Origin of the sequence: Caulobacter sp. S45 (genome assembly GCF_903642205.1) — a bacterium.
In the GTDB taxonomy this organism is placed as follows: Bacteria; Pseudomonadota; Alphaproteobacteria; order Caulobacterales; family Caulobacteraceae; genus CAHJWH01.
The window spans coordinates 1-42,803 of sequence record NZ_CAHJWH010000009.1 but is presented as its reverse complement, the minus strand read 5'-3'; the positions used below and the strand labels follow the sequence as shown (position 1 = coordinate 42,803).

Genomic DNA, 42,803 nt, shown 5'->3' with positions numbered 1-42,803 from the left:
GACACAGCCATCGGCCTATACGGCTCCATCTTCGGAAAGCAATTGGAGTTCGTGCTGCAACCCCTCACGAATTGAGGGCCGCTTAGGGTCGTTAGCCCGCGCCGCTAACGTCTGCTTCCGGGCGGATCACGGAGCACATGCAGTCCCCTTAAGCCGGCGTCTCCACCGTGCACACCGCCTGGGCGGCCAAACCCTCTCGGCGGCCGGTGAAGCCCATCTCCTCCATGGTGGTGGCCTTCACGCTCACCCGGTCCAGCGGCAGGTCGAGCAGCTCGGCCAGCCGGGCGCGCATGGCGGCGCGGTGCGGCTTCACCTTGGGGCGCTCGCAGATCAGGGTGACGTCGGCGTTCAGCACCCGGCCGCCCTTGGCGCGCATCAGCTCCACCGCGTGGAGCAGGAACCTGTCCGACGCGGCGCCCTTCCACTGCGGGTCGGTGGGGGGGAAGTGGTCGCCGATGTCGCCCTCGGCCATGGCGCCGAGGATCGCGTCGGTCAGGGCGTGCAGCCCTGCGTCGGCGTCGGAGTGGCCGACCAGGCCCTGATCGTGCGGCACCAGCACGCCGCACAGCCAGCAGCCGTCGCCGGGGCCGAAGCGGTGGGCGTCCACGCCCTGGCCGACGCGGGTGATGCGCGCGGCCCCTGCAAGCGTCTCCGCCATGGGAAAGTCCTCCGGATAGGTCAGCTTCATCAGCAGGGGATCGCCGGGCGTGAGCTGGACGCGGCCGCCGGCCCGCTCCAGCACCGCCGCGTCATCGGTCGGGACCTCGCCGGCCGGCCACGCCGCGTAGGCGGCTTCAATGGCGGGGCGGCGGAAGGCCTGAGGCGTCTGAGCGCGCCAGAGGCCCGCACGGTCGGCGGTGCCGCTCACCACGAGATCATCGCCGGCCCGCTTCAGCGTGTCGCTGACGGCGAGCGCAGGCAGGGCGCCCTCCGCCGCCTCCAGCCCCGCCAGCAAGGCTCGCACATGGGTGGAGGTGACGAAGGGGCGGGCCGCGTCGTGGATCAGCACCGCGTCGATGCCCTCGGCCACGGCGGCGAGGCCGGCGCGCACCGAGTCGATCCGCTCCGAGCCGCCCAGCACGACGTGCGTCCCGGGCAGGCCGCCGAAGACGGCGGCGGCATGGTCCCGGTCCTCCGCCGAGATCACCACGACCACCTGCTCGGCGCCGGCGGCTCGCAGCGCCTCCACCGACCACAGCACGACGGGCCGGCCGCGCAGGCTCCGCCACTGCTTGGGCGTGTCCCCTCCGGCACGGCGGCCGGCGCCGGCGGCCACGATGACGGCTGCAAATCGCATTGAGCGGGCTTTTGCGGCGCCCTCGCCGGGTTGTCCATGCAGGCCTCACGCCTGCGTGTGGCGCGGCCCTGCAACAACCTGTTGAAACTGCGTCACAGGCGGTTAGCCTGTGGTCATGTCCGTCACGGCCTCGCCGGAGTCGTTGGAGCCGTCGTTCGAGCGGTTCGACGACCGCACCGACCAGAGCGACTTCATCGAGGCGCCCGCCCGGCCCCGCGCCCGCTACGCCTTCGGCTTGGCCTTCGCGGTGGCGGTTCTGCTGACCGTGGTCTGCGTGCTGCTGACGCTGGGCGCGCCGGTGAGCCGGCCGCTCGCGGCCCCCAGCCGCTACGTGCTGGCCCTGCTGACGCTGAACTTCGCCCTGATCCTGACGCTGGCCGCGGTCGCCGCCTTCCGGGTCGTGGCCCTGTTCGGTCCCCGCGCCAAGGACGCCGGGGTGCGGCTGCACCGGCGCTTCGTCATCACCTTCGCCCTGTCGGCGGTGGCTCCGGCGGTGATCATGGCGCTGTTCTTCGGGGTGGTGATCACGCAGGGGGTCGAGACCTGGTTTTCCAACCGGGTGCGCACGGTGGTGGACAACGCCTCCATCGTCAGCCGCGCCTATGTGGACGAGCAGAAGGAGTTCATGCGCAACCGCATGGGCCCCATGGCCGACGACTTGAACCGCAGCGAGGCTGGATTCGAGCGCGCCCGCTTGCAGTTCAGCACGCTCCTGGCCTACGAGCTGCCGGAGCGCGACATGGCCGCCGTCTACGTCATCGACGGCGAGGGGCGGGTGCTGGCCCGGGCCGAGCAGCCCTCGGCGCCGCCTTTCCTCGCGCCGCCTCCGGCCGACTTCGCCGCCGCGGCGCGGCGCGACCAGGTCGCCCTGCCGTTCTCGTCGGACTACATCCGCGCCCTCATGCGGTTGCGGGCCTACCCCGACGCCTACCTCTATGTGGCGCGTCCGATGGGGGAGGGAATCATGGCCCAGCTTCGCCGGTCGCAGGACTCCGTCGCCGCCTACCGCTTGGCGGACCGTTACAGCGCCCGCATCCAGGCCATCTTCACGCTCAGCTATGTTGAGACCGGCCTGCTGGTGCTGGTGGGCGCCATCTGGGTGGGGGTCAACGTGGCGACCGGGATCGCGGCGCCCGTCTCGCGCCTGGTGCAGGCGGCCGACCGGGTCGCGGGGGGCGACCTCAGCGCCCGGGTGGACACCTCGCGTGACCCGGAGGAGATCGCGGTGCTGTCCCGCGCCTTCAACCGCATGACCGGAGATCTTCAGGATCAGCAGACCGCCCTGACCGCCGCCAACCGCGACGCGCGCGACCGTACGCGCTTCATCGAGGCGGTGCTGTCGGGGGTCAGCGCCGGGATCATCGGCCTGGACCCGCTCGGCCGCATCTCGGTGATGAACGCGCGCGCCGCGACCCTGCTGGGCCTTGAGGAGCGGCTGTCGCTCGGCCGCCCGTTGGCCATCGTGGCTCCGGAGCTTGCGGAAGTGCTGGGCCGCGCCCGCGCAGCCCTGGCCGACGCCGACACCGAGCTGGACGTTGTGCGAGGCGGGGAGACCCGGCGGCTGCGGGTGCGCGCCTCGGGCCGTGGCGAGACCGGGCTGGTCCTGACCTTTGACGACATCACGCGCCTCCTCACCGCCCAGAGGAACGCGGCGTGGCGCGATGTGGCGCGCCGCATCGCCCACGAGATCAAGAACCCGCTGACGCCGATCCAGCTGTCGGCCGAGCGGATCAAGCGCCGTTACCGCAAGGAGATCACCTCCGATCTCGACACCTTCGACCGCTGCACCGACACCATCATCCGCCAGGTCGGCGACATCGGGCGGATGGTGGACGAGTTCTCCTCGTTCGCCCGCATGCCCGCCCCCAAGCTCGCAGACGAGAACGCCGCCGAACTGCTGCGCCAGGCGGTCTTCTCCCAGAAGGTCGCCCACCCCGAGATCGAGGTGGACTGCGACATTCCCGAGGTCGTCGTGCCCCTCACCTGCGACCGCGGCCTCGTCTCGCAGGCGCTTCTGAACGTACTGAAGAATGCTGGGGAGGCGGTGGGCGCCCGGGTGGCGACCACCCCCGATCTCCAGGGCCGCATCCTCGCCCGATTGCGGGTGGAGGAGGGCGAGGTGGTGTTCGAGATCGAGGACAACGGAGTGGGCCTGCCCGCCAAGGACCGCGAGCGGCTCACCGAGCCCTACGTCACCACCCGCGAGAAGGGGACGGGCCTGGGGCTCGCCATCGTCAAGCGCATCCTGGAGGAGCATGGCGGCGAGTTCGTGCTCAGCGATGCGCGAACCCTGTCGGGCGCCAGAGCCCGGCTGCTATTTCCCGCGGTGCTGCGGACGGGAGCGGAAACGGCCGTGCGCACGCTGGCCGTGCAAGGAGCTTAGATGGCGGGTACGGTGACAGGGGCTGCGTGCTTGGAGACAGGCTCCTGCGGAGCCTTCCTCAGCATGACGAAGGTCTCAGACGATCATGGAACCCCTCTCGTTCGTCGTCCTGAGGAGTGGGCCTCGGCCCGCGTCTCGATGGACGCGGGCGGCCTCAACCATGAGCCTTTTCTCTCGATCTATCGCACCCGCCCGATCCCCCACAGGAACCTGTTCTAGATGGCGACCGACATCCTGGTGGTGGACGACGAGGCGGACATCCGCGAGCTGGTGGGCGGCATCCTGGAGGACGAGGGCTACAGCGTCCGCACCGCCCCCGACGCCAACGCGGCGCTCGCGGTCATCCGTGCACGGCGACCTGCGCTGCTGATCCTGGACATCTGGATGCAGGGTGGCGGCATGGACGGGCTGGAGCTTCTGGACGTGGTCAAGGGCTTCGACAGCGAGATGCCGGTGCTGATGATCTCCGGCCACGGCAACATCGAGACGGCCGTCAGCGCCATCAAGCGCGGCGCCTACGACTTCCTGGAGAAGCCTTTCAAGGCCGACCGCCTGCTCATCATGGTGGAGCGGGCGCTGGAAACCACCTCGCTTAGGCGCGAGAACCGGCGGCTGCGCACCCAGGCCATCGCGCCAGAGGCCCTGGTCGGCCGCTCCACCTCGATGCAGCAGCTCCGCACCATGATCGGCAAAATCGCGCCGGCCAACAGCCGGGTGCTGGTCTCGGGCCCCCCGGGCTCCGGCAAGGAGCTGGTGGCCCGCTTCATCCACGACGCCAGCCCCCGCGGCCGGGGCGAGTTCGTGGCGCTCTCCGCCGCCGGCATCTCGCCGGAACGCATGGACCTGGAGCTGTTCGGGGAGGAGGGCGAGGGCGGGCGGCCCAAGAAGATCGGCGCCTTCGAGCGCGCCCACGGCGGCACGCTGTTCCTGGACGAGGTGGCCGACATGCCTCGTGAGACGCAAGGGCGCATCCTGCGCGTGCTGGTGGAGCAGCGCTTCCGCCGCGTCGGCGGCGAGCAGAACGTGCAGGTGGACGTGCGGGTGATCTCCTCGACGTCCAAGAACCTGCGCGACGAGATCGAGGGGGACCGCTTCCGGGAGGACCTTTTTCACCGGCTCAACGTGGTGCCAGTCCGGGTGCCGGGGCTCGGAGAACGGCGGGAGGACATCTCGGAGCTGGTGGACTACTTCATCGACCGGATCAGCGAGGCGACGGGCCTGCCCAAGCGCATCCTGGGCGAGGACGCGGTGGCGACGTTGCAGGTGCACGACTGGCCGGGGAACGTCCGCCAGCTGAGGAACAACGTGGAACGGCTGATGATCCTGGCGTCCGGCGACCCCGGCGAGGTGATCACCGCCGAGATGCTGCCGGCCGAGGTCGCCGCCGCCGGAATCGCCGGCTCGGTTGGGCCCGAGCGGATCATCGCCCTGCCGTTGCGCGACGCCCGTGAGGTGTTTGAGCGCGAGTACCTCACCGCCCAGATCCTGCGCTTCGGCGGCAACATCTCCCGCACCGCCGCCTTCATCGGCATGGAACGGTCGGCGCTGCACCGGAAGCTGAAGTCGCTGGGCGTTGCGCCGCTCCGGGGCGGCGGCGAGGACGACGAGGATTGAGGATGCGAGCTGATTACGCGGGCATCTTCTCTCCCCCTGCGAAGCGGGGGGAGGGGACCATGCGCAGCATGGTGAGGGGGGCGTCGCCGCCGCTGCCGTTTCAAGCATGATGACCCGCAGCGGCGACGACGCCCCCTCCGTCACGACGCTCGCGCGTCGCGCCACCTCCCCCGCTTCGCAGGGGAGGAGAATGGCTCGCCGCCCCGAAACGGGGGAGGGCTCATGAAGGTCGCCTATGTCAACGGCCGCTACGTCCCCCACACTGGCGCCGTGGTGCACATCGAAGACCGCGGCTTCCAGTTCGCCGATGCCGTCTACGAGGTCTGGGCGGTGCTCGACGGCCGCCTATCCGACGCGGAGGGCCACTTCACCCGGCTGGCGCGCAGCCTGGGCGAACTCTCCATCACCCCCCCCCGGTCGCGCTCGGCGCTCCTCGCCATCCTGCGCGAGGTGGTACGGCGTAACGCCGTCAAGAACGGCATCGTCTACCTCCAGATCACTCGCGGGACCGCGCCCCGGGACCACGCCTTCCCCCATGCCGACACCCCGCCGACCGTGGTGGTCACCGCCAAGTCGCTGGACCTCGCCTACCTGGAAGCCTCCGCCGCCAAGGGTGTCGCCGTGGTCACGCGCCCAGACACCCGCTGGGGCCGCTGCGACATTAAGACGGTGGGCCTGCTGCCCAACGTGCTGGCCAAGCAGTCCGCCAAGGAAGCCGGCGCCTACGAGGCCTGGCTGGTGGACAAAGAGGGCCGGGTGACCGAAGGCGCCTCCACCAACGCCTGGATCGTGGATGCGGGCGGGCGGCTTCGCACTCGCGACACCGCCGCCAACATCCTGCGCGGGATCACACGAGGCGAGCTAATCACCCTGGCGAACGAGCTGCAGATGCCTGTGGACGAGCGTCCCTTCACCGTTGACGAGGCCAAGGGCGCCCGCGAGGCCTTCCTCACCGCCGCCAGCGCCTTCCTGACGCCGGTGGTGAAGATCGACGAGGCGAGCATCGGCGATGGGCGGCCCGGTCCTGTCACCCTGCGGCTTCGCGCCCTATATCTGGACCACGCGCGGCGCAACGCCATCTGACGCCGCGCCGGATCTGGACCTTGGAGGTTGCAGGCGGCCCCACCGCCGACGTAGCCTCTTCTCGTGTGTGGCGGACGTATTGGTCCGCTGAATAAATAAGAAGACGAGGACAACCGTGACAGCGGAAAAGAAGCAGAACCTGCAGGACACCTTCCTGAACAGCGTCCGGCGCTCCAAGACGCCGCTGACCATCTTCCTGGTGAACGGCGTCAAGCTGCAGGGCGTGGTCACCTGGTTCGACAATTTCTGCGTGCTGCTGCGCCGCGATGGCCAGTCGCAGCTGGTCTACAAGCACGCCATCTCCACCATCATGCCGGCCCAGCCCGTCCAACTCTACGAGCCGCCGGTCGAAAGCGAAGACGTTTGACCCGAGACGAGACCGACACCCTCTCCAACCCCGTTCCCGAACACAGGGGCAAAGGGCGCGCCGTCGATCGACGGCCGCCCATCGAGGCGGCGCTGGTCCTGCACCCGCGCCACGGCCAGGACGCAGCACTTCGCGGCCCTGAGGCTCGGCTGGAAGAGGCCTGCGGCCTCGCCCGTGCGCTCGACCTGGAGATCAGGGGCGCCGAGATCGTCCCCATCCGCACGCCCAGGCCCGCCACCCTGTTCGGCTCCGGCCGGGTGGAAGAGCTGGCCGCCCAGGTGCGGGCGCTGGACGCCTCCGTCGTCGTGGTGGACGACGCGCTCACGCCCGTGCAGCAGCGCAACCTGGAGAAGGCGTGGAACGCCAAGGTGGTGGACCGCTCCGGCCTGATCCTGGAGATCTTCGCCCGGCGCGCCCGCACCAAGGAGGGCAAGCTGCAGGTCGAACTCGCCCGGCTGTCTTACGAGAAGTCGCGCCTGGTGCGCACCTGGACCCACTTGGAGCGCCAGCGCGGCGGCTTCGGCTTCCTAGGCGGCCCTGGCGAGACCCAGATCGAGGCCGACCGGCGGCTGCTCACCGACCGCATGGTCAAGCTGAAGAAGGAGCTGGAGGAGGTGCGGCGCACCCGCACCCTGCACCGCTCCGCCCGACAGAAAGTGCCGTACCCCACGGTCGCCTTGGTCGGCTACACCAACGCCGGCAAGTCCACCCTGTTCAACCGCCTGACCGAGGGCGCGGTGCTGGCCCAGGACATGCTGTTCGCCACCCTGGACCCCACGCTGCGTACCCTGAAGCTGCCCGACGGCCGGCCCGCCATCCTGTCGGACACGGTGGGCTTCATCTCCGACCTGCCGCACGAGCTGGTCGCCGCCTTCCGCGCCACGCTCGAAGAGGTGCAGGAGGCCGACGTCATCCTCCACGTCCGCGATATCTCCAGTCCCGAGACCGCGGCCGAGGCCAAGGACGTGGAGACCGTGCTGGAGGAGCTCGGCATCGACGCCCATCCCGAGCGGATGATCGAGGTCTGGAACAAGCTGGACCAGGTGCCGCAGGACGAGCGCGCCGGGCTGGAGGGCCGCGCACGACGCGCCCACGAGCTCGGCTCGGCCGACGCCCTGCCGGTGTCGGCGCTCACGGGCGAGGGCTGCGAGGCCCTGCTGCAGGCGATCGCCGTACGTGTGGACGACGACGAGCCGCTGGACCTGGAGCTGGCCGCCAGCGAGGGCGAGGCCCTGGCCTGGCTCTACCGCAACGGGCGCGTCACCGGCCGGCACGAGACGGCCGAGGGCGGGCTGCAGCTCTCCGTCCGCCTGGACGCCCAGGCCCGCGGCCGGTTCGAGCGGCTGTTCCCCGACGCCCATACGCACCCGGCGGACGAGCTGGCCGGCCTGGTCACCGCCGCGACAGGAACCTGACCAGGTCGATCAGCCCGTCCAGCGAGATGGGCAGCACGAGCAGGCCGATCGCCGCTGCGAAGATCACCACGCAGAGCAGAGTGTCCCGCGGAACCGGCGGAGTCGCCCGCTTGGGCTGAGGTTCGAAGTCGGTCCCGTCGAAGGGCATGGGAGTCTCCTGACGGTGAGCCGCCGAGTTGGCGAGCCGGTGCGTCTCAGGTGGGCCCTGGCTGGCGATTAGCCACGGTCGGGCTGTCGATTCATTTCGGCTGAATCCTTGATCCGAGGCGGTTCAGCCCGCCTTTTCCACCCGTTTGGCCTCATCCCAGAGCGCGTCCATCTCTTCGAGATGGGACTGCTCGGGCCGGCGGCCCTGCACCGCCAGCGCCCGCTCGATGAAGCCGAACCGGCGGATGAACTTAGTGTTGGCGGCGCGCAGCGTGTCCTCCGGATCGACCTCCAGCTTTCGGGCCAGGTTGGCGCAGACGAACAGCAGGTCGCCCAGCTCCTCCCGCGCCTTGGCCTTGTCGCCGGCTGTGATCTCGACCTCCAGCTCCGCGGTCTCCTCACGGAGTTTCTCCAGCACCGCCAATGTGTCAGGCCAGTCGAAGCCGACCCGCGCCGCCCGCCTGGTCAGCTTCACCGCCCGCACCAGCCCCGGCAGTCCGGCCGGCACGTCGTCCAGCACGCCGGCCCGGTGCGCCCCCTTGGACGCCCGCTCGGCCGCCTTGATCGTTTCCCAAGCTGCGCCCCGCTCGGCCACGCTCTCGAAGGCGGCCTCCCCGAACACATTCGGGTGCCGCCGCACCATCTTGTCGCAGATGGCGGCGGCCACGTCCTCGAAAGCGAAGGCGCCCTGCTCCTCGGCCATCCGGGAATGGAACACCACCTGCAGAAGCAGGTCGCCAAGTTCTTCTCGCAAATCATTCAGATCATTGCGTTCTATGGCGTCGACGACCTCGTAAGCCTCCTCCAGCGTGTAGGGCGAGATGGAGGCGAAGGTCTGCTCCAGGTCCCACGGACATCCGCCCGCAGGGTCGCGCAGCCGCGCCATGATGGCCAGCAGGCGGTCGATCTGGGCGACCTGGCTCACGCGGTCTGCAGCGGGGTTGGCTGGACTTGGACCTGCGCGAGTTCCTCAGCGAGCACCGGCATGGCGTCGGTGCCCATCCAGCGGTCCCAGGCGCGCGAATAGAGGCCGTAGTTGCAGCGGAACCGAGTGTGATGAAGGCTGTGGTGGGTGGCGGTGATCAGCCAGCGCCCCACCGGCCCTCTCACCCAGCTCTGAGGCCAAAGCTCAAATCCGCAGTGATTCATCAGCGCCGCCAATGTCATGAGGGTCAGCAGGGCCAGCGCGACGCCCCATTGGATGGGCACGAAGAAGGTCAGGGCCGGCAGCACCCAGGCGGTCCCCGCAGCCTCCACCGCGTCGAACGCGAAGGAGGCGAAAGGCGTCGGCTCGCGCGACAGGTGATGGCCGCGATGGGTCCAGGCGAAGGCCCAGCGATGGTGCATCGCCCGGTGCGCCCAGTAGTAGTAGGTGTCCTGGACGACCAGGTAGATCAGAGCACTCGCCGGCAGCCACCACAGGCCGTAGCGGCTTGGATCGGCATAGATCAGCCCGCGCCCATGCTCGAAGGCATCGAGCGCTATGGCGGCGGGAAAGGCGTAGATGGGCGAGGAGATCAGCGACGCGCGCAGCTCGTGCAGTATGGCGGCCCGAGCGGGCGGGCGCGTATTCAGCCGCGTGCTTCGCAGGCGCGGCTCTCCCCGCCGCCATAGCAGCCGGTACAGTCCCGCCGCTACAAGCAGGTAGCGCAGTGCGATGATGGCGCTCAGCGCAGCGGTGGTTGCAAGCAACTCCATCTTGGCTGCATACCGCCTGCAAGCTTCCGCGGCGACGGCTTTCCGCCTGACGGCGGCCTGAAACGCCTATGAGCGGGCCGGTGCGGCCAACGCCCGCTGCATCAGCACGACGTCCAGCCATCGCCCGTTCTTGAAGCCGAGTTGCTTCAGGACGCCGACGTGCTGGAAGCCGAGCGCCCGGTGCAGGCGGATGGAAGCGTGGTTGCCGCTGTCGCCGATCACCGCCACCATCTGGGTGCGGCCGAGGACCGTGCAGGCTTCGATCACCGTCGACAGCAGCTGGCGGCCCAGACCTCGGCTGCAGGCCTCGGCCGCGACGAAGACGCTGTCCTCGACGCAGAAGCGGTAGCCGGAGCGCGGATTATAGGGCCTCACGCAGGCGTAGCCGAGCACATGGTCCCCCGCCTCCGCCACGAACCAGGGGAGCCCGGCCTCAGCCACGGCCGCCATGCGCGCCGCCATCTCGGCCGAATCGGGTGGCGTCTCCTCGAAGGTGCCCACGCCGTGCAGGACGTGGTGGCCGTAGATGGCGGCGACGGCGGCGGCGTCCGCGAGCGTCGCCGGCCTGACCTCAACCCGTCTCGCCGTCGCCTCGTCCATGGATCCAGCCGTGCTCCACCGCCCAGATCGCAAAGGCGTAGTCGAAGGCGATCTCCTTGAGGAAGTCGAAACGGCCCGACGCGCCGCCGTGGCCCGCCTCCATGTTGATCTTGAGCAGGATCGGCCGGTCGCTGGTGCTGTGCGCCCGAAGCCTGGCCACCCACTTGGCAGGCTCCCAGTAGGTCACCCGCGGGTCCGACAGGCCGCCGGTGGCGAGGACGGCGGGGGAGGGCGCATCGGCGACGTTGTCGTAGGGGCTGTAGCCGGCGATGCGTGCGTAGGCGGCCGGATCGATCAGCGGGTTGCCCCACTCCGGCCATTCGGGCGGGGTCAGCGGCAGGTCGGCGTCGCTCATGGTGTTCAGCACGTCCACGAAGGGGACGGCGGCGACGATCCCTGCCCACAGGTCCGGGCGCAGGTTGGTGACCGCGCCCATCAGCATGCCGCCGGCCGAGCCGCCATAGGCCACCGTCCGCACAGGCGCGCTGTAGCCCGCAGCATGCAGGTGCTCGGCGCAGGCGATGAAGTCGCTGAAGGTGTTGGGCTTCTTCTCGCCACGGCCGTCCAGGAACCAGCCCCATCCCTTCTCCGTGCCGCCGCGGATGTGGGCGGTGGCCCAGATCCAGCCGCGGTCCACCAGGCTGAGCGAGCGGATGGAGAAGCCCGGCTCCATGGGAATGCCGTAGGCCCCATAGCCGTAGAGCAGTAGGGGCGCCGAGCCGTCGAGCGGCGTGTCGGCGCGCATCAGCACCGTGATCGGGACCGAGGCGCCGTCCTTGGCCGCAGCGTGCAGCCGGCGGGCCACGTAGCCCGCAGGGTCGTGTCCGGAGGGCACCTCCTGCACCTTGCGCAGGGTCCGCTCGCGGGTGGCCATGTCGTAGTCGTAGGTGGAGCGCGGCGTGGTCGGCGACTGATAGGTGAAGCGCAGGGTCGCGGTGTCGTACTCGTAGCCGCCGTCGACGCCTAGCGCATAGGCCTCCTCGTCGAAGCCCACCGTGTGCTCGGCCAGGCCGTCGCGGGCGGTGACCACGATCCGGTTGTTGGCGTCCACCCGCTCCAGGCGCACCAACCAGTCCTTGTGCGCCACCATGCCGGCGACGAAGCGGCCCGGCCGGTGGGCGATCCAGTCGCGCCAGCCGGCCTTGGATGGATCGGCCTCCTCGGCCAAGCAGAGCTTGTAGTCCAGCGCGCCGTCGGCGTTGGTCAGCACCACGAAGCGGCCGTCCCAGTGCTCCAGCTCGTAGCGCAGGCCCACCTGGCGGGGCTCCACCAGCCGCGGGTCTGCGGTCGGGTCGGTGGCCGCGATCAGGCGCACCTCGCTGGTCTCATGGTTGCCGGCGCCGATGACGATGAAGGCGCGGCTCTGGGTGACGTCCACCGACAGGAACATGCCGCCGTCAGGTTCGGCGTAGACCAGCACGTCCTCGCCGCCGCGCAGCGGACGCCGGAAGACCTTGGCGGGGCGGCCGTTCTCGTCGCGCCAGACCCAGAAGAGCCACGCGCTGTCCGGCGAGAGGGCGAAGGCGCCGGTCGAGCTGTCCACCGGGCCTGGCAGCAGCTCGCCCGTGGCCAAGTCCTTCACCTCGATGCGGAAGTATTCCGAGCCCTGCTCATCCACGGCGTAGGCGAACAGGGCGTGGTCGTCGCTGTGCTCGGCCGCCCCGATGTCGAAGAACGCCTTGCCGTGCGCGGCCGCGTCGGCGTCCAGCAGCACCTCTTCCGGGCCGCCGGACCTCGGCGTGCGGGCGTAGACGGGATGCTGGGCGCCGGTCTCGTAGCGGGCGTAGTAGTCGAAAGGACCGTCCGGGGCGGGGACCGAGCTGTCGTCCTCCTTGATGCGGCCGCGCATCTCGGCGAACAGCTCGGCCTGCAGGGCTTCGGTGGGGGCGAGCAGGGCGGCGGTGTAGGCGTTCTCGGCCTCGAGGTGGGCGCGGATGTCGGAGCGCAGCACGCCCGGGTCGCGCATCACCTTCTGCCAGGCCTCGTCCTTCAGCCAGGCATAGTCGTCGGTGCGGACTTGCCCGAGCTGCTCGATCCGTAGGGGGCGCTTCTCGGCCGCCGGCGGGAGGAGCGGGGCGGGGCGGACGGAGGCGTCATCCATGGGCGATCAGGCTCGGCTGCTGGTGCATGAAGCCGCGGACCTCGGCCGCCGCCAAATGGGCGGCCGGGTCCAGCGACGGTGAGCGGCCGGCGTGCTCCCGGTCGGCAGCCACCAGATAGCCGCTGCGCGCGGGCGTGTCGCCTGCATCGCTGCGGCAAGCGTTTGCGATCTCCCGCCACCAACGGCCCTTGCATCAGCTATCGCCTCACGCGCCCTGCCTCTACAGACCCATGATGACGTCCCGTTCGCCGGTGACCGAAGCTCCGGCGCGATGGAGCGAACTGCTCCGCGGCCCTAGGGCCCTGACCTTCGGCGTGCTGTGCCTGGGCGTGTGGCTGAACGCGGTGGACGCCCTGGTCACCGCGACGATCATGCCGAGCGTGGCCAGGGACATCGGCGGCTACGCCTACTTCGCCTGGGCCACGGCAGGCTTCATGCTCGGCTCGATCCTCGCCGGGGCGGGCGCCGGACTGCTGGCCCAACGCATGGGCCTGCGTCACGCCCTGGCGGCCTGTGGCCTGCTCTACGCCACCGGCTGCGTCGTCAGCGCCCTGGCGGGGTCGATCTGGCCCTTTCTCCTGGGCCGGCTGCTGCAGGGCGGCGGGGCGGGCTTTGTGATGGGGCTTTGCTATGTCGCCGTACGGGGAAGCTTCCCGGAGCGCATGTGGTCGAGCATCTTCGCGATCCTGTCCGGCGTCTGGGGCGTAGCGACCCTGCTGGGTCCGTTGGTCGGTGGGCTGTTCGCCAGCGCCCACCTGTGGCGCGGCGTCTTCTGGGTGTTCGCGGCCCAGGCGGCGGCCTTCGCGCTGGCGACCCTCGGACTGCTGAGGATCGGGCCGGAGCCCGTGTCGGAACCTCGACGACTGCCCGGCCTGCAGCTCCTGATGCTCACGGCCGCCGTGGCGCTGATAGCGGTCGCGGGCGTGGTGCACAGGCCGGCCGCCGCCGGACTGATGGTCGCCGCAGGGCTGGCCCTGCTCTTAGCGACCCTCAGGGTGGACGCCGGGGCGGATCTCCGCCTGCTGCCTGCCCAGGCGAGTGATTTCGGCAGCTGGCCGGGGCAAGGCTATGCCGCGGTGCTCCTGCTGTCGGCGTCGGCCATCGGCTTCTCGGTCTATGGCGCGGCGCTGCTCCAGGCCCGGCTAGGGCTCACGCCGCTCCAGGCCGGCTATGCGGTGGCCAGCGAGTCGATCGGCTGGACCGTCACCGCCCTGCTCGTCGCCAGGGCTCCGGCCCGCCTGAGAGGCATGTTCATACGCCTTGGAGCCGCCACGGCGGCGACGGGGCTCGCCGCATGCGCCCTGACCCTGTCCAGCGCAGGCGTGGCGCTGATCTGCGCCTCCGCCATGGGGATGGGAGGCGGCTTCGGCCTCTGCTGGTCCTTCATCGCCCAGAGGGTGCTGAACGCCTTGCCCGACGACGAAGCGGCCATCGGGTCGTCGGCCATACCCATGACCCAGATCCTGGGCAACGCCATAGGGTCGGCGGCGGCGAGCGTCCTGGCCAACCTGCTTGGGCTGGCGCAGGGCTTCTCGCTGCACGCCGCCGCTGCGGCCTCGCCGATCCTGCTCGGCGCCTTCCTTCCCGTGGCCCTGCTCGCCGTCCTCGCCGCTTGGCGGCTGGGGTCGGAGCGGTAGGCTAGACCTTCTTGGCTATGGTGAAACCAAGGATGAGAAAAAGCGCGCAGATCACCACGAACAGGAAGAACAGGATTTTTGCGATACCGGCCGCGGCGCCCGCGATCCCGCCGAAGCCCAGCGCGCCTGCGATCACCGCGACGATGGCGAAGATGATGGCCCACTTGAGCATCGCCCAACCCCTCTGTCTGAATACCCGTCACGGCAACGCTTGCTGGGCCGGACTGTTCCTCAGCCGCAGGCGCCCGTCTCGTGGCTTACCGCGTGGCTGATCTTCAGCAGCAGGCCGAACAGGCGCTCGAGCGGCTCGAAGACCTGCTCCGTCTCGCGGCGATAGCCCTGCGCGCCGGCGGCGGCGTAGCTGGAGGACTCCCCGAAATCGGCGTCCGACGGCGGCTCGCCGTGTAGCGGGAAGAACTGCCGCAGCAGCTCCACGCTGGCCGGCACGTCAAGCCGCAGAAGCCGCTGCTGGATGACGGCGAGGGTGATCTCACCTCGCGGATTGAAGTCCGGCACTTGGACCGCGAGCCGGTCGCTGGCCTGGATCAGCGCGATGCGGATGGCGTGCAGCAGCTCCAGCCGACCGCCCTGGGTGGTGCGGACGCCAGCGGCGCGGATGCGCACGTCCTCCGCCTTCAGCCGGCGGTCGACCCGCTGAAGGTGCTCGCTCAGCCCCGTCCCCTCCACCACGCCGGCCAGCTCAAGATCACAGCCAGGCGCTTCGGCCGCGGCGGCCCGGGCAAGCCAGAGCGCCGGCTGCAGCGAGGCCGCGTAGGCCTCAAGCACCGTCAGGTCGCTGGCCGCCGCTGCGCTCTCCGCAAGGGCTAGGGCGCGGCGGAAGCGGGGCGAGCGCTCGCGCATGAGTTCGAAGGTGGCGCGGTTCTTCCCCGCCGCTCGCCCGAGCCCAAACAGGCTGTTGGCCAGGTAGCCGAGCTGCTGCAGGATGCCATTGTTGGGGATGGCCCGCAGCTCGGAGACGCTGGCGAGCGTCTGTGGCCGTCCTCCGTCGCCGGACTGCCGCTGAACCGGCCGCGAGCCGGTCTTAGGGAGCAGGTGGGTGGCGAACAGGCCGACCAGGGCCGCATAGTCCGGATCGGCCACCAGGCTCGCAAAATCCTGCTCGCAGGTGGCGAAGAACTCGGTAGCGAAATCCGGGTCGTCGTAGATCGGATCGGCTTCGGCCTCCGGGTCGTCCAGCAGCACGGTTTCCAGCGCCGTCGTCACCGTGGCCAGGGCCGCGGCCGGGATCATCAGGGGCAGATAGCCTTCTCCGCCCTGGAAGGCGTCCTCCTCCTTCACGCGGATGCCCAGCCGGGCGAACTCGGCGCGGGAGCGGGGCGGGGCGGCGTAGCGGAACCGGTCGCCGAGGCCTCCTGGATGGCCGCCGCGACCCACCGACTCGCCGTGGGTGTTGAAGAAGACGATCTCCAGCCCGCTGAGACCCTCCTCGCGCATCATCTCCGCCAAGCGTAAGCGCAGCCGCTCGATGCGGAAGGTGGCGGCGAGCTGCCCGATGAAGCGGCCCGAATCGGAAAAGCCGAACTCGATCGCCAGCCGGCCCTGGCGCACCAGGTAGTCGCGGAAATGGCGCGAGCGCAGCGCCTCCTCCACCACCTTCTCGCCCCGCTCGAACGCCTCCTCTGTCTCGAACAGCGGCGATATCTCGACATGGTCCTCCACTCCGAACAGGCGCGCAAAGTAGAGCGCAGTGAGCAGGGTGAAGCCCGTCTCCGTCTCGGCGATCAGGAAGCGGACGGGGGTGGAGGCGTCCACATACTTGCGCATCTGCGCTACCGTCATCATCAGCCGCCGGGCCGAGGCGGGCTCGTGCGCCAGGTCGCCGAAGTTGATCTCCACCGGCGTCGCCTCGCCGATCAGCGCGTCGATGGCGCTGAAATAGGTGCGCCGGTTGGCGGGGTCGGTAGGCGAACCCTGCAGGTTCACGTCGCGGCGGATCGCATTGTGCAGCTGGCCCGAGTTGAGGCGCACATGGATGCCGGCCAGGCTTACGCCTTCCGTGGCGATCCCTGCGCGAAGGATCAGCAGCGTGCGGCCGCTTTGATCGTCGGGCGCGGCCTTGAGGGCATCCTCTATCCGACGCAGCAGGGGCGCCGGTTCCACAAGGGCCTGAGGGCGGCCCGCCACCATGGTGCGGGCGAAAGCAGGCAGGGTGGCCGGATCGTCCCCGGCGCCGTCCAAGGCTGCGAGCTGTCCGGACGTAGTCTCAAGGGCTCGCTTCAGCAGGTCGTCCACCAAGGTCAGGGCGGAGCGCCAGTCCCCCTCGGCGCCCTCCAAGAGGCTGCGCAAGGTCGTGCGCCGGCGCTCCAGGGCGGCGAGCTTCAGCTGCAGCCGCTTGCCGATGCTGACCTGCCAGGTGACGTCGGTGCGCCCGTCCTGGTCGAAGCCGACCCAGGTGGCCAGGGTTATGAGCCGCGGAGACAGCTGGGTCCACAGCGTGGGCCATCTGCGCTGCGCCACATTCAGGGCGCTGCCGTATACGATCTCGAGCGCGGTGTGGGCGCTGTGCAGCGCTTCCAACGACCAGGCGTGCTCCACATCCAAGCTCAGCTCGGCCGGCGGCCCGTGCGGGTGCTGCTCGGCGAGGGTGAGGCGTCCTGCGCGGTCCTCCTCCGTAAGCGGCTCGCCGCCCATGGTTCGCCCCGTCGCAAGCTCGACCAGGGCGATCGACAGGTCATGGTTCAAGGCGAAGGTGGGGTGGGCGGTGAGCACCACACCGAAGGGTGCCGCCTCTACCGCCTTGGCATAGGCTTCGAAATCGCCTCGCGCCGCGATCGCCTGAAAGAAGGCGTCCAACCGGGCGCGCAGGTGCTCCGGAGAGCAATCGCCGAGATAGCGGCCCAGCCGCTCGGCCCTGGCGGTGAAGGCCTGCGCCGTCAGCTGGCTGACCACAGCCTCTAGAGCGTTGAGCGGCGTCTCGCCCCCTTCGATCTCCCGGCTGAGATCAAGGGCGAATAGCAACGCTGCGCTGGTGAACGGGTCCGAAGCGGCCCGCGCCTTGGCTTGGGTCAGGCGTTGCGCCAGATCAGCCCCGAGCATCGAGGTCTGGACGGAGTCGGCTGTGGGGAGGTGGTCGTCGGCCATGGGGCTGCATAGCAGCGCGCCGTGAGGCCATCGAGCGCGGTGAAGGCCGCGTCAGCCCGGGGGCTCGCCGGCGGCCCAGAAGGCGATCAGCTGGCGCGCGATCGCCATGGACGGCGGCAGAGTGATGTCACCGCCGTCGGCCAGCAGCCTGACGACTTCCTCCCGCGCCAGCCAGCGCACCGCCTCCAGTTCCGTCTGGTCGGCCCGCGCCTCGCCGGGCGCGACCTCGGCGATCAGGCCGATCATCAGATTGCTCGGAAACGGCCAGGGCTGGCTGGAGTGGTAGCGGACGGCTACGGTCTTCAGGCCCGATTCCTCGCCGATCTCGCGGGCGCAGGCCTCCTCGATGGCTTCTCCGGGCTCCATGAAACCCGCCAGGGCCGAGAACCGTCCCGGCGGCCAGGAAGGCTGGCGGCCGAGCAGGCACTGGCCGTCGCGCACCGGCAGCATGATCACCACCGGGTCGGTGCGCGGGAAGTGCTCCACCTTGCAGGCGGGGCAGAGTCGTTTCCAGCCGCCTTCGGCCACACGGGTGGGCTGGCCGCAGGCGGAGCAGAAACGGTGCCGCCGCCGCCACTCGAACACCGCCTTGGCGCTCGCCGCCATGCCGCAGTCGCCGGCCGGCAGAAGGGGGGCGAGATCGCGCAGGTTGGCGAATCGCCCGCGCCCCTGCAGCAGCCCGTGCGCCGGGTCGGCGCCACCCTCAAGGTCCAGCGCGAAGACCGCTCCGCCCTTCGCGTCCAGACCCATGAACAGCAGCCGCTCGTCACCTCCGGCGAGTTCGACCGCCAGCCCCGGTTCGATCCGCGCCAGGTGCGCTTCGCTCTCGCCGCCCTGGACCAGGGCCGAGCCGTTCCAGAAGGCCAGCACGGTCGTGCCCGTCGCCTCCAGCTGGTCGGCCAGCCACTCGGGTTCGCGCCGGCGGTCGGAGACGCGGTCCAGCGGATTGCCGGCGAAGGTGTTCAGGTGCGCGGACAGCGGCATGGGCGTCTCGACGGGGTCAGGTGGACGTGGCCTACCATCCCGCCGGCCTGCGGGGGAGGGGACACGCGAGCCCGCACTGCAGCCCTTGTGTTCCCGGCCGAAATCCGTATTTTCCCGCGCTCCCAGGAAGGCGGTCTGCGTGCAGCGTTCCGGGGCGGGCCTGCGTCCGCTCCCCATGCGCGCCGATCCATCGTGGTGCGCCGGGTCTTCCGCCTGCGCCCGCGCCGCCGTCCGCACCCGGAAGAGGATGAACATGTCGCTTTACGAACACGTCGTCATCGCACGGCAGGACATCTCCCCCCAGCAGGCCGAAGCCCTCAACGACACCATGAAGGGCCTCATCGAGGAGCATGGCGGCAGCGTCGCCAAGATCGAGTACTGGGGCCTGCGCAACCTCACCTACCGCATCAAGAAGAACCGCAAGGGCCACTACTCCCTGCTGGCCATAGACGCGCCGGCGCCCGCGGTGAAGGAGATGGAGCGCCAGCTGTCCATCAACGAGGACGTGCTGCGCTACATCACCATCAAGGTCGAAGAGCTCGACCTGGAGCTGTCGCCGATCCTGGCCCGGCGCGACCGGGAGCGCGAGCGTGACCGCGAGCGCGGCGGCGATCGCGACCGCGACCGGCCGCGCGGCGGCTACGAAGACATCTCGGCTTAAGAGATCAGATCATGACCGAAACAGCCCCCACCACCCCCGGCGCGCCCGCCGGCGGCGCCGGCGCCCGCCGGCCCTTCTACCGTCGCCGCAAGGTCTGCCCGTTCTCCGGCGCCAACGCCCCGAAGATCGACTACAAGGACGTGAAGCTGCTGCAGCGCTACATCTCCGAGCGCGGCAAGATCGTGCCCTCGCGCATCACCGCGGTGTCGGCGCCGAAGCAGCGCGAGCTGGCGAAGGCCATCAAGCGCGCCCGCTTTCTGGCGCTGCTGCCCTACGTCGTGAAGTGAGGAGGACAGGCTCATGAAGGTTGTTCTTCTCGAACGCGTCGAGCGGCTGGGCGCCATCGGCGACGTGGTCCAGGTCAAGGACGGGTTCGCCCGCAACTTCCTTCTGCCCCGGCAGAAGGCGCTGCGCGCCACCACCTCCAACCTGAAGGTGTTCGAGGCCGAACGCGGCCAGATCGAGGTGCGCAACGCCGAGGCCCGCGCCGCCGCCGAACGCAATGGCGCCAAGCTCGAAGGCGAGACTTATGTCCTCATCCGCCAGGCGGGCGAGGGCGGTCAGCTGTATGGCTCGGTCTCCGGCCGCGACGTGGCCGAGGTGATCCTGGAGACCGGCGCCCGGGTCGAGCGCAGCCAGGTGGTGCTCGACCGGCCGATCAAGACGGTCGGCGTGCACGAGCTCAAGCTGCGGCTGCATCCCGAGGTGACGGTGACGGTGCGGATCAACATCGCCCGCTCGCCGGACGAGGCGGACCGCCAGGCCCGCGGCGAAAACGTCATCACCTCGGCCTTCGACCAGGACCGCCTGGACGCCGAGGCCCAGGCCAAGGACCTGTTCGAGGGCGGCGCCGGTCAGGAGATGGCCAACGCTTCGTTCGAGCGCTGAGATCGACGTAACTGATCGGAGAAGGGAGCTCTCACGGGCTTCCTTCTTCGTTCTCAGCCCCTCCGCTGCACTTACCCGTTCCGGGTGGCGCAGGCCGCCTGCGTGCGTCGAGACGGTCTCTCTGCGAGAGCCCTCCTCAGCATGACGGATATGCGAGCCCCACCCTCGTCATCCTGAGGAACCCGAAGGGGCGTCTCGAGCGACGCAGGCCGGGTCCGCCATCCACCGAACGACAATCCACAGAACAAAGATGAACGGGGATAAAGCCGCCGCTGCGGCAGCCCGTCCGGCCCGTTCTGACGTGGGCGGGGTTAACACCCTGCACGATGAACGTCGCCGCCTTCAGCCTCGCCGGCCCGCCCCCCAGCGAGCCCATCGCCACCGCCCCCCACAACCTGGAAGCCGAGCAGGCGCTTCTCGGCGCCGTGCTGTTCGACAACGCCGCCTATGAGCGGCTGAGCGACCGGCTGCAGGGCCGACACTTCTACGAGCCCTTCCACCAGCGCCTGTTCGCCGCGATGGAGGAGTACATCCGCAAGGGCCAGCTGGCCGAGCCCATCGTGCTGATGGAGCGCTTCAGGCGCGATCCGGCGTTCGAGGACCTTGGCGGGCTGCGCTACCTCGCCGACCTGGTGGACCGCGCGCCGCCTGCGGCCAACGCCGCCGACTACGCCCGCATCGTCTACGATCTGGCGCTCCGGCGCGAGGTGCTGCGCATCAGCGGCGAGATGGCCAAGTCGGCGGTCGAAGACGCCGAGACCGAGGCCCGCGACCAGATCGAGCAGGCCGAGCAGCAGCTCTACACCCTGGCCGAGACCGGCGGTTCCTCCACCGGCTTCCAGAGCTTCGCCGACGCGCTCCAGGGCGCCGTGGAGATGACGGCCGAGGCCTTCTCCCGCGACGGCGGCTTGGCGGGCGTGTCCACGGGGCTGATCGACCTGGACCAGAAGCTAGGCGGCCTGCACAAGTCCGACCTGCTGATCCTGGCTGGCCGTCCCTCCATGGGCAAGACGGCGCTGGCCACCAACATCGCCTTCCACGTGGCGCGCAACTACGCCTGGGAGCCCCAGCCGGACGGCTCGCGCAAGACGGTGAACGGCGGCGTGGTCGCCTTCTTCTCCCTCGAAATGTCGGCCGAGCAGCTGGCCATGCGCCTGCTGGCGGACGTCTCCGGCGTCTCGTCGGATCGCCTCCGCAAGGGCGAGATCGACCAGGCCGAGTTCGCCCGGGTCCGCGACGCGGCGCTCGAGATCCAGGACAGCCCCTTCTACATCGACGCCACCGGCGGCCTGTCCATCTCCAAGCTCACCGCCCGCGCCCGGCGGCTGAAGCGGTCGGTCGGCCTGGACCTGCTGGTGGTGGACTACCTGCAACTCGTCACCACCGGCGGCGACGGGTCGCGCGCCAACGAGAACCGGGTGCAGGAGGTCAGCCAGATCACCATGGGTCTGAAGTCCCTCGCCAAGGAGCTGTCGGTGCCGGTGCTGGCCTTGTCCCAGCTCTCCCGACAGGTGGAGAGCCGCGAGGACAAGCGACCCCAGCTGTCGGACCTGCGCGAATCCGGCTCCATCGAGCAGGACGCGGACGCGGTCATGTTCGTGTTCCGCGAGGCCTACTACAAAGGCCGCGCAGAACCCCGCGAGGGGTCCTCAGAGCACCTCGCCTGGCAGGAGGAGATGGACCAGATCCGCCACGTGGCCGAGGTGATCATCGGCAAGCAGCGCCACGGCCCGATCGGCAACGTGAAGCTCAGCTTCAACGACGACACCGTGCGCTTCGGTAATCTCGCGCGTGAGGGCCGCTACGACCCGCACTGAGCCGTTTGCGCGTCTTCAAGCCTGAGGCATACTGCTATCATGGGTAGGCTTTACAGCACGGACTTCTACGGCTGGACACAGGATCAGGCGGACGCTCTGCGACGTCGCAGCGTGAACGAGATCGACTGGGACAACCTGCTTGCGGAGATCGAAGATTTGGGTGGCTCGACCCGGCGTGAACTCCGCAGCCGCTTGGCCCTGATCATTCAACACCTGCTGAAGTGGCGTCACCAGACATCGCGGAGGTCGACGTCTTGGGCTGTCACCATCATCGAGCAGCGGGCGCAGGTCAGCGATCTATTGGAGGAGAACCCGAGCCTGCTGTCCAAGCTCGACGAGATCATGGTTAAGGCGGCCCGGGCCGGTATAAGTGGGGCGGTGGCCGACACAGGAATGGCGCCGTCCGTCTTCCATGCCGGGGATCCGCTGACCTTCGACAAGGTCATGACCACGTCCCTGGATGTGGAGACGGACGAGGCCTGACCGCTCAGCGCTCCAGCACGCGGAAGACGAAGGCGAAGTCGTCTCCGTCTTGCGCGTCGTACGTCTCGCGTCTGCTCTCACGCCATTCCCCCTCACCGAACGCCGGGAACTCGGCGTCGCCGACTACGTCGGCTTCGACCTCGGACAGGTACAGCCGCTTCGCCTTGGGCATGGCTAGGGCGAAGAGCGACGTGCCGCCGATGACGCAGACCTCCTCGGCGCCGTCCTCCTCCGCCTGCTCCCGCGCCATGGACACCGCCTCCTGGAAGCGGTCGCACACGACGGCGCCCTTCGGCTCGAAGGTCCCGTCGCGGGAGAGCACCAGGTTGGCGCGGCCGGGCAGGGGCTTCTTCGGCAGGCTGTCCCAGGTCTTGCGGCCCATGATCACCGGCTTGCCCAGCGTGGTCGCCTTGAACAGCGCCATGTCGCTCTTCAGCCGCCAGGGCAGGCCGCCGCCTCGCCCGATCACGCCGTTGCGGGCGCGCGCGGCGACGATGGCGATGGGGAGACCGCTCAAACGGCGACCTGGGCCTTGATGTGCGGGTGGGCGGCGTAGCCCTCCAGCCGGATGTCCTCGTCGTCGAAGGCGAACAGGTCGGTCTTCGGCGACAGGTGCAGCCTGGGCGGGGGCAGGGGCTCGCGGGTGAGCTGGAGGCCGGCCTGCTCCAGGTGGTTGAGATAGAGGTGCGCGTCGCCCAGCGTGTGCACGAACTCGCCCACCTCCAGCCCCACGACCTGCGCCACCATGTGGGTCAGCAGCGCGTAGCTGGCAATGTTGAAGGGAACGCCAAGGAAGACGTCCGCGGAGCGCTGGTACAGCTGGCAAGACAGCTTGCCGTCCGCCACGAAGAACTGGAACAGGCAGTGGCAGGGCGGGAGCGCCATGTCGTCAACGTCCGCCGGGTTCCAGGCGGAGACGATGTGGCGACGGCTGTTGGGGCTGGTCCGGAGACCCTCCAGCAGCCGCGCGATCTGGTCGATCGAGCGTCCGTCCGGGGCGGCCCAGGAGCGCCACTGCCTGCCGTAGACCGGGCCGAGCTCGCCGTCCGGGTCCGCCCACTCGTCCCAGATGCGGACGCCACGCTCCTGCAGCCAGCGCACGTTGGTGTCGCCGCGCAGGAACCACAGCAGCTCCAGCACCACCGACTTGAAGTGCAGCTTCTTGGTGGTCAGCAGCGGAAACCCCGCCGAGAGATCGAAGCGCAGCTGCCGCCCGAACACGCCGCGCGTGCCCGTTCCGGTCCGGTCGCTCCGCTCCACCCCGCTGGCGAGGATGTCGGCCAGCAGGTCAAGATAGGGCTGTTCGAGGCCCGGAGCAGCGGAGACCGATGAGGCGGTGAGGCGCACGGGAGCGTTCATGGCGACACCGAACGTAGGCGACTCGAAGCATCGGGGGGAGAGGCCGACCCTACAGGCCTGTGGAGAAAGCCGAGCCCGGCAGCGCCCGTTCCGCCACACAGCTTGCCCGGCCGGAAGGTGGGCTCTACACCCGCCCTCTCTCAAACCATCAAGCGGTGCTACAGGTGAGCCTCGCCTTCCAGTTTCCCGGACAGGGCAGTCAAGTCGTAGGCATGGGCTCCAGCCTGGCCGAGACGTTCAGCTGCGCGCGCGAGGTGTTCGAGGCGGTGGACCACGCGCTGGGCCAGCACCTGTCGAGGCTGATGTGGGAGGGACCCGAGTCGACGCTCACCCTCACCGAGAACGCCCAGCCCGCCCTGATGGCGGTCAGTCTGGCCGTGGCCCGCGTCCTCGAGGAGGAGTTCAACATCGGCGTCGATGGCGTGGCGTTCGTCGCCGGCCATTCTCTGGGAGAATATTCGGCCCTCGCCTCGGCGCGGGCCCTCAGCCTGGCGGACGCCGCACGCCTGCTGAAGCTGCGTGGCCAGGCCATGCAACGAGCGGTCCCGGTCGGGGAAGGCGCCATGGCGTCGCTCATCGGGCCGAAGGTGGACGTCACCCTGGCCGAGCAGGCTGCGGCTGAGGGCGCGCGCGTCGGTGTGTGCGTCGTCGCCAACGACAACAACCAAGGCAATGTGGTGATCTCCGGCGACAAGGCGGGGGTGGACGCCGCCATCGTCGCCGCCAAGGCGTTGGGGGCCCGCGCGATCCCGCTCAACGTCTCCGCGCCCTTCCATTGCCCGCTGATGCACCCGGCGGCGGAAGCCATGGCCGACGCGCTCGCGCAGGCGCAGATCGCCGCGCCCAACACGCCGCTGGTCGCCAATGTCACCGCCCGCCCGGTGAGCGATCCGGCCGAGATACGACGCCTGCTCGTGGAGCAGGTCACCGGACGGGTCCGCTGGCGTGAGAGCATAGCGTGGATGGCCGCAGAGGGCGGAGTGACCCGCTTTGTCGAGCTTGGGGCCGGCAAGGTGCTGACCGGAATGGCCAAGCGCATCGCACCGGAGGTCGAGGCGACGGCGCTGAACACACCGGTCGATCTTGAGACCTTCGCCCAGAGCCTCTGAGCCCGCTAAGCCGCCGGCCACCCGAAGACGCAGGTCGGACCTGCGATCGGCCTCACGGAGACTGCCATGTTCGATCTCAGCGGCAAGACCGCACTTGTCACCGGCGCCTCCGGCGGCATCGGCGGAGCCATAGCGCGCGCGCTCCACGGCCAGGGCGCCGCGGTGGTGCTGTCCGGCACGCGTGAGGCCACCCTGCAGACCTTGGCGGAAGAGCTCGGCCCACGCACCTACGCGGTCGCCGCCAGCCTGTCGGACGCCGCTGCGGTGGACGGCCTGGTGGGCTCAGCCGAAGCCGCCGCCGGAGCGCCGCTGGACATCGTCGTGTCCAACGCCGGCCTCACCCGTGACAACATCCTGGTCCGGATGAAGGACGAGGAGTGGTCGATCGTCCAGCAGGTGAACCTGGAGGCCTATTTCCGCCTCTGCCGGGCCGTCACCAAGGGCATGATGCGCCGCCGTCATGGTCGGATCATCGGCATCACCTCCGTCGTGGGCGTCACGGGCAATCCGGGCCAGACCAACTATGCGGCGTCGAAAGCCGGCATGATCGGCTTCTCCAAGGCCCTCGCCCAGGAGGTCGGCGGCCGGGGAATGACGGTAAACTGCATCGCGCCCGGCTTCATCGCCAGCCCCATGACCGACGCCCTGAACGAGGCGCAGCGCAGCACGATCCTGGGCCGCATCCCTGCCGGCCGGCTCGGTGAAGGTGGCGAGATCGCGGCGGCCTGCGTCTATCTGGCAAGTGCGGAGGCGGCCTACGTCACCGGCCAGACACTTCACGTCAACGGCGGAATGGCCATGATCTGACCGCGCCGCACACCCTTTCCGAGGCGCTAGTCTCGCAAAAAGGAGTGTGCTACGCCTCGCCCGATGGCCGGACTCGGGCTCACCGGGGTACCGGCCTTCGACATTTGTATCGACGACTCATTTCGCGTGGTGCCTTATCCGGCCCCGCCAATCGCCTTCAGAGAGGGGCTCGCCCGTATGTCCACCGACGTCCTCGAACGTGTCCGCAAGATCGTCATCGAGCACCTGGACGCCGATCCGGAGAAGGTGACCGAGAAGGCCAGCTTCATCGACGATCTGGGCGCCGACAGCCTCGACAACGTCGAGCTGGTTATGGCCTTCGAGGAGGAGTTCGACATCGAAATCCCCGACGACGCCGCCGAACACATCCAGACGGTCGGCGACGCGGTGAAGTTCATCCAGGAGCGCCTGGGGCAGTAAGCTCCTCGCGCAGACGCTCGCACGCTCTTCGCCGTTCGCGCCCTTAGCGCCCGCGGCGAGACGCTGCGGACGGCGCGAATGGCCGAGGGTCAGCGGATCGCATGCGTCGCGTCGTCATTACCGGGATCGGGCTCGTCACTCCGCTGGGCTGGGGCACGGAAGTCAGCTGGAAGGCGATCCTGGCCGGAAAGTCCGGGGCCAACCGGATCACGGCTTTCGACCCGCAGGGCTATGCCTGCCAGATCGCGTGCGAGGTCCCCCGCGTCAACGGGCGCGGCGGTGGCGGCCCCGGTGTCGAGGGTTCCTTTGACCCGGACAAGGTCTTGCCGCCGAAGGACCAACGCAAGATCGACGACTTCATCCTCTATGCCATCGCCGCCGCCGACGAGGCGGTGAAGGATGCAGGTTGGACCGAGCCGTCCGACGAGGAGAAGTTGCGCACGGGCGTGATCCTGGGTTCCGGCATCGGCGGCCTGAACAAGATCGCCGAGACGACCCTGGAGCTTGAGGCCAAGGGGCCGCGCCGGGTCAGCCCTTTCTTCATCCCCTCGGCCTTGATCAACCTGGCGTCCGGGCATGTCTCCATCCGCTACGGCTACCAGGGACCTAATCACGCAGTGGTCACCGCCTGCGCCACGGGCGCCCACGCGATCGGCGACGCCGCGCGCCTGATCAAATACGGCGACGCCGACGTGATGGTGGCGGGCGGAGCGGAGGCGGCGGTCTGCAAGCTCGGTATCGCCGGCTTCATCGCCTGCCGGGCGCTCTCCACCAACTTCAACGACTCGCCGGAGAAGGGCTCGCGTCCCTACGACAGGGACCGCGACGGCTTTGTGATGGGCGAAGGCGCGGGTGTCCTGGTGCTCGAGGACTTCGAGCACGCCAAGGCGCGAGGCGCCAAGATCTACGCTGAGGTGATCGGCTACGGCCTGTCCGGCGACGCCCATCACATCACTGCGCCCGCCGCTGACGGCAACGGCGGGTTCCGGGCCATGCAGGCTTCGATGAAGGACGCCGGCGTCACACCCGACCAGATCGACTACATCAACGCCCACGGCACCTCGACGCCCCTTGGCGACGAGATCGAGCTGGGCGCCATCGAGCGGCTGCTGGGCGACCGCGCAGGAGGCAAGACCATGTCCTCTACCAAGTCCGCCACCGGTCACTTGCTGGGTGCGGCCGGATCGGTGGAGGCGGCCTTCACTGCGCTGGCCATCCGCGACCAGATCGCGCCGCCGACCATCAACCTGGACAATCCGTCGGTGGAGACGAAGCTCGACCTCGTGCCGCACCACGCCAAGCCGATGAAGATCGATGTGGCCCTGTCCAACAGTTTCGGGTTCGGCGGCACCAACGCCTCGCTCGTGCTCGCCAAGGTCCCGTGAGCCGCGGCCCGCGCCGCACGGGATCGTCTCCAGCCGCGCGCGGCCGGCCTCTTTTCGCGGGCGTGGCGGGTGCGCTCGCCACCCTTGCGTTGGTCATGGTGCTGCTGGCAGGCCTCAGCCTCTGGATCTACAACGGCGCAGGTCCGAGAGCCCGTAGCGGGGTGTCTACCACGGTCATCCTCCGTAAAGGCGCCGGTGTGGCCGAGATCGGGGCCAGCCTGAGGCAGGCCGGCGTGATCCGCTCCGCGCCCCTCTTCCTCGCAGCCGCCCAGGTCACCGGAGCGGCGCGCCATATGCGGGCGGGCGAATACGCCTTCCCGTCCCGGGCCTCGCTGCGGGACGTGATCGCCCGCCTGCGCCGAGGTCTCGTGGTGCACCATCGCATCACCATCCCCGAAGGCCTGTCCTCGCGGCAGGCTGTGGACGTGTTGGACCGGAGCGATGTGCTGACGGGGCCTGCGCCGCTCCCGCCCGAAGGCTCGCTGCTGCCGGAAACCTACGAGGTGGTCCGCGGCCAATCGCGCGCCAGCCTGCTGAAGCGGATGATCGACGACCGCGAGCGGCTGCTGGCCACGCTCTGGGCCAGCCGCCAGCCCGGCCTGCCCTTCGCCGACGCGGACCAAGCCGTCATCCTGGCCTCGATCGTGGAGAAGGAGACCGCCCTGGCGGCCGAGCGGCCCCACGTGGCCTCGGTCTACATCAACCGCCTGCGCCAGGGGGTGAAGCTGGAGGCGGATCCCACGGTGATCTACGGGCTGACCAGCGGGGCGGGGCCGCTGGGTCATGGCCTCCGGGTGTCGGAACTCGCCGCCCCCGGTCCCTACAACACCTACCTCAACGCGGGCCTGCCGCCGACGCCCATCGACAATCCCGGCCGCGCCTCCCTGGCGGCCGTGCTCGATCCGTCGTCCAGCGCCGACCTCTACTTCGTCGCCGATGGCGGCGGCGGCCATGTCTTCGCCCGATCACTGGCGGAGCACGAGAAGAACGTCGCCCGCTGGCGGGTCTTCGAGCACGCTCAGGCCGAGCACCAGGCGCTGGCCGGCGCGCCCATCCCGCCGGGCGGCGGTTCGGCCGCCCGCTCCTTCACCCCCCTCGAGCACCGCTGAGCCCTTGAACGCGCCTCGCCCCCACGGCGCGCCGCGGCGCGGGCTGATGCTGGTGCTCTCCAGCCCCTCCGGCGCCGGCAAGACCTCGCTCTCCCGCCGCCTGGTGGCCGACCATGCGGAGCTTAAGCTGTCGGTCTCGTGCACCACCCGCAGCCCCCGCCCGGGCGAGCAGGAGGGGCGGGAATACGCCTTCGTCGGCCGCCCGGCCTTCGACGCCATGGTGGCCGAGGCCGCCTTCCTGGAATGGGCGGAGGTGCACGACCATCGCTACGGCACGCCCCGCGCGCCGGTGCTGGCGGCGCTGGAGGCCGGGCGCGACGTCCTCTTCGACATCGACTGGCAGGGCGCCGAGCAGGTGGCGGCCGGGGCCCCAGCCGACGTGGTGCGGGTCTTCGTCCTGCCGCCCACCATGGCTGACCTGCGCCGGCGTCTCTTCGCCCGGGCTCAGGACGGCGCGGAGGTGATCGAGCGCCGCCTGGCCCGCGCACCCGGCGAGATCGCCCGCTGGTCCGCCTACGACTACGTCCTGGTCAACGACGACTTCGACCAAGCCTATGCCGACCTCGCCCACATCTACCACGCCGAGCGGCTGAAGCGGGCCCGGAACCCCTGGCTGAGCGGCTTCGTGACGGGGCTGCTGGAGTCCGCCGAACCGTGACCCTGGAGCGCGAAGCGTCAGCCGAAAGCCGGCAGCCCGCCTGTCCGGCGACCCTCACGGGCGTCCACGTCCAGCTCAAGCCCCTGTCTCTGGATCAGCATGACGGACTGGTCGCGGCGGTTGAGGACGGCGACCTGTGGACCCTCTGGTACACCAGCGTGCCGACGCCCGGGGGCATGCGGGCCGAGATCAGCCGCCGCCTCGCGCTGCAGGCGGCGGGCTCCATGGCTCCGTTCTGCGTCGTGGATCGCCAGACGGGCCGGATCGTGGGTATGACAAACTTCCTGAACATCGATGCGGGCGGACCGCGCCTGGAGATCGGGTCCACCTGGTACGCCCGCGCCGTCCAGCGCACGCCGCTGAACACCGAAGCCAAGCTGCTGCTTCTGACCCGCGCCTTCGAAGAGCTTGACTGCCTGGCCGTGGAGCTCCGCACCCACGTCCTGAACCAGCAGAGCCGGCGCGCCATCGAACGGCTGGGCGCCAAGCTGGATGGCGTGCTGCGCTGCCACCGGCGCGCCGAGGACGGCACGCTTCGCGACACCTGCGTCTACAGCATCACCGCTTCGGAGTGGCCGGCCGTGCGCTCGCACCTGACTTGGCAGCTTACGCGCCCGCGATAGTCGCTAGACTCCGCCACGGACCGCCAATTGCTGCGCCAAGGCCTGGAACTGCTGGACCGTCACCGTCTCGGCCCGTGCGTTCGGGTCCACGCCCGCCGCCGTCAGCAGGGCCTCCCCTCCGAGGGCCTTGAGGCTGGACCGAAGCATCTTGCGGCGCTGGCCGAATGCGTGGCGGGTGATCAGCTCCAGCTGCGCCGTCTGGGATGGGTCTGGCCCGTCCGGGTGGCGATCCAGGCGCACGACCGCGGAGTCGACCTTGGGGGGCGGTGTGAAGGCGCGGGCCGGCAGGCGCATCACCACTTCGGCCTGCGTCAGTGACTGGGCGAGCACGGACAGGCGGCCGTAGGCCTGCGCTCCGCAGGTCGCCGCGATCCTGTCGGCGACCTCCCTCTGGAACATCAGCGTCATGGACGCCGGCCGGAAACCGCCGGTCAGCCAGCCGATGAGCAGGGGGGTGGCGATATTGTAGGGGAGGTTCGCCACCACGCAGGTCGCCAGCCCGGCGGCGTGTTCGCGCATCAACACGGCCTGATCCACGGCCAGCGCGTCGGCCTCGACGATAACCAGCCGACCGGCCGCGGCGGCGGCGACATCTCCCAGGAGGTCGATGAAGCGTCTGTCGCGCTCCACCGCCACGACCTTGGCGGCGCCCTCCTCCAGCAGCGCGCGGGTCAGGCCGCCCGGGCCGGGGCCGATCTCCAGCACGGCCGCGCCCTCGAGCGGACCGGCGAGGCGGGCGATCTTGCGGGTGACGTTCAGGTCCAGCAGGAAATGCTGACCGAACCTCTTGTCCGCGATGAGCCCGCGCTCGGCGAGACCGGCCCTCAGTGTCGGCAGGTCAGCAAGGGTCACGGGGCCTTCGACCTGGAGGTCAGGGGGCGACCCCCGCCCGGGTGCGCTGGGCGGCGATATGGGAGGCCGCACGGATGGCGGCGATCAGGCTGTCGGGCCGCGCCAAGCCCCGGCCGGCGATGTCGTAGCCGACCCCGTGATCGGGCGAGGTCCGCACGATCGGTAGGCCGAGGGTGATGTTCACCCCACCCCAGAAGTCGAGCGTCTTGACCGGGATCAGCGCCTGGTCGTGGTAGAGGCAGATCACTGCGTCGTAGCGGGCGCGCGCCTCGGTATGGAACAGGGTGTCGGCCGGCGAGGCGTCGCTGCAGGCGATCCCAAGGGCGCGAAGGCGCGCGGCCGCCGGATTGATGATCTCGGCCTCCTCCCGCCCGAGCGCACCTGTCTCGCCGGCGTGCGGGTTGAGCGCGGCCAGCGCCAGGCGCGGATAGGGAATGCCGAAGTCCTGGATGAGGGCGGAAGCGGCGACCCGGCCCGTGTCCACGATCCTCTCGATGGTGAGCGCGCGGATGGAGTCCGCCAGCGACAGGTGGATGGTGACGAGCACGGTGCGAAGGCTCGGGGTCGCGAGCATCATCACCGGGCCTCGCACGCCGGAGAAGCTGGCTCCCGCCGTCAGCTCGGCCAGGAACTCCGTATGGCCGGGAAAATTGAAGCCGGCGTCATAGAGCGGCTTCTTGGCGATGGGCGCTGTGACCAGGCCGCAGACCGCGCCTGAAAGGCTGAGGCCCGCGCCCGTCTCGATCCAGCGCAGGATGCCCGCGGCGTAGCGCGGCGAAGGCTTGCCGGACACCACCGGGTTGAGGAGCGGCAGGTCCAGGACAGGAAGCGCTTCGGGAAAGATGTCCGGGGCTTCGTCCGGGGCCCCGACCCGCCGCACACCCGCCGCGCCCGCCCCTGGCGACGCGGCGACCAGGGCGTCGTAGTCGCCCACCACGACGAAGCTCGGGCCCGTGCGCCGGAGCGCCGTCCAGGCCTTGACGATGATCTCAGGTCCTATTCCCGCCGGATCGCCAAGGCTGAGCGCCAGGGGACGCGGCTTGGCGGGGGACAGGTTCATCGCGTCTCGATTTCGGCCGAGTTCCGAAGGTCGCGAAGGTAACGGCGGGCGAACATGGACAGCTGCTCACCGCGGATCTTGTCGGTGATGTCGGTGCGGGTCACGCCAGAGACGCCGGTGGCGTGGCGGGCGCAGACGGTGATCAGGTGGAGCCCCACATCCGTGCGGATCGGCTGGCTGACCTCATTCACCTTCAGCTTTGCAACCGAGTCGCGGAAGGCGGGTCGCAGGTCCTTCAGCTCCGTCTCGCCAAGATCGGCGGTCAGGACGCCGGCGGTCTTGGCGGTCTGGTCCTCGAGCGCATCACAGCCGGTGATGTGACGGCGCAGACGGGTGAGCTTGGTCTGGGCCAGGGCCACCTCCGTCGCCGGTGCATCGGGACGAAGGCTGACCGCCACCTGCTTCAGCGCCACCACCTCGTCGCCGGAGCCGGCCTTCTTCTGGCGCAGCAGGACGATGTATACGCCGTTCGACGTGACGATGGGCTGGGACAGGTCTCCCGGCTTCATCTGCTCCACCGCCGTGCGAATCTCCGGCTTTAGGTCGGTGTCCACGACCCATCCGGCGTCGCCGCCGTTGGCGGCGGTCGGGAGGGCGGAGAACTGCCGGGCCACCGAGCCGAAGGGCGCCCCAGCCTGCATCTGGAGCACGAGCTGGTGGGCCCCATCCTCGGCGGCCTGCTGACCACCGACGTGGGAGGCGTCGAGAAAGATCTCGCTCAGGTCGTACTGGGGCTTTAGCGAGGCGGCGTTGGCCTGATCCATCGCGCTGCGCACCTGATTGTCGGCGATTACCACGGCGTCTCGGAAGCGTGCGCTGATGTAGTGGTTCCAGCTCATCTGGGCGGTGATCTGCTGGCGCAGCGTGCGCGCGTCGACGCCGTCGCTCTTCAGCGTCTTCAAGAGCTGATCGCGGGAAATCCCTGATTGTTTGGCCATCTCCGCGATGGTTTCGTCCACCTCATCATCAGCGGGTTCGAGCTTCAGGTCCTTCTGCTTGACCTCGATGGACTTGACTTCCTGCATTTCCAGCCGCTCGTCCACCAGCCCCCGCAAGGCCTCGCGCTCGATCTGGGGCAGGTTGTCCTCGCTGGGCTGAACACCGCTGGTCGCCACCAGCAGGCGCATCCGCTGGCGCAGGTCATAGGAGGAGATCGGATCGTCGTTGACCAGCGCCGCCACGCTTTCGCTGAGGTGCGGCTTTTCGGCGGGCTTGGCGGTCACGGGGTCGACCACTGCCGGCGCCATGCCGAGATTTATCCCCTGGCCGGACGCGGCGCCCGACGCGCAGAGGGCGATGGACGCCGCCAGGAGGCTACAGGGGAGACTACGCAAGATACTCATCAGGCCATTCCCTCGGAACTTGCTCTTATCACCTCGATCCGCGGCTGTTTGTGGGCGCCAGCGGGGCGGTGCCGCCAAGGGTCGACAGGCTGATCCTAAAGGTGATGCTATTCGAATTGCCGATTACGTTCCCGTATGTCTCATCGCGGGTGTAGAGTACATCGACGCGAACGCATTCGTTGTCATATATCAAACCCACCTGGGCGATGGGGAACAGGTTCTGCTGCAGGTCCCGTGACACATTGGCGCTCACGCCCCAGTGCCGGGTGAAGAAGAGGAAGCCGCCGACCTGGATGTCTTCGGTGCGGCCGATGATGGTTTCGCCGACGGTCTGGCCGGTTAGCAGCGTGTCGTTGGGAGATATCTGCTGAAGCCCCGACTCGTTCAGGTCATAGCGGACGGAGGCGGAGAAGGCCGAGCTGCCGTAGCTCACCCCGGCTTCCTCGCGGTGGAGGGCGAAGCTGTCCTTGTCGAGCCGGGAGCGGGTGAACAGCGAAAGGCCGGGGATGGGCTGGGAGGTCGCTGCGACCACCCAGTCGGAGTCGGCGCCCTGAAGGCCCGACAGGGTCGTGAACTGCGGGTCGTCCTGGGCGCGGAAGGTGCGTCCGACCAGCAGGCTGGCGTTCTGGCCCGAGCCCCAGTCGATGGTGCCGCGGCCGCCGACATTGATCCGCTGACCGCCTTCGAGCAGGTCGAAACCGGAGAACCGGTCTATGGAGAAGAGGTTGGTCTCGTCGTACTCGAACGAGGCGCTGTCCTCGTTGGGAATGTTGGGGTTGACCTTGTAGACGGGCGAGACATCGAGCTGTGCGAGCGGCTCCAGCACTATGCTGGCGGAACCGATTGGCTTTATGAACGGCCAGCTCAGGTTCGCTCCCGCCGTGCCGGATATCCGCTCCACGGTGCTCTTGCCAGGATCAAGATTTCCAGTGTTCGGATTGTACACCTGGGCGTCAGTGATGGAGTAGAAGTCCCCACGTCCGAACACGAAGGGTTGGATGCGGATGCCGTTATCCAGGGTGAAAGTGCTTTGCCAATCTCCTCCCAGGCTGGCCCGCCGGCTGTCGGTGTAGCTCAGGGCGGATATCTGCTTGCTGCCCGTGGCGAACAGTTTGGCGGCCGTATCATATTGGCCGTTGTTGTTCTCCAGTTGGGGGCCCTGCACGATAACGCCATTGGGGTCGAAGACCGACAGGACCGGGTCGTTGCGGGTCAGCGCCACCGCGCTGGCCTGAAGCCGGAGCTGGCCACCCAGGAACTCGTCCGTCGGGTTGAAGCGGGCCTCGATCAGCGGACCCACGATTGGGAAGGACTTGCTGGTCTCGAAGATGCCTTGCGGCAATGTGATCGTCGTGTTGTTGGGTCCAGGCGCAGTCTCGTTCCCGTAGGCGCGCAGGCTCTGGAAGTCCAAGGCGGCGAGGGAAAAGTAGGACGTGTCGTCCGCGCGGACCGTGTAGACTTGGCTGATCAGCCGGTCGGTGTCGGCGGGGAAGGGGCCCCGGTCGGTGTAGACGTTGGTGATGCCATAGCGCTGGAACAGCGTCGGGTCGGTGGTGCGCTCCGCCCCGAAACCCCAGACCCAGTTCTTGTCCGGCGTGACGTCGAACAGGCCACGCGCCAGGATGTAGCTGCGTGAAGTGTCGTTGTCGAAGGTCTGCTGGTTGTTGAACTCCTTCGAGTAGGTGTAGCCCGCACGAATGTCGATCATTCCGGAGTAGAAGCGCTCCGTATAGCGGACATTCAGGAACGGATTAACCCGGCTGTTGATCTGCGGCGAGACAACGAAGTCTGTGGATGGGTTGACCGCGAACAGATACGGCTGCTGGTAGGAGAAGCCGCGGCGGCGGGAGTACTCGATCTTGGGCGCCAGCAGGCCTGAGCGGCGCGGCGTCGTAGGGTCCGGGTGCCAGAACACTGGCGCATAGAAGATCGGGATGCCGAGTACGCGGATCACCGCGTTGCGGTAGTATATCACCCCATTCTGGCGGTCCTCGATGATGCGGCTGGCGCTGATCGACCAGGTGGGTGCGGTAGGCCGGCCGTCCAGGGCGCAGATATTGCAGGCGGTGTAGACCGCGTTGTTCAGCTGGTTGACCGTCTCGTTGCGACGGACCGCAACTCCGGCGGTCAAGGTGGTGTTGCCCACCTGGCGCGTCGCGAAGCCCAGAGCGACGGCGGCGCGGAACTGGTCATCCAGCGTGACGTCGTCGCCATAGATGGTGGACCCGTCGGGATTGACCACCACCGCGTGACCGAACGCGTGCGCCGCGCCCGTCGCCGTGTTGTAGACCAGGCTGTCGGCCCTCAGCGTCTTGCCCTGGTAGCGGGCCTGGACATGACCGGTGGCGGTGACGAGGTTCTTCGGCTGGTCCTGCGCCACGCTGTCGGCCTCCAGCAGCAGGTCGCGAGGCCCCAGTCCGTCGTCAGCCAGAGGCGGCGGGGCGGCGCGACTGCGGACGGTCCCCTGGAGTTGCGCGTTCGCCGTGCTGTGGCAGGCGAGGGCGGCGGCGCCTGCCAGCAGGAGAGCCTTGCAGGAGGTCTGCGCCCAACCCCCGGTGGGCGCTGGGCCCCCGGATCCAGGGTCGCGCAGGGCGCCTTGGCGCATGACGTGTAACACCCCCAGCGGCTGGCCCCCAGACCAACGATCCTCAGGCCGACGATCCTCGGGCCGACGGTCCTCGGGCCGACGGCGCAGCTTCCTCCGATGGGCCGCCGCCTGCGTCAACCGTCTTCAGTGTAACAAAGCAGGGTGAAGCCCCCGAGCAACGCTATCAGTGGCGGCGCCCAGGCGGCCAGTGCCGGTGGGATCACTTCCGCCTTGCCAAGAGCGCTGCAGAACTGGTTGAAAAAAAACAGGATGAACCCGAGCGCAACACCCGATCCGGCGAAGCCGGCCAAGCCGCCCAGCCTCAACAGCCGGAGTGAAAAGGCCGCGGCCAGGACCGACATGCCGGCGAACATGATCGGTGTGGCCAGCAAGGTGTCAAACTGCATGCGGTAGAGCGTGGCCGAAAAGCCTTCCCGCTCGGTCCGCACGATGATGAACGGCAGGCTCCAGAAAGGTGCGTCCTGGGCCGAGGCGAAGTGCTGCAGCGCCGTTCGCTCGTCCAGCGTCGAAGCGATTGTGATGGCAGGAATGTCGAGGGCCTGGCCTCCCGGTCCGGCCTCCTTGACGCCCGTCAGTATCCACTGCCGATCGTGCAGCTGGGCCGTGGAGGCTTCGATCCGGCGGGCGAAGTGCGACGCGCCGTCGGCGTCCAGACGGTACACGAAGAGGGTGACGTCCCGGAGGTTGACCCCTTCTCCGGTCTGGGACCCCGCCCGGATGATGATCTGGGTGTGGCGGTCGCCCTGGCGAAGCCAGAGCGCCCTGTCGGTGACCTGGCCTGGGACGCTCGTCAGCGTCGCGTCGAGCTTGGCGAACGCGGCGTCGGTGAGCGAGGCGACGGGGTTGAGGACCAGGATGGTGAACACCCCGATCACCACTGCAGCGCCGGCCGCCGGAAAGATGAACCGCCATGCCGACACGCCCGCGGCTCTCAGCGCGACCAGTTCGCTGCGTCGATTCAGGTTTACATAGGCGGCCAGCACTCCGAAGAGGAAGGCGAAGGGCAGCAACTGGATCAGCTTGGACGGCGCGCCCAGCAGGGTCAGGTTAAAGATGTCTGCAAGTGAGACTTCATGGAAGCGGTTTGTGCCAACCGTCCGTGAAAGCTCGACAAAATCGATCAGCATGACGATCGAGGCGAGCACGCCGAGCGCACCGAACACCCCGATCAGGGTGCGCGTAAGCACGTAGATCTCGATCCGGGTCAGCCGCAGCCCGCGCCGCCTCATGCCCGGGCCGCGATCGTGGGCGCGATCCGGGCGCAGGAAACCCGGGAAACGCGCGCGGAAGGCTTGGGAGAAGCGCGCGGAGCGGAGGGGTGGGTTCAGCGACATCGAGATCGGGGACAGGCGCGGCCGGTGCGCCGTCAGCCTCTACACGCGCAGCCGCCTTCCTCCAAATCCCTGCTCGCGACCCTCGCAGGTGCGTGGCTTTTGTCCTAATGCGAGCGGCGGATCGTGCGCGCCTGAGGAAAAGCCATGGACATCGACTTCACGCCGGACCTCGGCGCTCTGGACGCCCAAACCGCCGTCGCCCTCATCGTGTTCGAGGACGAGCTTCAGGCGGGCCTCGGCGCCGCGGATGCGATGAGCGGCGGGGCGGCGGCTCGCGCCCAGGCGGCGGGGCGGTTCAAGGGAGGGAAAAAGCAGACCCTAGACCTGCAGGGCGTCGGCCCAGCCGCACGGGTGCTGCTGGTCGGAGCGGGTCTGAGACACGACGCCACCCCGGCTGACATCGAGCAGGCCGCCGCTGCCGCCTACGGCTTGGTGAAGGCGAGCGGGGCGACGACCCTGGCGTTCGATCTCACCGCCCTCAGCCCCGAGCAGGCCGCCGCCGCGGCGTTCGGCGTCCGGCTGGGGTCATACCGCTTCGACCGCTACCGCACGACGGAAAGGGCAGAGCAGAAGCCCTCGCTTACCTCCCTCCGCATAGCCACTCCACAGGCGGCCCAGGCTCGCGCCGCCTTTGCACCGATGGCCGCTCTGGCTGACGGCGTCCAGTTCACCCGGGATCTCGTTTCCGAGCCCGCCAACATCCTCTACCCGGAAGAGTTCGCACGCCGTGTGAAGAGCCTGGAGGCCATGGGTCTGCAGGTTGAGGTGCTGGGCGAGGCGGACATGGCCAGGCTGGGCATGGGCAGCCTGCTCTGCGTGGGCCTGGGCAGCCGGCGAGAAAGCCAGCTGGCCGTGATCCAGTGGAGAGGCGCGTCGGACCCCGACGCCCAGCCCGTCGCCTTCGTCGGCAAGGGGGTCTGCTTCGACTCCGGCGGCATCTCCATCAAGGGCGCCGACGGCATGGAGGACATGAAGTGGGACATGGGCGGCGCCGGCGCGGTCGCCGGCCTCATGCACGCGCTGGCCGGGCGCAAGGCCAAGGTCAACGCCGTGGGCATCCTGGGACTGGTCGAGAACATGCCGGATGGAAACGCCACCCGCCCGGGCGATGTGGTCACCTCCATGTCCGGTCAGACCATCGAGGTGATCAACACCGACGCAGAGGGTCGGCTCGTGCTGGCCGATGCGCTCTGGTACTGCCAGGACCGCTTCAAGCCGCAGTTCATGGTCGACCTCGCCACCCTCACCGGCGCCATCATCGTCTCGCTGGGCCACGACTACGCCGGCCTGTTCTCCAACGACGACGCCTTGTCCGAAAGCCTGCTGTCCGCCTCCGGGGCTAGCGGCGAGCCGCTGTGGCGCATGCCGCTGCATGGCGGATATGAGAAGCAGATCGAGAGCATGATCGCCGACGTGAAGAACATAGGCGGGCGCCCTGCGGGCTCGATCACTGCGGCCTTGTTTCTGCAGAAGTTCGTCAACGGCCTGCCCTGGGCGCACCTCGACATCGCCTCGGTCGCCTGGAAGAAGCCCTCGTCCGATCCCACCATCCCTGATGGGGCGAGCGGGTTTGGGGTGCGGTTGCTGAACCAGCTGGTCGCCGACCGCTACGAGGGCTAAGGCCACGGGTGGAGCTTGCTGCGATGGCCTGCGAGGTGTGGTTCTACCACCTGGAGCGGACCGGCCTCGATCAAGCCCTTCCGGAACTGCTGGAGAAGACGCTGGCCCGAGGGTGGCGGGCCCTGGTCCGATGCGGCGGCCATGACCGGCTGGAGCACCTGGAGGGCTGGCTGTGGAGCTATCGCGACGACAGCTTCCTGCCGCACGGGACCGCGGAGGGGCCGGAGGCCGCACGCCAGCCCGTGCTGCTCACCACCGCCGCCGAGAACGCCAACGGCGCCCAAGCGCTGTTCCTGATCGACGGGGCGGACGCGCCGGCGCTGGACGGCTATGAACGTTGCGTGGTCATGTTCGACGGGCGCGACGCCGCGGCGCTCGCCCAGGCGCGGGAACGCTGGCGTGAGGTGAAGGCGCAGGGCCGTCCGGCCTCCTACTGGCGCCAGTCGGAGGAGGGCGCGTGGCGCAAGCAGGCTTGAAGACGCGCCTGGCGCTGGCGGGCACGGTCATTCTCGCACTTTGCGGCTGTGCAGGCGACTCCGACGGACCGTCGGCCTCCAGTGGGGGTCTGCCCGTCTTCAGGGTGGTTCCCGGATCGCTGCTGCTGCCGGCGCCGGGACCGCCCCGACCGCGGCTGCCAGATACCTGCGGCGCAGCGGCGCTGGCGGGTCTGGTCGGGCGGCCGCGCACGCAGATCCCCGTGCCGGTCGATCTCAGCCGTCGCCGCGTGGCCTGCACCGCCTGCCCGGTCTCGCCCGACGTCAAGCTGGACCGGGTGAACATCCTGTTCGACGCCCGGACCGGCATCGTGACCAAGATCACCTGCGGCTGACTCGTCGACGGCCGGCCTGGAGCTTCGACTGTGGGGATGAGGGCTCGCCCACGATGGTCGAAGCGCCGGCCACGTCGGCGGTCAGTTCGCCCGTCGGGCCGGAGTCCTCGTCCGGCTCGCGCTCCTGACGGGTGGCGATCCAGGCCCAGACGGCGCCGAAGACCAGGATCAGGCTGGAGAGCAGGAACGGCGCGCCCGCCTCGCTGATCGGATGCGGCGGGCTCACGAAGACGGCGAAGACCAGGGTGAAGATGGACGGGCCGATCAACTCGGATATGCCTGTTAGACTGGCATTGGCGCCCTGCAGCTGGCCCTGCTCGGCGGCCTCCACGTGGCGGGTCATCAGGGTCTGGGTCGCCGCTCCCGACATGCCCCAGAGCGCGATGACGGGGATGCCTGCCCAGAACACGAACTCGTTGGGCGCCAGGCCCGCGACCGCCATCCCGAACGCCCCGAACACCAGGCCGATCACCAGCGTCCAGCGGTTGCCTATGGCCGCCACCGTGCGGCCCACCAGCAGCACCTGCACCAGGATCAGCGCCACCCCCGCAGCGGCGAGCGTCAGGCCGACCCGGCCCGTGGTCCAGCCGTATCGGTGCATGGCGTAGAGCACCACCACCGAGGGGATCACGACCTGGGCAAGGTTGGACAGGAAGGCGACGCCGGCCAGCCCGGTCAATTCGGGATGGCGGCGGAGCAGCATCAGGGAGCCGACCGGATTGGCGCGCTTCCAGCTAAAACTGCTGCGCAGGATCTTGGGCAGCGACTCGGGCAGCACCAGGAAGCCGTAGGCCGCGTTGGTCAGGCTCAGCGCCGCCGCCACGATGAAGGGCAGGCGCGCGCCGTATTCCCCGAGCACGCCGCCAAGAGCCGGTCCCAGCACCAAGCCCGCTCCGAAGGCGGCGGCCAGGATGCCGAAGGCCTGGGGGCGCTTCTCGGGCAGGGTTGTGTCGGCGATGTAGGCGCTGGCGGTGCCGAAGCTCGCTCCGGTGATACCGGAGATCAGCCGCCCTATGAACAGCCACTGCAGTGTGGGCGCCCAGGCCATCAGGGCGTAGTTCAGCCCCAGCCCGATGTTCGAGGCCAGGATCAGCGGCCGCCGCCCGAACCGGTCCGACAGCGACCCGATCACCGGCGAGAAGAAGAACTGCATCAGGGCGAACACGGTGTTGAACAGGCCGTAGATCACCGCGGCCATCGATACCGTGCGCCCCGACAGGCGATGGGCGGCGTGCTCCAGCAGGTGCGAGTGGCTGTGCGAGCGGGCCAGCAGCTCGGTAACCAGATGCGGCAGCACGGGCGACACCATGCCCAGAGCCATGATGTCGAGCAGCACGGTGATGAAGATGAAGGTGAGCGCCGCGCGCCCCTTTGGCGGCGTCCTGACCTCGCTCATCACGGCCGCCCGGCTGGAAACTGGAGCTGACGAGGCGCCGCAAGGCGCTGATCGGGTGCGGATCGCATCGGCGGCAGGTTACGCCTTAGGGTTTCCATTTCCCTAAGCGTCATCTCGGCTCAGGCTGTCTCGCGCCGCGGCGAACACGTCCTCGAACATCTGTGGCGTCAGCCGGCCGGTATTGGTGTTCAACCTGGAGCAGTGATAGCTGGAGAAGAGGACGTAGCGGCCGAGATCGTAACGTGCGCCGTGACCGGCCGCGCCGGCCGGCGTCTTCAGACCCAGAGCGCGAAACACATTGCGGCGAGAGACGTCCCCCAGCGCCACGATCGTGCGCAGCTTCGGCAGGGCCGCGATGCGGGCGGTCAGGAAGGTGCGGCAGGTCGCCTCTTCCGCGGGAAGAGGCTTGTTCTGCGGCGGCGCGCAGCGCACGGCGTTGGTCACCATCGCATCCACCAGTCCGACCCCGTCGTCCGGCCGCGCCTCGTAGCTCCCCCGCGTGAAGCCGAACCGCGCCAGCGTCTCGTAGAGGAGCACGCCCGCATAGTCGCCCGTAAACGGCCGGCCGGTGCGGTTCGCTCCCTGACGACCAGGCGCCAGGCCCACCACCAGCAGGCGCGCGGCCGGGTCGCCGAAGGACGGAGCGGGGCCGTTGAACCAGTCGGGATGGTCGGCCCGGTTCTCCAGCCGGTAGTCCACGAGGCGCGGACAGAGCGGACAGTCGTGAGGGGGCTCGGGACCGAGGTCGGCCGGGATGCCGAAGGGGGGGGGCGAGGCCACGGCGCGGCTCAGTCTTCGTCCCCGCCCGTCCCGATCCGGCTGCGCTCATCAGGTTCTTGGAGGAAGCGGGGCGGCGACTGCAGGCGCGGGCGACCGATCACCGTGATCAGGTCTGCAAGATCGACGAACGTATCGGCTTGACGCCGAAGTTCATCGGCGGCCATCGGCGGCTGCGACCTGACCGTCGAGACCACGGTCACCCGGACGCCCTTTCGCTGGACGGCGCCCACCAGGCTGCGGAAGTCCCCGTCGCCGGAGAACAGGACAGCGTGGTCGAGGCGGGGGGCCATCTCCAGCATGTCCACGGCGATCTCGACGTCCATGTTGCCCTTTGTGCGCGCCTGGCCTGTCGACGAGTCGATATAGCGCCGCGCCGGCTTGGTCACCATCGTAAAGCCATTGTAGTCAAGCCAATCCACCAGCGGCCGGATCGGTGAATACTCCTGATCCTCTACGATGGCGGTGTAGTAGTAGGCACGCAATAGCGCGCCCCGTTTGCCGAACTCGTCGAGGAGCTTCTTGTAGTCGATGTCGATGTTGAGCGACCTCGCGGCTGAATAGAGATTGGCCCCATCGATGAACAGGGCGATACGCTCGGTTGGATTGAAGGTCATCGAGGGACTATGGTTTCCGGAGGAGGGGCGGTGAGCCGGCGCGCGGACGACAAGTCTATCATCGTCGCACTGGGCGGCAATCTTGCAGCCGGCGGCCAGGGGCTGCGGCAAAGCCTGGGAGCGGCTCTGGAGCTCCTTCCCGGCCATGGCCTTCGCCCTACCCGGTGTTCGCGCTTCTGGCGATCGGCGGCCTGGCCCGACCCTTCCGAGCCCGCCTTCCTTAACGCGGTGGCCCTCGTGGAGACGGCCCTGGATCCGGCGCAGGCCATGTCGGCGCTCCACCGGATCGAGGCCCTGTTCGGACGGGAGCGGAGCCGCCCCAACGCCGCCCGCATCCTGGACCTCGACCTGATCGCCTACGGCCGCCAGGTGTGCGCAGGAGACCTGGTCCTTCCGCATCCGCGCGCGGCTGAGCGCCTGTTCGTCATGGGCCCGCTGGCTGAACTTGCGCCTGGCTGGACCCATCCGGTCAGCGGGAAGCGCGCGGCCGATCTGGCCCGTGACGCCGCTGTCGGGCGCGATGCGAGGCCGCTGCCCGAGGAACCAGGGGAATCGCTTGAAGGGATCAAGCGGTTTGGGAGATGACGGCTTGGAGGTAGTCGTCATCCCATCCGGCGCGT

Annotated in this window: 41 protein-coding genes; 22 read left to right on the top strand and 19 right to left on the bottom strand. The window is 69.2% G+C overall.

Annotated elements, in window-relative coordinates:
• Positions 1–148: 148 nt before the first annotated feature.
• Positions 149–1,297, bottom strand: coding sequence for a bifunctional 2-C-methyl-D-erythritol 4-phosphate cytidylyltransferase/2-C-methyl-D-erythritol 2,4-cyclodiphosphate synthase (locus tag HUV06_RS02190; protein WP_174299630.1), 1,149 nt, complete (start codon positions 1,295–1,297; stop codon positions 149–151).
• A 115-nt stretch (positions 1,298–1,412) separates the two neighbouring features.
• On the opposite strand from HUV06_RS02190, the gene HUV06_RS02185 reads away from it, so the two are divergent.
• From HUV06_RS02185 to hflX, 5 genes are all read left to right on the top strand, one after another.
• Entirely contained in the window at positions 1,413–3,680 is a 2,268-nt protein-coding gene (locus HUV06_RS02185) for a PAS domain-containing sensor histidine kinase (RefSeq protein ID WP_174299629.1), read from the top strand.
• Between the two features lie 219 nt (positions 3,681–3,899).
• On the top strand, positions 3,900–5,294 hold the full coding sequence (locus HUV06_RS02175; RefSeq protein WP_174299627.1) for a sigma-54 dependent transcriptional regulator: 1,395 nt from the start codon (positions 3,900–3,902) through the stop codon (positions 5,292–5,294).
• A gap of 222 nt (positions 5,295–5,516) precedes the next feature.
• Complete coding sequence (locus HUV06_RS02170; protein WP_174299626.1) at positions 5,517–6,377, top strand: D-amino-acid transaminase; 861 nt, start codon at positions 5,517–5,519, stop codon at positions 6,375–6,377.
• A 115-nt stretch (positions 6,378–6,492) separates the two neighbouring features.
• Positions 6,493–6,744 carry an RNA chaperone Hfq gene (gene hfq / locus HUV06_RS02165; RefSeq protein ID WP_174299625.1) on the top strand — a complete coding sequence of 84 codons (252 nt, stop codon included), beginning with the start codon at positions 6,493–6,495 and terminating at the stop codon, positions 6,742–6,744.
• A complete protein-coding gene (hflX, locus tag HUV06_RS02160; protein WP_174299624.1) occupies positions 6,741–8,159 on the top strand; it encodes a GTPase HflX in 1,419 nt (472 codons plus the stop codon). The genes hfq and hflX overlap by 4 nt, the downstream gene beginning before the upstream one ends.
• Here the strand turns inward: hflX and HUV06_RS02155 are convergent.
• From HUV06_RS02155 to HUV06_RS02135, 5 genes are all read right to left on the bottom strand, one after another.
• Entirely contained in the window at positions 8,137–8,307 is a 171-nt protein-coding gene (locus tag HUV06_RS02155) for a hypothetical protein (RefSeq protein ID WP_174299623.1), read from the bottom strand. The two genes, hflX and HUV06_RS02155, sit on opposite strands and share 23 nt — an antisense overlap.
• 123 nt (positions 8,308–8,430) lie before the next feature.
• On the bottom strand, positions 8,431–9,231 hold the full coding sequence (mazG, locus tag HUV06_RS02150) for a nucleoside triphosphate pyrophosphohydrolase (RefSeq protein ID WP_256429989.1): 801 nt from the start codon (positions 9,229–9,231) through the stop codon (positions 8,431–8,433).
• The gene (locus tag HUV06_RS02145; RefSeq protein WP_174299622.1) at positions 9,228–10,004 is read right to left on the bottom strand and encodes a sterol desaturase family protein; all 777 of its coding nucleotides are present in this window, start codon (positions 10,002–10,004) and stop codon (positions 9,228–9,230) included. The genes mazG and HUV06_RS02145 overlap by 4 nt, the downstream gene beginning before the upstream one ends.
• 66 nt (positions 10,005–10,070) lie before the next feature.
• A complete protein-coding gene (locus tag HUV06_RS02140) occupies positions 10,071–10,604 on the bottom strand; it encodes a GNAT family N-acetyltransferase (RefSeq protein ID WP_174299621.1) in 534 nt (177 codons plus the stop codon).
• A complete protein-coding gene (locus tag HUV06_RS02135; RefSeq protein WP_174299620.1) occupies positions 10,576–12,705 on the bottom strand; it encodes a S9 family peptidase in 2,130 nt (709 codons plus the stop codon). The genes HUV06_RS02140 and HUV06_RS02135 overlap by 29 nt, the downstream gene beginning before the upstream one ends.
• 233 nt (positions 12,706–12,938) lie before the next feature.
• Here HUV06_RS02135 and HUV06_RS02130 point away from each other — a divergent pair, with 233 nt between their 5' ends.
• Positions 12,939–14,342, top strand: a complete 1,404-nt coding sequence (locus HUV06_RS02130; RefSeq protein WP_174299619.1) for an MFS transporter — start codon at positions 12,939–12,941, stop codon at positions 14,340–14,342.
• 1 nt (position 14,343) lies between these two features.
• Here HUV06_RS02130 and HUV06_RS02125 read toward each other — a convergent pair whose 3' ends face one another.
• Genes HUV06_RS02125 through nudC form a run of 3 tightly spaced genes read right to left on the bottom strand, consistent with a single transcriptional unit; the run spans position 14,344 to position 18,428 of the window.
• The gene (locus tag HUV06_RS02125; protein ID WP_174299618.1) at positions 14,344–14,514 is read right to left on the bottom strand and encodes a DUF1328 family protein; all 171 of its coding nucleotides are present in this window, start codon (positions 14,512–14,514) and stop codon (positions 14,344–14,346) included.
• Between the two features lie 59 nt (positions 14,515–14,573).
• Positions 14,574–17,444: a phosphoenolpyruvate carboxylase gene (locus HUV06_RS02120; RefSeq protein WP_174299617.1), complete on the bottom strand. Its 2,871-nt coding sequence runs from the start codon at positions 17,442–17,444 to the stop codon at positions 14,574–14,576.
• 51 nt (positions 17,445–17,495) lie between these two features.
• Positions 17,496–18,428 carry an NAD(+) diphosphatase gene (gene nudC, locus HUV06_RS02115; protein ID WP_174299616.1) on the bottom strand — a complete coding sequence of 311 codons (933 nt, stop codon included), beginning with the start codon at positions 18,426–18,428 and terminating at the stop codon, positions 17,496–17,498.
• Positions 18,429–18,681: 253 nt separating this feature from the next.
• Here nudC and rpsF point away from each other — a divergent pair, with 253 nt between their 5' ends.
• The 5 genes from rpsF to HUV06_RS02090 all read left to right on the top strand — a co-directional run bounded on the left by rpsF (position 18,682) and on the right by HUV06_RS02090 (position 22,277).
• Positions 18,682–19,089, top strand: coding sequence for a 30S ribosomal protein S6 (gene rpsF / locus HUV06_RS02110; RefSeq protein WP_174299615.1), 408 nt, complete (start codon positions 18,682–18,684; stop codon positions 19,087–19,089).
• An 11-nt stretch (positions 19,090–19,100) separates the two neighbouring features.
• Positions 19,101–19,376 (top strand): 30S ribosomal protein S18, encoded by a 276-nt coding sequence (rpsR, locus tag HUV06_RS02105; RefSeq protein WP_174299614.1) that lies wholly within the window; start codon positions 19,101–19,103, stop codon positions 19,374–19,376.
• A gap of 13 nt (positions 19,377–19,389) precedes the next feature.
• Positions 19,390–19,977: a 50S ribosomal protein L9 gene (gene rplI / locus HUV06_RS02100; protein WP_174299613.1), complete on the top strand. Its 588-nt coding sequence runs from the start codon at positions 19,390–19,392 to the stop codon at positions 19,975–19,977.
• A gap of 326 nt (positions 19,978–20,303) precedes the next feature.
• The gene (locus tag HUV06_RS02095) at positions 20,304–21,794 is read left to right on the top strand and encodes a replicative DNA helicase (protein ID WP_174299612.1); all 1,491 of its coding nucleotides are present in this window, start codon (positions 20,304–20,306) and stop codon (positions 21,792–21,794) included.
• Positions 21,795–21,833: 39 nt separating this feature from the next.
• Positions 21,834–22,277, top strand: coding sequence for a DUF29 domain-containing protein (locus tag HUV06_RS02090; protein ID WP_174299611.1), 444 nt, complete (start codon positions 21,834–21,836; stop codon positions 22,275–22,277).
• A 4-nt stretch (positions 22,278–22,281) separates the two neighbouring features.
• On the opposite strand, the gene HUV06_RS02085 is transcribed toward HUV06_RS02090, so the two are convergent.
• Both HUV06_RS02085 and HUV06_RS02080 read right to left on the bottom strand, forming a co-directional pair.
• Positions 22,282–22,794 carry a dihydrofolate reductase gene (locus HUV06_RS02085; protein WP_174299610.1) on the bottom strand — a complete coding sequence of 171 codons (513 nt, stop codon included), beginning with the start codon at positions 22,792–22,794 and terminating at the stop codon, positions 22,282–22,284.
• Positions 22,791–23,636: a thymidylate synthase gene (locus tag HUV06_RS02080; RefSeq protein ID WP_174299609.1), complete on the bottom strand. Its 846-nt coding sequence runs from the start codon at positions 23,634–23,636 to the stop codon at positions 22,791–22,793. Before HUV06_RS02080 ends, HUV06_RS02085 begins: the two co-directional genes overlap by 4 nt.
• A 164-nt stretch (positions 23,637–23,800) precedes the next feature.
• Here HUV06_RS02080 and fabD point away from each other — a divergent pair, with 164 nt between their 5' ends.
• From fabD to HUV06_RS02045, 7 genes are all read left to right on the top strand, one after another.
• Entirely contained in the window at positions 23,801–24,745 is a 945-nt protein-coding gene (gene fabD / locus HUV06_RS02075; protein ID WP_174299608.1) for an ACP S-malonyltransferase, read from the top strand.
• A gap of 66 nt (positions 24,746–24,811) precedes the next feature.
• On the top strand, positions 24,812–25,552 hold the full coding sequence (fabG, locus tag HUV06_RS02070; RefSeq protein WP_174299607.1) for a 3-oxoacyl-ACP reductase FabG: 741 nt from the start codon (positions 24,812–24,814) through the stop codon (positions 25,550–25,552).
• A 177-nt stretch (positions 25,553–25,729) separates the two neighbouring features.
• A complete protein-coding gene (locus HUV06_RS02065) occupies positions 25,730–25,972 on the top strand; it encodes an acyl carrier protein (protein WP_174299606.1) in 243 nt (80 codons plus the stop codon).
• A gap of 101 nt (positions 25,973–26,073) precedes the next feature.
• Positions 26,074–27,357: a beta-ketoacyl-ACP synthase II gene (gene fabF / locus HUV06_RS02060; RefSeq protein WP_174299605.1), complete on the top strand. Its 1,284-nt coding sequence runs from the start codon at positions 26,074–26,076 to the stop codon at positions 27,355–27,357.
• A complete protein-coding gene (gene mltG, locus HUV06_RS02055; protein ID WP_254600833.1) occupies positions 27,354–28,466 on the top strand; it encodes an endolytic transglycosylase MltG in 1,113 nt (370 codons plus the stop codon). The genes fabF and mltG overlap by 4 nt, the downstream gene beginning before the upstream one ends.
• 46 nt (positions 28,467–28,512) lie before the next feature.
• Entirely contained in the window at positions 28,513–29,124 is a 612-nt protein-coding gene (gmk, locus tag HUV06_RS02050; protein WP_174299633.1) for a guanylate kinase, read from the top strand.
• Complete coding sequence (locus HUV06_RS02045) at positions 29,121–29,747, top strand: GNAT family N-acetyltransferase (RefSeq protein ID WP_217433593.1); 627 nt, start codon at positions 29,121–29,123, stop codon at positions 29,745–29,747. The genes gmk and HUV06_RS02045 overlap by 4 nt, the downstream gene beginning before the upstream one ends.
• Before the next feature lie 3 nt (positions 29,748–29,750).
• On the opposite strand, the gene rsmA is transcribed toward HUV06_RS02045, so the two are convergent.
• From rsmA to HUV06_RS02020, 5 genes are all read right to left on the bottom strand, one after another.
• Positions 29,751–30,599 (bottom strand): 16S rRNA (adenine(1518)-N(6)/adenine(1519)-N(6))-dimethyltransferase RsmA, encoded by an 849-nt coding sequence (gene rsmA / locus HUV06_RS02040; RefSeq protein WP_174299604.1) that lies wholly within the window; start codon positions 30,597–30,599, stop codon positions 29,751–29,753.
• 19 nt (positions 30,600–30,618) lie between these two features.
• Positions 30,619–31,659: a 4-hydroxythreonine-4-phosphate dehydrogenase PdxA gene (pdxA, locus tag HUV06_RS02035; RefSeq protein ID WP_174299603.1), complete on the bottom strand. Its 1,041-nt coding sequence runs from the start codon at positions 31,657–31,659 to the stop codon at positions 30,619–30,621.
• The gene (locus tag HUV06_RS02030) at positions 31,656–32,906 is read right to left on the bottom strand and encodes a peptidylprolyl isomerase (protein ID WP_174299602.1); all 1,251 of its coding nucleotides are present in this window, start codon (positions 32,904–32,906) and stop codon (positions 31,656–31,658) included. The genes pdxA and HUV06_RS02030 overlap by 4 nt, the downstream gene beginning before the upstream one ends.
• 124 nt (positions 32,907–33,030) lie before the next feature.
• Positions 33,031–35,607: an LPS-assembly protein LptD gene (locus HUV06_RS02025; protein WP_174299601.1), complete on the bottom strand. Its 2,577-nt coding sequence runs from the start codon at positions 35,605–35,607 to the stop codon at positions 33,031–33,033.
• A gap of 116 nt (positions 35,608–35,723) precedes the next feature.
• A complete protein-coding gene (locus HUV06_RS02020; protein WP_174299600.1) occupies positions 35,724–36,839 on the bottom strand; it encodes an LptF/LptG family permease in 1,116 nt (371 codons plus the stop codon).
• Between the two features lie 249 nt (positions 36,840–37,088).
• Between HUV06_RS02020 and HUV06_RS02015 the strand changes: the two genes are divergently transcribed.
• From HUV06_RS02015 to HUV06_RS02005, 3 genes are read left to right on the top strand one after another with little or no spacing between them, the layout of a single operon-like run.
• Positions 37,089–38,564 carry a leucyl aminopeptidase gene (locus HUV06_RS02015; protein WP_174299599.1) on the top strand — a complete coding sequence of 492 codons (1,476 nt, stop codon included), beginning with the start codon at positions 37,089–37,091 and terminating at the stop codon, positions 38,562–38,564.
• Between the two features lie 23 nt (positions 38,565–38,587).
• Positions 38,588–39,040 (top strand): DNA polymerase III subunit chi, encoded by a 453-nt coding sequence (locus HUV06_RS02010; RefSeq protein WP_174299598.1) that lies wholly within the window; start codon positions 38,588–38,590, stop codon positions 39,038–39,040.
• Entirely contained in the window at positions 39,022–39,393 is a 372-nt protein-coding gene (locus HUV06_RS02005; protein ID WP_174299597.1) for a peptidase inhibitor I78, read from the top strand. Before HUV06_RS02010 ends, HUV06_RS02005 begins: the two co-directional genes overlap by 19 nt.
• Here HUV06_RS02005 and HUV06_RS02000 read toward each other — a convergent pair.
• The 3 genes from HUV06_RS02000 to HUV06_RS01990 form a co-directional block, all read right to left on the bottom strand.
• Positions 39,380–40,789 (bottom strand): TCR/Tet family MFS transporter, encoded by a 1,410-nt coding sequence (locus HUV06_RS02000; RefSeq protein WP_174299596.1) that lies wholly within the window; start codon positions 40,787–40,789, stop codon positions 39,380–39,382. The genes HUV06_RS02005 and HUV06_RS02000 overlap by 14 nt on opposite strands.
• Positions 40,790–40,891: 102 nt before the next feature.
• Positions 40,892–41,569: a uracil-DNA glycosylase gene (locus tag HUV06_RS01995; protein ID WP_254600832.1), complete on the bottom strand. Its 678-nt coding sequence runs from the start codon at positions 41,567–41,569 to the stop codon at positions 40,892–40,894.
• An 8-nt stretch (positions 41,570–41,577) separates the two neighbouring features.
• A complete protein-coding gene (locus tag HUV06_RS01990) occupies positions 41,578–42,183 on the bottom strand; it encodes an NYN domain-containing protein (protein ID WP_174299595.1) in 606 nt (201 codons plus the stop codon).
• Between the two features lie 30 nt (positions 42,184–42,213).
• Between HUV06_RS01990 and folK the strand changes: the two genes are divergently transcribed.
• Positions 42,214–42,768: a 2-amino-4-hydroxy-6-hydroxymethyldihydropteridine diphosphokinase gene (folK, locus tag HUV06_RS01985; RefSeq protein WP_256429988.1), complete on the top strand. Its 555-nt coding sequence runs from the start codon at positions 42,214–42,216 to the stop codon at positions 42,766–42,768.
• The last annotated feature ends 35 nt before the right edge of the window (positions 42,769–42,803 follow it).

Coding starts and splice junctions, on each gene's coding strand:
- HUV06_RS02065 (WP_174299606.1), top strand. CDS start 25,730: ATGTCCACCGACGTCCTCGAACGTGTCCGCAAGATCGTCATCGAGCAC.
- HUV06_RS02135 (WP_174299620.1), bottom strand. CDS start 12,705: ATGGATGACGCCTCCGTCCGCCCCGCCCCGCTCCTCCCGCCGGCGGCC.
- HUV06_RS02080 (WP_174299609.1), bottom strand. CDS start 23,636: ATGAACGCTCCCGTGCGCCTCACCGCCTCATCGGTCTCCGCTGCTCCG.
- HUV06_RS02175 (WP_174299627.1), top strand. CDS start 3,900: ATGGCGACCGACATCCTGGTGGTGGACGACGAGGCGGACATCCGCGAG.
- HUV06_RS02025 (WP_174299601.1), bottom strand. CDS start 35,607: ATGCGCCAAGGCGCCCTGCGCGACCCTGGATCCGGGGGCCCAGCGCCC.
- HUV06_RS02095 (WP_174299612.1), top strand. CDS start 20,304: ATGAACGTCGCCGCCTTCAGCCTCGCCGGCCCGCCCCCCAGCGAGCCC.
- rplI (WP_174299613.1), top strand. CDS start 19,390: ATGAAGGTTGTTCTTCTCGAACGCGTCGAGCGGCTGGGCGCCATCGGC.
- HUV06_RS02020 (WP_174299600.1), bottom strand. CDS start 36,839: ATGAGGCGGCGCGGGCTGCGGCTGACCCGGATCGAGATCTACGTGCTT.
- HUV06_RS02010 (WP_174299598.1), top strand. CDS start 38,588: ATGGCCTGCGAGGTGTGGTTCTACCACCTGGAGCGGACCGGCCTCGAT.
- HUV06_RS02125 (WP_174299618.1), bottom strand. CDS start 14,514: ATGCTCAAGTGGGCCATCATCTTCGCCATCGTCGCGGTGATCGCAGGC.
- HUV06_RS02145 (WP_174299622.1), bottom strand. CDS start 10,004: ATGGAGTTGCTTGCAACCACCGCTGCGCTGAGCGCCATCATCGCACTG.
- gmk (WP_174299633.1), top strand. CDS start 28,513: ATGCTGGTGCTCTCCAGCCCCTCCGGCGCCGGCAAGACCTCGCTCTCC.
- rpsF (WP_174299615.1), top strand. CDS start 18,682: ATGTCGCTTTACGAACACGTCGTCATCGCACGGCAGGACATCTCCCCC.
- HUV06_RS02000 (WP_174299596.1), bottom strand. CDS start 40,789: ATGAGCGAGGTCAGGACGCCGCCAAAGGGGCGCGCGGCGCTCACCTTC.
- fabG (WP_174299607.1), top strand. CDS start 24,812: ATGTTCGATCTCAGCGGCAAGACCGCACTTGTCACCGGCGCCTCCGGC.
- fabF (WP_174299605.1), top strand. CDS start 26,074: ATGCGTCGCGTCGTCATTACCGGGATCGGGCTCGTCACTCCGCTGGGC.
- HUV06_RS01990 (WP_174299595.1), bottom strand. CDS start 42,183: ATGACCTTCAATCCAACCGAGCGTATCGCCCTGTTCATCGATGGGGCC.
- HUV06_RS02030 (WP_174299602.1), bottom strand. CDS start 32,906: ATGGCGCCGGCAGTGGTCGACCCCGTGACCGCCAAGCCCGCCGAAAAG.
- HUV06_RS02190 (WP_174299630.1), bottom strand. CDS start 1,297: ATGCGATTTGCAGCCGTCATCGTGGCCGCCGGCGCCGGCCGCCGTGCC.
- HUV06_RS02155 (WP_174299623.1), bottom strand. CDS start 8,307: ATGCCCTTCGACGGGACCGACTTCGAACCTCAGCCCAAGCGGGCGACT.
- HUV06_RS02140 (WP_174299621.1), bottom strand. CDS start 10,604: ATGGACGAGGCGACGGCGAGACGGGTTGAGGTCAGGCCGGCGACGCTC.
- pdxA (WP_174299603.1), bottom strand. CDS start 31,659: ATGAACCTGTCCCCCGCCAAGCCGCGTCCCCTGGCGCTCAGCCTTGGC.
- HUV06_RS02170 (WP_174299626.1), top strand. CDS start 5,517: ATGAAGGTCGCCTATGTCAACGGCCGCTACGTCCCCCACACTGGCGCC.
- HUV06_RS02130 (WP_174299619.1), top strand. CDS start 12,939: ATGACGTCCCGTTCGCCGGTGACCGAAGCTCCGGCGCGATGGAGCGAA.
- HUV06_RS02185 (WP_174299629.1), top strand. CDS start 1,413: ATGTCCGTCACGGCCTCGCCGGAGTCGTTGGAGCCGTCGTTCGAGCGG.
- HUV06_RS02120 (WP_174299617.1), bottom strand. CDS start 17,444: ATGGCCGACGACCACCTCCCCACAGCCGACTCCGTCCAGACCTCGATG.
- rpsR (WP_174299614.1), top strand. CDS start 19,101: ATGACCGAAACAGCCCCCACCACCCCCGGCGCGCCCGCCGGCGGCGCC.
- HUV06_RS02015 (WP_174299599.1), top strand. CDS start 37,089: ATGGACATCGACTTCACGCCGGACCTCGGCGCTCTGGACGCCCAAACC.
- HUV06_RS02090 (WP_174299611.1), top strand. CDS start 21,834: ATGGGTAGGCTTTACAGCACGGACTTCTACGGCTGGACACAGGATCAG.
- nudC (WP_174299616.1), bottom strand. CDS start 18,428: ATGCCGCTGTCCGCGCACCTGAACACCTTCGCCGGCAATCCGCTGGAC.